Below are 56,130 nucleotides of genomic sequence, written 5' to 3'. Positions count from 1 at the left end.
GGCGCCGAATATCGCAACGAAGCCGGGATGCGCGAATGGAACGAGGCCGAGTCGCAGCTGAAGAACCGCTGGGATGAAACCCGCGGTGAATCCGGCCTGGACTGGGAACGGGCGCGCCCGGCTGTTGAAGATGCCTACACGCGCACCGACCGGACCTATCGGGCCTACGAGGACACCGATAGGCACTACGCGCAGCAGTACGACAAGGCGGGGTATCACAACGCCGACTACGGCTTCGAAGACTACCGTCCGGCCTATCGCTATGGCACGCAGGCACGCACGTCACGGCCGGACGCCTCGTGGTCGCCCGATACCGAATCGGAGCTGGAGCGCGGTTGGGACAAGGCCAAGGGGCAGTCGCGCCTGGGATGGCAGGAAGCGAAAGAGGCGGTGAAGGATGCCTGGCATCGCGTCGAGAATCGGCTGCCTGGCGACATGGACCGCGACGGCCGCTGAGTCCCGGCAGGCCAGCTGCATCAACCACGACGCACGGCGCCCGCAAGGGCGCCGTGCATGCTTGCAAGTGCCGAAACGATGCATTCCTCCCGTCCTGCGGGCGTCCGGGGCATTAAAATGAGCGTTTGAATCCTCCGGAGCACCACGCTCGTGACCGACCGCATCCGCCATCCCCTGTTCCGCGACCGCATCCTTTCCGCGGATGCCGCGGCAGCCATCATCGAGCCGGGCATGACCGTCGCGATGAGCGGCTTCACCGGAGCCGGCTATCCCAAGGCGGTACCCCGGGCGCTGGCGGCGCGGATGGAACGCGCGCATGCCGTGGGTGATCACTTCCGCGTCAAGGTCCTGACCGGCGCCTCAACCGCACCGGAGCTCGACGGCGCGCTGGCGAAGGTCGAAGGCATGGAGCTTCGCCTCCCCTACCAGTCCGACCCCGCCGTGCGCGAGCGCATCAACGCCGGCACGCTCGATTACATCGACATCCATCTCAGCCACGTGGCACAGCACACTTGGTTCGGCTTCTTCGGCGATATCGATGTCGCCGTGGTCGAGGTCGCCGGCATCCGCGAGGATGGCCGCCTGGTTCCATCGTCGTCGGTGGGCAACAACAAGACCTGGCTGGAGCAGGCGGACAAGGTCATCCTGGAGGTCAATTCCTGGCAGCCCGCCGCGCTCGACGGCATGCACGACATCTACTACGGCACCGCGCTGCCGCCCGACCGCAGGCCGATCCTGCTCGAACACCCCGATGACCGCATCGGCGAGCCCTGGCTGCGGGTGGATCCCGACAAGGTGGTGGCAGTGGTCGAAACCCACGCCCCCGACCGCAACTCGCCCTTCAACCCGCCCGACGAGGCATCACGGCAGATCGCGGGCCACCTCATCGACTTCTTCCGCCACGAGATCGCCCGCGGACGGCTGACCGACAAGCTGCTGCCGCTGCAGTCGGGCGTGGGCAACATCGCCAACGCCGTGCTTGCCGGACTGGCCGACAGCGGCTTCCAAGGCCTGGCCGCCTACACCGAGGTCATCCAGGACGGCATGCTGCATCTGCTGAAGGACGGCGTGCTGCGGATGGCCTCGGCGACCTCGTTCTCGCTCAGCCCGGCGGGCATCGAGCAGTTCAGCGCCGACGTCGACTTCTACAGCCGGCGCATCCTGCTGCGGCCGCAGGAGATCTCGAACCATCCCGAGGTGATCCGCCGCTTGGGCTGCATCGCGATGAACGGGATGATCGAGGCCGACATCTACGGCAACGTCAATTCCACCCACATCGCCGGCAGCCGGATCATGAACGGCATCGGCGGCTCCGGCGACTTCGCGCGCAACGGCTACCTGTCGGTCTTCATGTCGCCCAGCACCGCCAAGGGCGGCAAGGTGTCCGGGATCGTGCCCATGGCCAGCCACGTCGACCACACCGAGCACGACACCATGGTGATCGTGACCGAGCAGGGCCTGGCCGACCTGCGCGGCCTGTCGCCGCGGCAGCGCGCCCGGCAGATCATCGCCAAGTGCGCACACCCCGACTTCCGCCCGATGCTCGAGGACTATTTCGACCGTGCCAGCCGCGACAGCCACGGCAAGCACACGCCGCACCTGCTCGGCGAGGCCCTGTCCTGGCACCAGCGCATGGTTGATACCGGGGACATGCGCCCTGCAGGGTGCTGAACCCGCAGCCGCCGATGCGGCGCGGGCAAGTGCCGGGCCAGGAGGCCGCGCGTGCTACCCGGCGGAGCGGCGACTGCTAGGATTGCGCGTCCGGGCGCCGCGATGGAGCGGCCCTGGCGATGGGGATCGCCAGTCCGGACGGAGGCCGCCAAGCGCGGCCGCACAACTTTTACAGGGGAAAACCGGATGCGTAACACGATCCTTCCAGCGCTTGGCGCGGCGGTACTCGTTCTGGCTGCGCTGGCGTTTCCGGCGATCGCCCAGGACGCTGAACACGATCCGATCGGCGAACTGCCTTGGCAGTTTGGTCCGACAACGGGCGAAATCGCCGGGCACGCGACCATCCAGGTGCCCGAAGGTTTCGCGTTCCTGGGCGCCGAGGGGACGCGCGACCTCGAAGTGCTGATGCAAAACCCGCCCTCGGACGCCGACCAGTTCGTGGTGGCGCCGCACGATCTCGCCTGGGTCGCCTACTTCAACTTCAGCTCCGTAGGCTACATCCAGGATGACGAGTCGCTGGAAGCGGACGCCTTGCTGGACAGCATCACCGAGGGCACCCGCCACAGCAACGCAGAACGCACGAAACGCGGCTGGGACACGCTCAGGATCCTCGGCTGGTCGTTCCAGCCCAAGTACGACGGGCAGCTCAACGCGCTTGAATGGGCAATCCTTGCCGAGACCGAGCAATCACAGTCCCGGATCGTCAACTACAACACCCGCCTGCTGGGCCGGCGCGGGGTGATGGAGGTGACGCTGGTAACCGATCCGGAATTGCTGGACGGGTCGGTCGCCACGTTCAAGACGCTCATGCCCGGTTACGAGTTCGCCGCCGGCGAGAAGTACGCAGAGTTCAAGCCGGGCGACCATGTCGCCGAGATCGGCCTTGCCGCACTGATCACCGGCGGCGCTGCTGCGGTCGCCTCCAAGAAGGGCTTCTTCGCCGCCATCGGCGTCGCGTTGCTGAAGTTCTGGAAGCTGCTTGCCGTCGCGGTGGTCGGCGGCGGCGTCTGGCTGCGCAGGCTGTTCGGTGGCAAGAACGAGAAGCCATCGCGGTGATGCTGGATGCCGGCGTCCTGCTGGCAATGGGCCTGGTCGCGTTCTACGTGCAGGACTCGTCGCAGCTGCTTTACGTGGACGAGATCGTGGTGGTCGGCACGCGGCGCGGGTGGCGGTTCCGGCTGGGCTCGCTGGAACTCGGGGGACGCTTCCTGCATGTCCCGAACCCGCTGCTGCCGGCGCGCGCGATGTTCCGCGCAAACTGGCTGGAGGCGGACCGGAGCGTCCAGGAGTCGCCTGCCGGACTGTCGGAGTTCGTGGCCGAGCTCGTAGCGTTGGGGCGATGTTGCGTCGCCCTCTGTTTCCTGCTGCTGGTGGCGCTGCCCGCCGCGATCCTCGCCTACCGGGTGCCAAGCGTGCTGCTGGCGATCCTCGGCTGCGCGTACGCGGTGATCGCCCTGATGCTGGCGCTGCTTGCGCGAAGGCGCCGGCGCCTGGGCCTGTCGGGGCGGGACGTCGTTGCGCTCGGCATCGGGGCGCTGCTCTGCCCTCCGCATGCCATCAACCTCGTGCGCAAGGTCTGCCTGGTACGCGGCCTGCGTGGTGATCCGCTCGCCTTCGCGGCCCGGACACTCGCTGCGGCGGACGGCGCACGCCTGCGCAAGGGGATCGAGGCCCGCATCGACCTGGTCGCGCGTGCCGACGACAGTGCCATCCACGTCGACGGCATGCGCGCCCAGCTCGGACATGTCCGGGAGACGCTGCCATGAGTATGCGAAGCGACCGCCCGGCGACGGGGACGCGGGCGACGGTGACCCCGCAGCCCCGGCGGCCGACGAGATCCGCGACATCGCGCAGCGACGCTCGGCCGCGATCAACGCGGCCTACGACGAAGCGATGCGGCGATTCCGGTAGCGGCAGTCCTCCGCGGGCCACGGCAGTACACGCCCAGAGCCTGAGACCCGGCACTCAGGGCGTCTCCGGCTGCTCCCCGTAATGCAGCCAGAGCCTGGCCAGGCGCTCGTTCACGAAGACCCGCGCCTGGAATCCGGCCTGCCTCGCGGACAGCTCGCAGTACTCGACCTCGTCGAGTCCATGGGGCTTGACGTGGGCGATGCGCACCGACGCCAGGTTCGAGCCGGCGAGGCTCACGACCAGCGCCTGCCACTCCACCGCTCCAAGCGCGGGCCCGCGGAGCTCATCGACCAGGAGCACGAAATCCGGGCGGTCCCGCCGGCTTTCCTCAACGATTTCCCGCCAGTAGGCCATCGTGGCCTCGAATGACGCAGGGCCGCGCACGTGGACGCGCAGCGTCCGCGCCTCCCGTGATTTGACAATCGACAGCCCGTCCATCCGTACCGTCCAGCCCGCTTCCATCCTGCTGAACAACGCGCAAAGCCGCATGGAACGGCCGGAGTCAAGCCCCGAAAACGGCACTTCGTCACGTTTGGCACGGTCATTGCTCACGCTTTCCAATGGGAACGCGGACTCACCCGCGAGTCACATCCGGAAAAGGGGAAACAGCAATGGGCAAGACACGTAACCGTACGGCGCTCGCGGGCGCCCTCTCACTGGCCATCGCTTCGGGGAGCGCGCTCGCTGAGCCGCGCATCGTCTCGGTGGTCACGATGGACGACCTGGGCGCGTTCGTCGTACTCGGCGAAGACCTGCAGTACTCGCTCGGGCGTTCACGGATTACGCTCGGTGACGTGGGGGACATTTCGCGTCATTGCATGCGCTCGCGCGGCCCCGATGCGCTGGCCATGCTGACCTGCACGCTGCCCGGCGGCCTGCCGCCGCCCGGCGACTACATGCTGACCATCGAACACTTCAGCAGCCAGGGCACCACCCAGCTGGACTATGGCCTGACCATTGGTGCCGTGGGCGCGCGGGGCGCCACCGGCGAAGCCGGGCAGATGGGTTCGCAAGGGCCTGCCGGCGCAGCTGGCGCAACCGGCCCCGCCGGCGCACAGGGTCCCACCGGTGAAACCGGCATTGCCGGTCCGCAAGGCCTCGTCGGCGATGCCGGCCCGGCCGGTCCGCAAGGCGAGCCGGGCCTGACCGGCGCGATCGGTCCGCAGGGTGAGCAAGGCGTGGCTGGCCCGACGGGTCTGCAGGGCGAGCAAGGCCTCACTGGCGCAACCGGTGCTGCCGGTGCGACCGGCGCGGCCGGACCGCAGGGTGAGCAAGGCGTGGCTGGCCCGACGGGTCTGCAGGGCGAGCAAGGCCTCACTGGCGCAACCGGTGCCGCTGGTCCGCAGGGCGAGCAAGGCTTGACGGGTGCGGCCGGTGACGCTGGTCCGCAGGGCGAACAGGGCGCGATTGGTGCCACCGGTGCCATGGGCCCCATGGGTCCGATCGGCCTTGCGGGATCGGCGGGCGTCGCAGGCCCGGCAGGTCCCGCCGGTGCGATCGGACCCGCGGGTCCGCAGGGTCCGGCCGGTCCGGCGGGCATCTCCTCGATCGGCTTCACCACCACCACGGCCAGCATTCCGTCGGGCTCGATCCGTCGCGGCATCGGCCAGTGCGCCTCCTACGAGGTCGCGGTCAACGGCGGCGTCTACGTGGCCAACCACGCGGCCGACAACTTCAACCTCGACAGCGTCAGCGGCATCTACATGAACACCAGCGGCGTGGGCAGCAATGCGCGGGAATGGGTGGTGATCGCCTCGAACCGCCGCCTGTTCGGCAGCTCGGAAACGGTCACGTTCTGGGTCGCCTGCGCGCGGTCCGATGCGGGCGGATCGTCCGCGATGCGGGCCGAAGCCGCGGCCCCGTGGCGCTTCGACGGCAAGCAGCTGGCCGAGTGAGTCCGGTCCGGGGCAGGGACGCCCCACTCCGGCCGTAAAAGCGAAGGCACGCCCCAGGGCGTGCCTTCGTGCTTTCCAGCAGTGCGTCCCACGCGACGGACAGCCGCTGCGCGGGTACGGTCACGCGTGCAGCGGGTTCGGCCGATCGGTGTCGATCTTGTAGAGCTTCAGCGCACGCGCCGCGTCCTTCGCGGTCATCTTGCCGTCCTTCGCCAGCGCATCGATCGCCGCATGGGCGATGTGGAAGCGGTCGACCTCGAAGTGACGACGCAGGTTGGCGCGCGTGTCCGAGCGGCCGAAGCCGTCGGTGCCCAGCACCGTGTAATGCATCGGCACGAAGGCGCGGATCTGGTCGGGGAAAGCGCGCACGTAGTCGGTGGCGGCGATCGCCGGGCCCTGGCGGCCTTCCAGCAGCCCGGTGACGTAGGCCTTGCGCGGCTTCTTCGCCTCCGGGTTGTGCCGGTTCCAGCGCTCGGCATCGAAACCGTCGCGGCGCAGCTCGGTGAAGCTGGGGCAGGACCAGATATCGGCGGTGACGCCGAAGTCCTTGTCCAGCAGCTCCGCGGCGGCGATCGCCTCGCGCAGGATCGTGCCGGAACCCAGCAGCTGCACGCGCAGCTCGCCCTTCTTCGGCTTGCCGGCATCCTTGAGCAGGTACATGCCGCGGATCACGCCCTCGGCCGCGCCCTCGGGCAGTGCCGGATGGGCGTAGTTCTCGTTCATCAGCGTGATGTACCAGTACTCGTCCTGCTGCTGGTCGAGCATGCGCTCCATGCCGTGCTGGACGATCACCGCCACTTCGCCGGCGAAGGTCGGGTCGTAGGCGCGGCAGTTGGGGATCGCGCCGGCCAGCAGGTGGCTGTGGCCGTCCTCGTGCTGCAGGCCTTCGCCATTGAGCGTGGTGCGGCCCGCGGTGGCACCGAGCAGGAAGCCGCGCGCGCGCATGTCCGCCGCCTGCCAGGCGGCATCGCCGATGCGCTGGAAACCGAACATCGAGTAGTAGATGTAGAACGGCAGCATCGGCAGGTCGTTGGTGCTGTAGCTGGTCGCCGCCGCCATCCACGAGGCGAACGCACCGGCCTCTGAGATGCCTTCCTGCAGCACCTGTCCGGTGGCGTCCTCGCGGTAGTACATCAGCTGGTCGCGGTCGACCGGCTTGTACTTCTGGCCGTCCGGCGCGTAGATGCCGATCTGGCGGAACAGGCCCTCCATGCCGAAGGTGCGCGCCTCGTCGCAGACGATCGGCACCACGCGCGGCCCCACCTGCTTGTCGCGCAGGGTGATGCCCAGCGACTGCACGAAGGCCATGGTGGTGCTGATCTCGCGCTCGCCGGTGTCCTTGAGCAGGCGCTCGAAGACCTCGAGCTTCGGCGCGACCAGCGTCTGCGTGCTCTTGCCGCGGCGCTGCGGCAGGAAGCCGCCCAGCGCGGCGCGGCGCTCCTTCATGTACTCCACTTCCTCGGACTTCTCGCCGGGGTGGAAGAAGGGCACCTCGCCATCCTTGAGCTGGGCGTCGTCAAGCGGGATCTTGAAGCGGTCGCGGAACGCGCGCACGGCGTCGTCGTCGAGCTTCTTGGTCTGGTGGGTGGGGTTGAGCGCCTCGCCGGCGCTGCCCATGCCGTAGCCCTTGACCGTCTTGGCCAGGATCACCGTGGGCTGGCCCTTGGTTTCAACCGCGTTCTGGTACGCGGCGTAGACCTTGTGCGGGTCGTGGCCGCCGCGATTGAGGCGCCAGACGTCATCGTCGGAGAGGTTGGCCACCATCTCTGCGGTCTCGGGGTACTTGCCGAAGAAGTTGTCGCGCGTGTACTTGCCGCCGAAGGCCTTGCAGTTCTGGTACTCGCCGTCGACGGTTTCCATCATCAGCTTGCGCAGCGCACCGTCCTTGTCGCGCGCCAGCAGCGGATCCCAGTAGCTGCCCCAGATCGCCTTGACGACGTTCCAGCCGGCGCCGCGGAAGTTGCCCTCCAGCTCCTGGATGATCTTGCCGTTGCCGCGCACCGGGCCGTCCAGGCGCTGCAGGTTGCAGTTGATGACGAAGACCAGGTTGTCGAGGCCCTCGCGGCCGGCGATCGAGATCGCGCCCAGGCTCTCGGGCTCGTCGGTCTCGCCGTCGCCGAGGAAGCACCACACCTTGCGGTCGGTCCTGGGCATCAGGCCGCGGGCCTCGAGGTACTTCCAGTTCCGCGCCTGGTAGATGGCGGCGATCGGACCCAGGCCCATCGAAACCGTGGGCGTCTGCCAGTAATCGGGCATTAGCCAGGGGTGCGGATACGACGGGATGCCGCGGCCGTCGACTTCCATGCGCAGGTGGTCGATCTGCGACTCGGTCAGGCGCCCTTCCAGGAAGGAGCGCGCGTAGATGCCCGGCGAGGAATGGCCCTGGATGTAGAGCAGGTCGCCCGGGTGGTCTTCCGACGGCGCGCGCCAGAAGTGGTTGAAGCCGACGTCATAGAGCGTGGCCGAACTGGCGAAGCTTGCGATGTGGCCGCCGAGGTCGCCGGGCTTGCGGTTGGCGCGCACCACCATCGCCATCGCGTTCCACCGGATGATCGAGCGGATGCGCCATTCCATGGTCTGGTCGCCGGGGATCTTCGGCTCCAGGTGCGGCGGGATGGTGTTGATGTATTCGGTGGTCGGCGCGAACGGCAGGTGGGCGCCCGCGCGGCGGGTCAGCTCGACCATGCCCTCGAGCAGCTGGTGCGCACGGCCGGGGCCGTCGGCGTCGATGACCGCCTTCAGGGACTCCAGCCACTCCTGGGACTCGGTTGGATCCGGATCGTTGTCGAGGACGTCGTTCAGCCAGCTGTTCATCTCTGCTCCCGCACCGGCGCGCCGGCCGTGTCAGTCATGGTCTATGGACCCCGCATTCTACCAGCGCGGTCATCCGGCGTTTGCCACCGGGCGGTGCTTGACGGATGATCCTGCGGCCACCGGTGCCCTCCATTCGCACGCCGCCGGCCGTACCAATCCAGGGGACCCACCGCTGCCCATGCCCTTCGCCTCGTACAAGGTCAGCCCGCACTGGCGCGCACTCCTGCTGGCCGCCGCCGTGCTCCTGATCGTGGTGGGGCCGTTCGCGCTGTTGCGCATGGCGGAGCAGCGCACGCGTGACGCGGAAGCCCTGGTGGCCCATACCCTCGAGGTCGAGACCAACCTGCAGATGGTCAGCGCCGCGGTGCGCAACATCGAGGCGGCCGCGCTCGAGCGCGCCTTGGGCGCCACCGCCCCGGTCCTCGAGGAGCGCCTCGACTACAGCCGTACCCTGGTCTTCCCCACGCTCGACCGCATCGAGCAGCTCACCCGCGAATCCGCCCGGCAGCAGGTGCGCGTCGGCACCCTGCGCCAGAGCATCTCGCAGCGCCTCGACCAGATCGCGCGCCTTGTCGACAGGGATGGCCGCATCGACAACGACGAGCTGCAACGCCTGGCCGAACACTTCCCGGTCCAGGCCCCGATCGCGGAGATGGTCCGCGCCGAGCGCGCGCTGCTCGACGACCGCATCGTTGCGGCCGACCGCACGCGGCGCCAGGCCAACTGGCTGGCCACCGGCTCGCTTGCCGCGCAGATCCTGCTGCTGTTCGGCCTGGCCACGCTGGCCGTGCGCGACTCCGACCGCCGCACCCGCGCGGAGGCCGCGTCGCACCGCGCCAACTCGCGCGCCGGCGCGGTGCTCGACACCGTGCGCGAGCCCATCGTCCTGCTCGACTCGGGGCTGGAGATGGTGATGTACAACGCCGCCTTCGCCGAACTCTTCGGCATCGACGGCGACCAGAGGGGCCGCGCGCTGAAGGGCATCGGCGGCGGCGCCTGGGACGACGCCGAGATGCTGCGGCGGCTGCGCGACGTCCTCGCCCGCGGCCGCGAACTGTGGGACTACGAACTGCGCCAGCGCACCGCCGACGGCATCGACCGCGTGATGCTGGTCAACGCACGGCTGATGGAGCTGCCCGACAACGACGAATCCGTCGCCCTGGTGACCGCCAGCGACATCAGCCTGCAGAAGGCCAGCGAGGAGCACATCCGCGACCTCAACCGCCAGCTGGAAGGGAAGGTGGAGCAGGTTTCGGACGTCAACCGCGAACTCGAGGCCTTCAGCTATTCGGTCTCGCACGACCTGCGCGCGCCGCTGCGCCACATCGCCGGCTTCGCCGACAAGCTCCGCCGCCACCTTGGCGACGACATCGACGACAAGGGCCAGCACTATATCCAGGTCATCGGTGGTTCGGCCAAACGCATGTCCGAGCTGATCGACGACCTGCTGGTGTACTCGCGCCTGGGACGCAGCGCGCTGCGCCTGCAGGCGGTGGACATGCAGTCGCTGTTGGAGGAAGCGCGCGCGATGCTGGATGCCAATGCCGCCATCGACACGCCAGGCCACCACATCCAGTGGCAGATCGAATCCATGCCCGTGCTGGTCGCCGACGAGAACATGCTGCGCCAGGTCTGGAGCAACCTGCTGGGCAACGCGGTCAAATACAGCGCGCAGAGCGAACCGGCGGTGATCACGGTCGGGCACCAGCTGGGTGACGATGGCGAACACCTGTTCACGGTGTCCGACAACGGCGCCGGCTTCGACATGGCCTATGCCGGCAAGCTGTTCGGGGTGTTCCAGCGCCTGCACGCGCCCAGTGAGTTCAGCGGCACCGGCATCGGCCTGGCCAGCGTCAAACGCGTGGTTACGCGGCACAATGGGCGCATCTGGGCCGAATCCGAGCCCGGCAAGGGCGCCACCTTCCACTTCACACTCCCAGCCAACCTGGACCTGGGTCCACGGAGCCACAACGCATGACCGCCATCCGCACGATCCTCCTTGCCGAGGACAGCCCGCACGACGCCGAAATGGCGATCGATGCGCTGCGTGACGCGCACCTCGCCAACCCGATCGTCCACGTCGAGGACGGCGTCGAGGCACTGGACTACCTGCTCCGCCGCGGCCGCTTCGCCGACCGTCCCGAGGGCGACCCGGCGGTCCTGCTGCTGGACATCAAGATGCCGCGCATGGACGGCCTGGAAGTGCTGACCCACCTGCGCGAGCACGAGCACCTCAAGCGCCTGCCGGTGGTGATCCTGTCGTCATCGCGGGAAGAGAACGACCTCGCGCGCAGCTGGGACCTGGGCGTGAACGCCTACGTGGTGAAGCCGGTGGACGTGGACCAGTTCTTCGAGGCCGTGCGCACGCTGGGCAAGTTCTGGGCCGTGCTCAACGAAAGTCCGTCCGAGGGCTGATCCCATGGCGCTGCGCGTGCTGATCATCGACGACTCGCGCGACGATGCCGAACTCACCGAGTTCGCGCTGCGCGAGGCGGGACTGGTCGTGGACTGCCGCAACCTCTGCCGCGAGGACGCGCTGGCGGCGGCGCTGGACGGCTTCGAGCCGCAGCTGGTCCTGTGCGACCTCAACCTGCCCGGCTGGTCCGGGCCCGAGGCCATGGCCGCGGTCCGCAGCCGTGCGCCGTGGGCGCGCTTCGTGTTCGTCACCGGCGCCCTGCCCTTCGACCGCAAGCTCCCCGACGACGACGTGGTGCTCAAGGACGACCTCGCGCGCCTGGTGGAACTGGCGCGCGCGATCGACTGCAGCCGGGTAACCGGCTAGCTGGCGGAGTCCCCCGTCGCATCCCCGCGCAGCGTCGCGCGGATCTGCGCGTCCACCGCCGTGATCGCGGTCATGTTGACCACGCGGCGCGGCGTGCTGCCCGGCGTCAGGATGTGGGCGGGATGGTCCAGGCCCATCAGGATCGGCCCCAGCGCCACGCCGCCGGTCATCACCCGCACCAGGTTGTAGGAGATGTTCGCGGCGTCGATGTTGGGCATGACGAACAGGTTCGCGCGCCCGGTAAGCGTGGTGCTGGGGAACATGGTCTGGCGCAGCGCCTCGTCCCAGGCGGCGTCGCCCTGCATCTCGCCGTCCATGTTCAGGCGCGGCGCGCGGCGCGCCAGGATGTCGCGGGCGAGGCGCATCTTCGCGGCGCCCGGATTGTCGTGGCTGCCGAAGTTGGAGTGCGACAGCAGCGCCACCCGCGGCTCGATGCCGAACAGCTTCAGGCGGTAGGCGCCCTGCAGCGTGGCCTCGGCGATCTGCTCGGCGGTCGGGTCGATCTGGGCATGCGTGTCGAGGAAGAACCACACGCCCTGTTCGTTGATCACGCCCGTCATGGCCGAGGTGCAGGCCACGCGACGGTCGAGGCCGAAGACGGTGCGCAGGTAGCCCAGCTTCTTGTGGTAACGGCCGACCAGGCCAGCGATCAGGCCGTCCGCCTCGCCGCGCTGGACCATGAGCGCCGCGATCAGCGTCGCGCGCGAGCGGACCAGGTTCTTTGCGGCATCGGGCGTCACCCCGCGGCGCTCGGTCAACGCGTGGTACTGGCGCCAGTAGTCGTTGAAACGCGGATCGTCGTTGATGTTGGTGAGGTCGAAATCGCGGCCTTCCTGAAGGCGCAGGCCAAGGCGCTCGATGCGCGAAGCGATGACGTCGGGCCGGCCGATGAGGATCGGCCGCGCCAGCTGCTCGTCGGCCACCGTCTGCACGGCGCGCAGCACGGTTTCCTCTTCGCCCTCGGCGTAGACGATGCGCTTGATGTCGGCGCGCGCGCGCTCGTACACCGGCTTCATCACCAGGCCCGTGCGGTGGATGAACTGCCCGAGCTTCTCGCGGTAGGCGCCGACGTCGGCGAGCGGACGTCGGGCCACGCCGGAGTCCATCGCGGCCTGGGCCACGGCTGGCGCCACGATCATCAGCAGTCGCGGGTCGAAGGGCCTGGGGATGAAGTAGTCGGGGCCGAAGGACAGGATGTCGCCGCCGTAGGCCGCGCCGAGGTCGGACGACTCGCGCTTGGCGAGGTCGGCGATGGCATGCACGCAGGCGAGTTTCATCCGTTCGTTGATCTCGGTGGCGCCGACGTCGAGCGCACCGCGGAAGATGTAGGGGAAGCAGAGGACGTTGTTGACCTGGTTCGGATAGTCCGAACGACCCGTGGCGATGATGCTGTCCGGACGCAGGGCGCGGGCCGCGTCGGGCAGGATCTCCGGGCTTGGGTTGGCCAGCGCCAGGATCACCGGGCGCGCGGCCATGGTTTCCACCATCGCAGGGGTGAGCACGCCGCCTGCGGACAGGCCGAGGAACACATCGGCGCCCTCGACGATCTCGGCCAGCGTGCGCTTGGCGGTGTCGCGGGCATAGCGCGCGCGGTCGGGGTCCAGGCCGGTGCGGCCGGAGTGGAGCACGCCGTCGCGATCCACGGCCAGGATGTTGTCGGGCTTCACGCCCAGCGCCACCAGCATGTCGAGGCAGGCGATGCCCGCGGCGCCTGCGCCCGAGTGCGCGATCTTCACTTCGTCGATGCGCTTGCCGGCGATTTCCAGGGCGTTGATCAGCGCCGCGCCGACGATGATCGCGGTGCCGTGCTGGTCGTCGTGGAACACCGGGATCTTCATCCGCTCGCGCAGCTTGCGCTCGACGATGAAGCACTCCGGCGCCTTGATGTCCTCGAGGTTGATGCCGCCGAAGGTCGGCTCGAGGCTGGCGATGATGTCGACCAGCTTGTCGGGATCGCGCTCGTCGACTTCCAGGTCGAACACGTCGATACCCGCGAATTTCTGGAACAGCACGCCCTTGCCTTCCATCACCGGCTTGCCCGCCAGCGGGCCGATGTCACCCAGGCCCAGCACCGCGGTGCCGTTGGAGATCACCGCCACCAGGTTGCCGCGCGCGGTGAGCGTGCTGGCCTCGTCGGGGTCCGCCACGATCGCCTCGCAGGCGTAGGCCACGCCGGGCGAATAGGCCAGGGCCAGTTCGCGCTGCGTCACCAGGGCCTTGGTCGCGGCGACCTTGATCTTCCCGTGCGGCTCGGAGCGGTGGTAGTCGAGCGCTGCCTGCTTGAATTCTTCGGTCGACGACGGGTTTGCGGGCGGCTGTTCGGGCATGGCGGGGCTGCGATTCGGGCGACGTTCCATTCTAGCCCCTGTCAGCGCAGCGCCTCTGCCGGGCCGGCGCGGCCGTCGGTGCCGATGCTGTCCAGACGGATCCGGTTGGCGAACAGCGAGAACGCGAGCAGGCCCGCGAGGCCACCGGCCTGCGCCACCCACTGCGGCAGCCAGCGCGGCGGCGCGACCGCGCCGGATTCGAACAGCGGCGCCAGGCGCGCGGTGTCGGCCAGGGTCATCTTGCCGGCGAACAACTGGCGGCAGCGCAGCAGCCGGTCCTCGCGCAGCGCCCAACGGAAGAAGGTGTGCACCTCCACCATGCCGCGCAGGTAGACCGCATCCTTGGTGAAGGCGTGGCCACCGCCGAGCGGCACGCCACGGAAGATGCGCTGCGCCGACGCGAACGATTCACCGGCCGGCTGCCCGGCGCCGATGAACCAGTCGAACACCTGCAGGAAGTCGGCGCCCGCCAGCGCCATCGAGGTCGCCTCGGTGCGCAGGCTGATGCGCTTCATGCGGCCGATGTCGAGGCTGCCGGTGATCTGCTCGGCGAAGGTCGCCAGGCCTTCCTGGGTCGCGGTGATCCGCGGCGAGGCCATGCCCAGGCTCGCGAACAGCGGCTGTTCGCGGCCGTTGAGCGCGGTCAGCGAGTGCACCAGGGCTTCGTGGTTGAAGAGCTGGGCGCGGTCGTAGCCGGAGAACAGCGCGTCGTCGCGCAGGCGGATGCGGTGGGCGCCGGCGGCGGCCTTGGCGATCAGGCCGGGATCGAGCTCCACCGCGACCACGCGCCCGCCGAAGAAGGCGTCGAGGTCGCCCTGCAGCTGCAGCTGCAGCGCGCGCGCGGACACCGGCACCTGTTCCGACGGCGCGAGCAGTTCGTGGTCGAGGTCGTCGGCGATGCCGATGAAGTGTTGTGCCGCTTCGCGGGTCGTGGGGCCGTTGCCGGGCAGCGGCTGGTCGGGGCTGCCATACAGGGTGATGGCGTGCTGGCCGGCCTCGGGCCGACCGAGGGTTTCAAGCAGCTGCGCGGCCACGTCCCAGGACTCCGCGGACTCGCGCAGGTACATGCCTGCGGGGTGGCCGGGGTCGGCTTCTTCGGCGACGGCGGCCAGCTCGCGGCGGGCTTCGCCGAAGTCGTGCCGGGGATACACCGGTTCCGGCATCCGCCGCCGGCCGGCTGCATGGTCGACAAGGAAGCGCTCCTGCTCGGCCGCGGGCCAGCTCGCCAGGGTGAGCACGCGGATGCCGCGCGCGGCTTGGACCATGCGCGCATCGAGCGCGGCGTGACGGAGCGTTTCGGCGTCGAAGCTGGCCACGGCCGACACGGTCTCAGCGCCGCCCGGGACGGCCGCCCTTGCGCGGATCCGGGCGTTTGCCGCTGGACTGCGGCTTCGTCGACGCCTGGCGCGAGGCCAGCACGCCGGCCGCACCGGCAACCTCGTCGCGCAGCTTGGCGTAGTGGGCGAAGCGGCCCGCATCCAGCCGCCCCGCTTCGATCGCGGCACGCACCGCGCAGCCCGGTTCGCCCTCGTGCCGGCAGTCGCTGAAGCGGCACTCGGCGACCAGGGCCTCGACCTCGGCGAAACCGCCCTCGGCCAGGTCTTCCTCGCCGGTGGGCTTGAGCTCGCGCATGCCGGGCGTGTCGATCAGGCAGCCGCCGGAGGGCAGCGGGATCAGCGCGCGATGGGTGGTGGTGTGGCGGCCGCGGGCGTCGCGCTCGCGCACCTCGCCGGTCTTCATGCGCTCGGTGCCCAGCAGGGCATTGGTCAGCGTCGACTTGCCGGCGCCGGAGCTGCCGACCAGGACCGCGGTGTGGCCCGGGCCCAGCCACGGCGCAAGCGCAGCGGCATCGGCGGGATCGCGGGCGTTCACCGTGAGCACCGGCACGCTGTCACCCATGCGCGCGTGCAGCGCCGCGCGCGCGGCATCGGCATCGGCGCCGGGCTGGTCGGCCTTGGTCAGCACCACCACCGGCTGCGCGCCGCCGCCCTGCACCAGCAGCAGGTAGCGCTCGATGCGCCGCGGGTTGAAATCGCCGTCCAGTCCGCAGACCACGAACACGGTGTCGATATTGGCCGCGATCAGCTGCTGGCCGTAGTGCTCGCCGGCGATGCCGCGCTTGATCACGCTCCGGCGCGCGAGCAGGGCGACGATGCGGCCGTCTTCCACCAGCACCCAGTCGCCGACGGCCGCGCGCTCGGACGGCGGACACTTCGGGCGCTGCCACTGCGGCAGGGATTCGACCGCGCCGCCGTCATCCGGGCCCTCGGCCACCACATAGCCGGTGCGGTGCTGTTCGATCACCCGCGCCGGGCGCGCCGCGGGATGCGCGGCCATCGCTTCGGCCCATGCGCCCTCGGGTGGCGAACCGGCATGGGGCCAGCCGATCGCCCGCAGGGCGGTGTGCGCGGAGTTCAAACGGGGGCGCGGGAGGTGGTCATCACCGGGGATTCTAGCCGGGAATTCCGCTAGGCTTTCGGGTTCGCCCCACGCCGACCCGCCCGCATGTCCAAGCCCCACGTCGCCACCCGGCAACGCCTGTCCGAGGTGCGCTACGAGATCCGCGGCGAACTCGCGCGCCGCGCACGCGAGCTCGAGGCCCAGGGCCACGTCCTGATCAAGCTCAACATCGGCAACCCGGGTGCGTTCGGGTTCCGCGCACCGGAGCACTTGCAGCGCGCGATCGCCGACCGCATCCACGACACCGATCCCTATGCCCACCAGCAAGGCCTGCCGGCGGCGCGCGAGGCGGTGGCCGCGCAGCACGTCGCGCGCGGCACGCCGGGCGTGTCCGCCGACGACGTCTTTATCGGCAACGGCGTCAGCGAGCTGATCGACATCAGCCTGCGCGCCCTGCTCAACCCGGGCGACGAAGTGCTGCTGCCCTCGCCCGACTATCCGCTGTGGTCGGCGGCCACCATCCTCAACGACGGCCGGCCGGTGTACTACCGCTGCCACGCAAGCAACGGCTTCCTGCCCGACCCGGACGAGATCGAGGCCCTGGTGTCGCCGCGCACGCGCGCGATCGTGCTGATCAACCCGAACAATCCCACCGGCGCCAGCTATCCGCGCGCGCTGCTGGAGCGCATCGTCGCCATCGCCGCGCGCCACGGCCTGCTGCTGATGGCCGACGAGATCTACGACGGCATCACCTACGACGACGCGCGCTTCGAGCCGCTGGCGCCGCTGGCCGGCGACGTGCCCTGCCTGTCCTTCGGCGGCCTGAGCAAGGTGCACCGGGCCTGCGGCTGGCGCATCGGCTGGGGCGTGCTGTCGGGCAGCACCGAGGCAACGCGAGACTACCGCCACGCCATCGACCTGCTGGGCGCGCTGCGGCTGTGCGCCAACGTGCCCGGCCAGTTCGCGGTGCCGGCGGCGCTGTCGGGCCTGGACACCATCGGCCCGCTGGTGGCGCCGGGCGGGCGCCTGCACGAGGCGCGGCGCGTGGTTGCCGAAGCCTGCGCCGCCAGCCCGCACCTCAAGCTGCAAGTGCCCGATGGCGCGCTGTACGCCTTCCCCGGGGTGGTCGGCGACGCCGCGCGGGGCTTCGACGACCACGCCTTCGCGCTGGAGCTGATGGAGCGCGAACACGTGCTGGTGGTGCCGGGCTCGAGCTTCAACGTGCCATACCGCAACCACTTCCGCGTCACCCTGCTGCCCGAACCCGACCAGCTGCGCGAAGTGTTCCGGCGCATCGACCGGGTGCTGGAGCGGCGGGCCGCCACGAAGGCGGCACCTGTGGGAGCGGCTACAGCCGCGATCAATCCCGCGACGGCCTGACCCCGATGCCCCTCTCCTACCTCGCCCTCGGCGATTCCTACACCATCGGCGAACGCGTCCAACCCGCGGACCGCTGGCCGCACCAGCTCGCCCGCGCACTGCGCGCCGAAGGCATCGCCCTTGAAGACCCGCTGACCATCGCCACCACCGGCTGGACCACCGACGAACTCGACGCCGCGATCGATGCCGCCGATCCGCAAGGCCCGTTCGACTTCGCCAGCCTGCTGATCGGCGTCAACAACCAGTACCGCGGGCGCAGCGCCATCGGGTATGCCGACGAATTCGCCGCCCTGCTCGAACGCACCATCGGCTTTGCCGGCGGCCACGCCGACCGCGTGCTGGTGCTGTCGATCCCCGACTGGGGCGTGACCCCGTTCGCCGCCGCCTCCAGGCGCGATCCCGGAGCGATCGCGCGCGAACTCGATGCGTACAACGCCGCCGCGCGCGACGTATGCGAGGCCCGCGGCGTCGCCTTCGTCGACATCACGCCCGTGAGCCGCGCCCGCGGCGCCGAGCCCGACATGCTGGCCGACGACGGTCTGCATCCTTCCGCCCTCCTGTACACCGAGTGGACGCGCCTGGCCCTGCCGGTCGCGCGCCGCCTGCTGCAGCCGCCACGGACGACGCCATGACCACACGCTCCGCCGACGCGCCCTTCCCCGCTGACGAAGCCCGCGCGATCGCACGCGCGTTCCTGCCGCGCCGCTTCTACGGCAACCGTTACGACTACTACTACACGCTGTCGAAGCTGCGCACCGACCCGCTGTATCCCGGCGTGCTCGACGCGCTGCGCGGCACCACCGCACCGGTGCTCGACCTCGGCTGCGGGCTCGGACTGCTGCTGCATGCGCTGCGCCTGGACGGGCAGGCGATGCCCTGGCACGGCGTGGACATCGACGCCGACAAGATCCGCCGCGGCCGCGAGATCGCCGCGCGCGGCGGCTTTGCCGACGGCGCGTGCTTCGACGTCGTGGACCTCGCCGCGGGTTGGCCGCCACACGCGGGCAGCGTGGCGATCCTCGACGTGCTGCAGTACCTGGATGCGCAGGCGCAGGCGGCGCTGCTCGCCGACACCGCCGCGATGCTCACCCCGGGCGCACGCCTGGTGATCCGCAGCGGACTGGGCGACGACTCGCGCCGCGGCCGCACCACGCGCATCACCGACCGGCTGGCGCACCTGGCGGGCTGGATGCAGGAAGTGCCGAAGCGCTATCCGACGCGCGCGGAGCTGGAGTCGGCGCTGGGCGATGCGGGACTGGCGGTGGAATTCCGGCCGCTGTACGGGAACACGCCGTTCAACAACTGGCTGATCGTGGGGCGCCGCGATTGACTCGGATTTCGCACTGACCGGGGAAGAGCATTTTTTGCCACGGATTTACGCGGATCAGGGCGGATTTGCACGGATAAAGCGGGAAGGGCGGAAAAGGCGAGGTGCTTTTTTGGCCACGGATTTGCGCGGATCGACGCGGATAGAGCGGAAGGGAAGAAGAAAAAGCGGAGAGCTTCTTCTGCCACGGATTAGCGCGGATTGCGCGGATCTGGCCGAGGCAAGATTGCTGCGGGAAACCCATCTGAAGAAGAGGCTTGTGCAGCGCGTGGTGCCGGCGCTGGCCTTGGCTTGATCCGCGTAATCCGCGCTAATCCGTGGCATGAAAGCTCTTGTCCTGCCCACGGGATCCCGCAGTTTCGCAGCGCGGCGATCAGTCTGCGGGGATGACTGCGCGGAGGTTTGCACGCTTCACTTCGGCCAGGACCGCGGACACGATTTCGGCGCTGCGGCCGTGGGGGGCGCCCTCGTGCAGGAGGACGATGGCGCCGGGCGTGAGGTCGCGGGCGATGCGGGCGGCGATGTCGGCGGGGTCGGAGCGGACGGCATCGTAGCCGCGGGCGCTCCAGGCCAGGCGCGACAGGCCGGCTTCGCGCAGCGGTGCGTGCACGAAAGGATTGGCGTGGCCGACCACGGCGCGGAACCAGCGCGGGGCGGTGCCGGTGATATCGGTCAGCGCGTGCTGGCAGTCGAGGATCTCGCGGCGCATCGCGCGCGGACCCAGGGCCCAGAAGCGGGCCTGGGGGTGGGTGTGGCTGTGGTTGCCGATGCCGTGGCCGCGCGCGGCGATGTCGCGCACGAGGTCCGGCCGCGCTTGGGCGCGCTCGCCGACGAGGAAGAAGGTGGCCTTCGCATCGTGGGCGTCGAGCAGGTCGAGGATGGCCGCGGTGTCGTCGGAGGGCCCGTCGTCGATGGTCAGCCAGACCCCGCGATGCGTGGCGGCGAAGCGCCGGATGACGGGCCCGAACAGGCGCGAACCCGGGCGCAGCGTGCCCCAGACAAAGCCCAGGTGCACCGCGACCAGCAGCGCCAGGCCCCAGCACCAGCCCAGCCACCACCAGGCCGCGGCGATGCCGGCGTGCAGCAGCAGCGCGGCCCAGGCCCAGGCGTGGGGGTGTTTCGGGGTGGCGTGGAATGCAGTGCGGGCAGGCATGGGCGGGATGATGGCATCCGTCGCTGCGTGCGGGGCGGCCCAGCTGAGGCAGCGTCGCGCCCGGATCGCCGCCATGGCGGCTCCCACACGGGTTTTGGGAGGGAGGACGGGCTTCCGGGTGATGCGGGTCAAGGCGATGCGGGGACACGGGGAGTACCCTGTTGCACCTCCACACTACACACCGCGTGCCCGCCATGACCCTTGCCCCCGACCTCCGCCAGCGCATCGACGACCTGCTGCAGGCCAATCGCATCGTGCTGTTCATGAAGGGCGACCCGCGCTCGCCGCAGTGCGGTTTCTCGGCCAAGGCGGTGGCCGCCCTGTCCGCGCTCGAACAGCCCTTCGCGCACGTCAACGTGCTGGCCGACGCCGAGATCCGCGAGGGCATCAAGGCCTATGGCAACTGGCCCACCATCCCGCAGCTGTACATCGGCGGCGAACTGGTCGGCGGCAGCGACATCATCGAGCAGATGGCGAACTCCGGCGAACTGCACGCCGCGGTCGGCCTGCCGCCGCCGGACCGCACACCACCGGTGATCACCATCACCCCGACCGCGCAGCCGACGCTGCGCAAGGCCATCGAGGACGCCGGTGGCGACCTCGCCGTGCAGATCGACATCGACCCGAACTTCCGTACGCGCCTGGCCCTGGCCACGCGCGACGCCGGCGCCATCACCGTGGACTGCGATGGCATCCCGGTGCAGGTGGCGGTCGCCGCTGCGCGCCGCGCCGACGGCATCGTCATCGATTTCGCCGACGACGCCCGCGGCCGTGGCCTGGTGGTCGAGAACCCGAACGCGCCACCGCCGGTGCGCGCGCTGTCGCCGACAGACGCCCATGCCCGCGCCTCGGACGGCAGCCTGCGGGTGGTTGACGTGCGTCCGGCCGAGGAGCGCGCACTCGCTACCGCGCCCGTGCCCCACGCCACGCTGGACGACGGTCCGGGCGCGCTTGAAGGACTGCCGAAGGACACGCCGCTCGCCTTCCTCTGCCACCACGGCGGCCGCAGTGGCCAGGCGGCCGAACACTTCCGCCAGCTCGGCTTCCGCGAGGTCTACAACATCGAAGGCGGCATCGACGCCTGGTCCGACGTGGACGCGGAGATCCCGCGCTACTGAGCCGGGCTGCCGACTCCCCGGCAATCAATCTCCTGTGGGAGCGGCCATGTGGGAGCGGCTATAGCCGCGATAAGCGCCTCGGATCGCGGCTATGCCGCTCCCACAGTGCGATTCGGCACAGCGCATCGCGGCTATAGCCGCTCCCACAGTGCGATATAGCCGCTCCTACAAGGCTAGAAGCCGCCGCCGGCGTCCAGCCAGGCCTGCTCGTCGGCGCTGTTGGCCCGGCCCAGCGCGCGGTTTCGGTGCGGGAAGCGGCCGAAGCGTTCGATCACTTCCAGGTGCCGCACGGCGTAGTCCAGCGACATCTCGCCCAGGTCGGCCATGAGTGCCACCGCGCGCTCCTGGTCGCCGATCGCCTCCGAGTGTTCGAAGGGCAGGTAGCAGAACGCGCGCAGCTCCGGATCCACCTCGCGGTCCAGGCCGGATGCCAGCATGCGCTCGGCATAGTGCAGCGCCAGCGGATCGGTCGCGTACGAATGCGCGCTGCCGCGGAAGATGTTGCGCGGCACCTGGTCGAGCAGGATCAGCAGCGCCAGCGCGCCCTCGGCATCGTCCACCCAGGCATCCAGCTCGCGGCGCGCGGCGGCGAAGTGCGCGGCCTCCAGGAACCGACGTGTTTCCGCGTCGAACGCGGCACCGCCGTTGAACCACTTCGGCGGGCCGGCATCGCGCCAGAAGTCCACGATCTCCGCCGCGGTCCGCAGTCCGTCCACGGCGCTCATTCGTCGAACCTCAGGTGGCGCACGGACTTGCCGTGGCGGCGGATCAGGCGCAGCGATTCGATGCCGGCCTGGATGTGGCCCTCGACGAAGCGCGTGCTGACCTGCGCGTCGGAGGCCTCGGTCTTCACGCCCTCGGGGATCATCGGCTGGTCGCTGACCAGCAGCAGCGCGCCGCAGGGAATGCGATTGGCGAAGCCGGCGGCGAAGATGGTCGCGGTCTCCATGTCGATGGCCATGCAGCGCATGGTGCGCAGCCGCTCCTTGAAGACGGCGTCGTGCTCCCACACGCGGCGGTTGGTGGTGTAGACGGTGCCGGTCCAGTAGTCCAGGCCCATGTCGCGGATCGAGGTCGACACCGCGCGCTGCAGCGCGAACGCCGGCAGCGCCGGGACCTGCGGCGGCAGGTAGTCGTCGCTGGTGCCCTCGCCGCGGATGGCGGCGATCGGCAGCACCAGGTCACCGAGCTGGTTCTTCTTCTTCAGGCCGCCGCACTTGCCCAGGAACAGCACCGCCTTGGGGCCGATGGCGGACAGCAGGTCCATCAGCGTGGCCGCGTTCGGGCTGCCCATGCCGAAATTGATCATGGTGATGCCGTCGGCGGTGGCGCTGGGCATCGGCCGGTCGGTGCCGGTGATCTCGGCGCCCGTCAGGCGCGCGAAATGGCCCAGGTAGCCGCCGAAGTTGGTCACCAGGATGTGCTCGCCGAAGCCGTCGAGCGGCACGCCGGTGTAGCGCGGCAGCCAGTTCTCGACGATCTGTTCTTTTTCCTTCATCGGTTCCTCCTGGTTTGCGGGGATTCTGGCATGGCGGGGATCGCGGCTATAGCCGCTCCCACAGGAACCCGACTTTCCGCACATTGCCCGTGGCCCCGATACGCGGCTAGGGTGTGCGACTGACCACGGGGAGCGACACATGGGACTCAAGCCACACGCCGCGCTTGCCGCGGCGCTCACGATCGCGCTGGCCACCGGCTGCGCGACCACCAGCGCCACCGGCGGCCGCGACCACAGCCGCGGCACGGACACGTCGGCCGCTACCAGCGGTTCCCCGGGCGACGCCTATCCCAGCACCTACCAGCGCATCGCCAGCGCGCCGGTGTTGCTGAGCGGCGCGACCGTGCTCGATGGCGCCGGCGCCCGGCTCGAAGGCGCCGACGTGCTGATGCGCGACGGTGTCATCGTCGCCGTGGGCGCGGGCCTGGAGGCCCCGGCCGACGCGATCCGCGTCGACGGCCGCGGCAAGTGGGTCACCCCCGGCCTCATCGACATCCACTCCCACCTGGGCGTCTACCCGAGCCCCGGCACGCGCTCGCACAGCGACGGCAACGAGGCGACCTCGCCGGTCACCGCCGCGGTCTGGGCCGAACATTCGGTGTGGCCGCAGGACCCCGGCTTCCACGCCGCGCTCGCCGGCGGCGTCACCACGCTGCAGATCCTGCCCGGCTCGGCCAACCTCGTCGGTGGCCGCGGGGTGACGCTGCGCAACGTGTCCGCCACCACCTACCAGGCGATGAAGTTCCCAGGCGCCCCGCACGGACTGAAGATGGCCTGCGGCGAGAACCCCAAGCGCGTGTACGGCCAGAAGGGCGGCCCCGCCACGCGCATGGGCAACGTCGCCGGCTACCGCGCGGCCTTCATCGACGCCGCCGACTACCGCGACAAGCGCAACGGCAGCGGCAAGGACGGCAAGCGCGACCTCAAGCTCGAGACGCTGGCGGGCGCGCTCGACGGCGACATCCTGGTGCACATCCACTGCTATCGCGCCGACGAGATGGCGACCATGCTCGACCTCGCCGACGAGTTCGGCTTCAAGGTCGCCGCGTTCCACCACGGCGTGGAGGCCTACAAGATCGCCGACCGGCTCGGCCGCGAAGGCGTCTGCGGCGCGCTGTGGGCCGACTGGTGGGGCTTCAAGATGGAGGCCTTTGACGGGATCCAGGAGAACGTCGCCATCGTCGACCGCGCGCCGGGCGGCTGCGCGATCGTGCACTCCGACTCCGAGGAGGGCATCCAGCGCCTGAACCAGGAAGCGGCCAAGGTCATGGCCAATGCGCGCCGCGCGGGCATCGACATCGCGCCCGAACGCGCGATGACCTGGCTGACGCAGAACCCGGCAAAGGCCATGGGCATCCTCGAACGCACCGGCACGCTCGAGGCCGGCAAGATGGCCGACGTGGTGCTGTGGAGCGGCAACCCCTTCAGCTCCTATGCGCTCGCCGAACAGGTCTGGATCGACGGCGCCCGCGTATACGACCGCAACGACCCCTCGCTGCAGCCGCGCTCGGACTTCATGCTGGGACGGGACGTGGCTGTTGGAGGTGTGCGATGAGCCGTCTGCTCCTGCAGGGGGTCGCGCTGGCCGCGATGCTTGGCGCCTCGGCGACCGCCGCCGCCCAGGACCTGCTGATCCGCAACGCCACCGTGCACACCGCCACCGAGCGCGGCACCCTGCAGGGCGCCGACGTACTGGTGCGCAACGGCCGCATCAGTGCGGTCGGCACCGGCCTCGACGCCGTTGGGGCCACCGTGGTCGAAGCCAACGGCCGGCCGGTCACGCCGACCCTGTTCGGCGGCATCACCGGCATCGGCATCGAAGAGGTGTCGGGCGAGGAAGCGACCACCGACGGCCGCCTGGCGCTGGGCGAGGACGCGCACGACATGACCGTGCGCCCCGAGTTCGACGTCACCCTGGCCTACAACCCCGACTCGCTGCTGCTGCCGGTCGCGCGCGTCGAAGGCATCGGCTTCACCCTGCTGTCGGCGGGCACCGGCGCCGGCGGTTCGATCATCGGCGGCCAGGGCGCGACCATGCGCCTGGACGGCGGCGACCAGCCGGCGGGACCGAAGCTGCTGTTCATCGACCTGGGCAGCCGCGCCGCCAACCTCACCGGCGGCTCGCGCGCGGCGCAGTGGATGCTGCTCGACCAGCTTGTCGACGAGGCGCGGGGGCGCATCTCCGCGGAATCACGCTCGGCGCTGCTGACGCCCGCCGGCCGCGCCACCCTGCAGCGGCACCTCGACGGCACCCTCCCCCTGGTGGTGGCCGTGGACCGCGCGGCCGACATCCGCCAGCTGCTGCGGTGGTCAAAGAAGCACGGCGTGCGGGTCGCGATCCGCGGCGGCGGCGAGGCCGCGCGCGTGGCGGACGAATTGGCCGCGGCGCGGGTACCGGTCTTCATCGATCCGCTGGACAACCTGCCTGCCAACTTCGACCGCATCCACGCCAGCCTGCGCAGCGCCGCGGTGCTGCGCGCGGCCGGGGTCGAGGTCGGCTTCACCCAGGCCGGCGACTCCTCGCACAACGCGCGCAAGCTGCGCCAGCTCGCGGGCAATGCCGTGGCCAACGGCCTGCCTTGGGACGACGGCCTGGCCGGCCTGACCCGCGTGCCAGCGCGCACCTTCGGCGTCGACGGCGAGATCGGCGCCATCGCGCCGGGCCTGCGCGCCGACCTGGTGCTGTGGGACGGCGACCCGCTGGACGTCGCCAGCCTCGCCAGCCAGGTGTGGTTCGACGGCCGCGCGATCGACATGCGCTCGCGCCAGACCGAACTGCGCGACCGCTACCTGCGCGCCGAACCCGATGCCGCGCGCGGCGAGCTGCCGCGGGCGTATCCGGCCAGCGGCGGGCGCTGACCGCCACGCCAGCGGAACCGACGCCGCCGCCGACCACGCCCTGCGGCGGCTTTGACCGGGATCAATATCCCGACCGGCACCTCGGCCAATGATCTCCCCAGACCCTTGGGGAGACCTGCAATGCATCCAATCCTGGTTGAACTCGTTGCCCGCCCGGTGGGCTGGCTCCTGATCGGCGGCACGCTGATCATGCTCGGCATCGGCATCGGCGTGCCCCTGTTCATCCGCAGCCGCGAGCGTGCGGAGGCGGAAGACGCCAAGCGCCGGGGTGCGCCACCACCGCGCCGGCGCTGATCCTCGCCGGCTGGGCGAGCGGGCGATCACGCGGCAAGCGTGACCCCGGGCACGCTCCATGCGACGATTCCATCTGGATCGGCATTGCCAGAAGGAAAACACGATGCGCGTCGGACTTGTCGTCGACTCTGCCTGCGACCTGCCCCGGGACTTTTTCGAACGCGAAGGCGTCGAGATCATGCCGATCACGGTGCGGATCGGCGACGCCGTGCAGGCCGACCATCGCGACGAGACCCAGACCCTCGCCTTCCTCGAATCGCATATCGCCGAACGCGGCGCCAGCGCCGAGACGATTCCCTACACGCCCGAGCAGATCCGCGATCTGTTCCTCGAGCGGCTGGTGGTGGATTACGACTACGTCTTCTGCATGACGATCACCGGCTCGCGCAGCCCGATCCACGCCAACGCGCAGAAGGCGAGCTTCCTCATCCTCAACGAGTACAAGCAGCCGCGCGCCGCGGCGGGCAACACCACGCCCTTCGCGCTGCGCGTGATCGATACCCGGAACCTGTTCTGCGCCCAGGGCATCCTGCCGGTGGAAGCCGCGCGCCTGCGCGCCGCCGGCGAACTGCCGCCGCGTATCCGCGCGCGCCTGGAGGAGCTGGCGAACCATACCTGCGGCTACCTGGTGCCGCGCGACCTGTACTACATCCGCAACCGAGCGCGCGCCAAGGGCGACCGCAGCGTCAGCCTGTTCAGCGCTGCGCTGGGGACTGCGCTGGACATCAAGCCGGTGCTGCGCTGCTTCCGCGGCGAGACCGGCCCGGTCGCCAAGGTGAAGGGCTTCGAGCCCGCAGTGGAGAAGATGTTCGACTTCGCCGCCCGCCGCGTGCGCGCCGGGCTGCTGACCCCGACCGTCACCCTCTGCTACGGCGGCCACCTCGATGAGATGCGCGCCCTGCCCGGCTACGCCCGCCTGCGCGAAGCCTGCGCCGACGAAAACGTGGACGTGTTCGAAAGCGTGATGAGCACGACGGGCATGGTGAACGTCGGCCGCGGCGCGGTGGTGGTGGGCTTCGCAGCCCCCGACCACGCGTTCGACTGAGGTCGTTACAACATCGGGTTAACGGGCGGCGGCTAAGCTTGCCGCAACGACACGCAGCGGACGACGCCATGGCCACACGCTACTTCATCGCCATCCCCGATCCCGAGGCCGCGCGCGGCGCGGGCGAGTTCGCCTTCACCGCGCACGGCGCCGAAGGCTTCGCCCGCGACCTGCAGGAGGCGCTGCAGGGCGACGCGCTGTTCGAACGCTGGCGCGCCACCCAGGACGAGCCGGACGAGGTCGACCCGCTGCTGGGCGCCACCGATCCGGCCGCAAACGTGGAGGGCATACAGCGCGAGACCCGCGTGGAACTGGTCGCGACCACCAGCCTGCGCGGCGACGTGTTCAAGCACCGCATGCGCCTGCTTGCGGGCAACGCCTGGGAGCTGCGCGACGTCCGTGCCGGCTGAGCCCGCACCGCGCCTGCACGCGCTGCTGGCCTGGAGCGGTGGCAAGGACGCAGCCTGGGCGCTGCACGCGCTGCGCGACGGCGGCGAACTCGAAGTCGTCGGGCTGCTGACCACGATCACCGAAGGTTTCGAACGGGCGTCGATGCAGGGCGTCCGCGTCGACGTGCTGCGCGCGCAGGCCGCGGCCGCCGGACTGCCATTGATCGAGTCACGGATCCCGCAGGACTGCGACAACGCCCGCTACGAAGCCGCGTTCGCCGATGCGCTGGCGGATGCGCGGGCACGCTGGCCCGGCATCGCCCATATCGCCTTCGGCGACCTGCTGCTGGCCGACGTCCGCGCCTGGCGCGAGGCGCTGTGCGAACGGCTCGGATGGGGCGCGGTCTTCCCCCTGTTCGGTCGTGAGACCGAAACGCTGGCGCGCGAAATGATCGCCGGCGGACTGCGCGCGACGCTGTGCTGCGTCGATACGCAGCAGCTCGACGCCGCCTTCGCGGGACGCGACTTCGACGCCGCGCTGCTCGACGCCCTGTCTGACGGCGTGGACTCCTGCGGCGAACGCGGCGAGTTCCACACCTGCGTGTCGGACGGCCCGATGTTCAGCGCGCCGCTCGCGCTGCAGCCCGGCGAAACCGTGCTGCGTGATGCGCGTTTCGCGTACACGGACGTCTGGCTGGCGGGCTGAGTGGGGATCAGGGCGAAAGCTTTGCCACGGATGACGCGGATCAAAAGCCCATCAAAGCAGATGGGGCGCGGAGCATCGCTGCTCCATGCCCTGTCTGCTCTTATCCGCGTGAATCCGCGGCAGAAAGCTTTCGTACTTTCCTGCAGGAATCCGCTACGCGGGGCGATGCCATTCGCCGAGGGGCACCAGGACCTGCGGCTCGCGGGGGCCTTGCAGGAGGCCTGGCAGCAGTGCTTCGTACGCGCGGCGGTAGGGCGTGTCCTGTCGCTGCAGGAAGGTCTCGACCGAGGGCTCGGCCCAGCGCTCGTACAGCGTGAACAGCGTCGGGTCCTGGGCGTCGACGTGCAGCTGGCAGGAGACGAAGGTGTCCTCCCGCGACATCTGCTCGATGATCCCCGTCACCGCCGTGCGCCATGCATCAATGCAGTCCGGCTTGACGCGCAACTTCACGTAGAAAACAAGATCCTGGTTCGCCACAGGCACTCTCCTGTCCGGGGGGTGCCCCATTCTCCCGCCACGCCGCTGACCCATGCACGTGCGCGGATCACGGTTGGAAAGAACGGACGGCAAAAGCTTTGCCACGGATGACGCGGATCAAAAACCCATCAAGGCAGATGGGCCGCCGCGCATCGCTGTTCCACGTCCTATCTGCGTTTATCCGCGTAGATCCGTGGCAAAAAAGCTCTGCCTCTACGCCGCACGCAGCGCCTTCGCATGGTGTGCGATGTGGTCGCCGATGAAGCTGGCGATGAAGTAGTAGCTGTGGTCGTAGCCGGGCTGCATGCGCAGTTCGAGTGGGTGGCCGGCGGCTTCGCAGGCGGCCTGCAGCAAGTGCGGCTTGAGCTGGCCATCCAGGAATTCGTCGGCATCGCCCTGGTCGACAAGCAGCGGCAGCTGTTCCTTCGCGGACTTCACCAGCTCGACGGCGTCGTGCTGCTTCCAGGCCTCGCGGTCGTCGCCGAGGTAGGCGCCGAAGGCCTTCTCGCCCCAGGGCACCTGGCTTGGCGCAACGATCGGGGAGAACGCCGACACGCTGCGGTAGCGGCCGGGATTCTTCAGCGCGATGGTGAGCGCGCCGTGGCCGCCCATCGAGTGGCCGCTGATCGCGCGCGCGTCGCTGGCCGAGGGATCCGCTTCCACCCATGCCGGCAGCTCGTCGACGATGTAGTCGTACATGCGGTAGTGCGCCGCCCACGGATCCTGCGTGGCGTTGACGTAGAAGCCCGCACCCTTGCCGAGGTCGTAGCCCGGCGCGTCGGCGACGTCCTCGCCGCGCGGGCTGGTGTCGGGTGCGACGATGATGATCCCGTGCTCCGCGGCATAGCGCTGCGCGCCGGCCTTGGTGATGAAGTTCTGCTCGTTGCAGGTCAGGCCCGAAAGCCAGTACAGCACCGGGCAGGGACCATCGGCCACCTGCGGCGGGAAATACACGCCGACGGTCATGTCGCAGCCAAGCACTTCGGAGCGGTGGCGGTAGACGTCCTGCCAGCCGCCGGCGCAGGCGCGGTGTTCGATACGTTCCATGGCGTTCCTCCAATAGGGTTCGTTGACGGGATGACGGCGCGGCGGCGGCTCAGCGGCGCGCCGCGCCCTGCATGTCTGCGGAGTCGAGGACCTGGCGGCCACTCGCGTCCGGAACGGCGGCGACCAGCGCCGCCGCCACATCCTCCGCGGCGATGGCGCGGATGCGCGCCGGGATCAGCGGACGCAGCCAGCGGTCCAGTCCCTCGGCCAGGCGCTCGCCGCGGCGCGCGGGCTGGCCCAGACGATCGCGATCGCCCAGCAGCAGCGCCGGCCGCGCGATCACCAGCGCATCGAGCGGCAGGGCCGACAGGGCGTCTTCCAGCTCGCCCTTCACCCGGCTGTAGAACACCCGGGACGTGGCGTTCGCGCCCATCGCGCTGACCAGTCCGATCCGCTTCGCACCGGCGTCCAGTGCGGCCCGGGCCGCGGCGAGCTTGGCGTCGAAGTCGACCGCGCGGAAGGCGTCCCGGCTGCCCGCCACGCGGATGGTGGTGCCCAGCGCGAGGTAGGCCTCGTCCGCCCGCGGCAGCGCCGGCAGCTGCCCGAAGTCGACCTCGTGCAGCCGGAGCTTCGGCATGTCCAGCGCCAGCGGCCGGCGCACCAGCGCATGCACCTGCGCTACGCCGCGGTCGGCGCACAGGCGCGCGAGCAGCGCGCGCCCGACCAGCCCGCTCGCGCCGGCCACGAGCGCGACCCGTCCGCCACTGGCCCGTGCGCTGCCGCCTTCAGTGTCCATGCCTTCCCCGTCAGTAGTGGATGACGGTGCGGATCGACTTGCCTTCATGCATCAGGTCGAAGGCTTCGTTGATGCGCTCCAGCGGCAGCGTGTGGGTCACGAACGGCGCCAGCTGGATGTCGCCGCGCATCGCGTCCTCTACCATGCCCGGCAGCTGCGTGCGGCCCTTCACTCCGCCGAACGCGGTGCCCAGCCACTTGCGGCCGGTGACCAGCTGGAATGGCCGGGTGCTGATCTCCTGCCCCGCGCCGGCCACGCCGATGACCACGCTCTGGCCCCAACCGCGGTGCGCGCACTCCAGCGCCGCGCGCATCACGTTGACGTTGCCGATGCACTCGAAGCTGTGGTCCACGCCCCAGCCCGTCATCTCGACCACCACCTGCTGGATCGGCGTGTCGTGGTCCTTCGGGTTCACGCAGTCGGTGGCGCCCATCTGCGTCGCCAGTTCGAACTTCGACGGATTGGTGTCGATGGCGATGATGCGAGCGGCCTTGGCCTGCACGGCGCCCTGGATCACCGCCAGCCCGATCGCACCGAGGCCGAACACCGCGACCGTGTCGCCTTCCTGCACCTTGGCCGTGTTGTGCACCGCGCCGATGCCGGTGGTCACGCCGCAGCCGAGCAGGCAGGTGTGTTCCGGGTTCGCGTCCGGGTTCACCTTCGCCAGCGAGACCTCGGCCACCACCGTGTATTCGCTGAAGGTCGAGCAGCCCATGTAGTGGTAGACCGGCTGGCCGTTGTAGCTGAAGCGGGTGGTGCCGTCGGGCATCACGCCCTTGCCCTGGGTCGCGCGCACGGCCACACAGAGGTTGGTCTTGCCGCTCTTGCAGAACAGGCACTCGCGGCACTCGGCGGTGTACAGCGGGATCACATGGTCGCCCGACTTGACGCTGGTGACGCCCTCGCCCACTTCCATCACGATGCCCGCGCCTTCATGACCGAGCACCGCCGGGAACACGCCTTCCGGATCGTCGCCGGACAGGGTGAAGGCGTCGGTGTGGCAGAGCGCGGTGTGGGTGATCTTCACCAGCACCTCGCCCTTCTTCGGGCCCTCGAGGTCGAGTTCGACGATCTGCAGCGGCTTTCCGGCTTCGAAGGCGACGGCGGCACGGGTCTTCATGGTTTCAACTCCTGCAATGCAATGGCATGGGTGGCTGCCGCGGCGCGGCGGCGGCGCAACGGGTAGGCGAGGGTCATTTCAGATAGGAACGGATCAGGCCGGTCATCTCGGTGACGCGCGCCTGCCGGTCGGCCGGATCGGCGGCGGGCTGTCCGAACTGCTCGCGCAGGTGCGACTCCAGCACTTCGCTCATCAGGCCGTTGACCGCGCCGCGGATGGCCGCGATCTGCTGCAGCACAGGCGCACAGTCGACACCGGCTTCCAACGCGCGCTCAAGGCCTTCGCACTGGCCGCGGATGCGACGGATACGCGCCAGGACCTTGCGCTTTTCTTCTGGCGAATGCGGCATCCGGATGCGCCCACTGGATAGTGGGGGGCAGTATATCACCGCGCCGGTGAGCGGCGAGGTCGCAGAGGGGCCCACGCGCGTCGGGTGTTCGATGCCCGCCATGACGACCGCGCAGCGCACGAGCGCGCTAGACTCCGGCGCAATGCACATCTGGCGGCCCCTGATAGCGTTCCTGCTCGCGGCGCTGCCGTGCGGCATGGCGATGGCACATCCGCCGTCTCCGTCGTCGGTCCCGATGGCCCCGACCGAAGCCCATGTCCCGCTCGACCACCTCCCGGCACTGAAGGGCGGCTACTTCCCGATCACCTCCCAGGCCACCGGCCGCACGCACCACATCTACGTGCGCCTGCCCGAGGATTACGACGCCACCGGCGAGCGGACCTGGCCCGTCGTCTACCTGCTCGACGGCGACAGCCTGTTCCCGCTGCTCGCGACCACCCACCTGTTCCTCGGCTACGACGAGAAGCTCCCCGAAGCCATCATCGTCGGCATCGCCTACGGCAGCTTCGATCCCGCGACCAACAAGCGCGACGTCGATTTCACCGCGCGCGGCGAGGGCACGGCGCCCGGCCAGGGCGGCGCGGAGGCGTTCCACCGTTTCCTCGCCGAGCAGCTGCTGCCCGAGGTCGAAGGGCGCTATCGCACCGATCCCGCACGCCGGGTGCTCGTGGGCCAGTCGCGCGGCGGCTATTTCGTGCTCTGGTCGGCGTTGAAGGATCCGGACCTGTTCTGGGGACGCATCGCCAGCAATCCGTCGTTGGCACCGGCGCGCGAGCAGTTGTTCGCCGCGCCCGCGCCGCACCGGCGCGATGACCTGTCGGTGGTGGTGGCCAGCGGCGCCCGCGATACCGCGGAGCGGGTGCGCAACGCCGCGGAGTGGAGCGCCGCCTGGGCCGGTCGCGATGACGCGCCATGGCAGGTGGAACTGGTCGTGCTGCCCGAGGGCACCCACGCCGCCAGCATCGGCGAGGTCTACCGGCGCGCGATGCTGTGGCTGTTCCGCGACTCGATCACACCGGCACCGCGCTGACGGATCCTGCGTCCGGCCCCGGGACGGTGGCACCGACATAACAAGTGCCCGGGCACACTGGCGCCTGCGAGACCCTTCCTCGGGTCCTGCCGCGCCGCCTGGCCTACGGGCGGTGCCCACCCACATCCCGGAGCAGCCCATGAAGACCTACAACGTCGGCTACCTGATCGGCAGCCTCGCCAAGGAATCGATCAACCGCAAGCTCGCCCAGGCGCTGTTCAAGCTGGCGCCGTCACAGCTGAGCTTCAAGGAAATCCCCTTCGGCGACCTGCCGCTCTACAGCTATGACTACGACGCCGATTACCCGGCATCGGGCAGCAACTTCAAGAAGGCCATCGAAGCGTCCGATGCGATCCTGATCGTGACGCCGGAGTACAACCGCTCCATCCCGGGCGCGCTGAAGAACGCCATCGACTGGGCCAGCCGTCCCTGGGGGACGAACTCCTTCGCGAACATTCCCTCTGGCGTGATCGGCACCTCGCCGGGCGCCATCGGCACCGCGGTAGGCCAGCAACACCTGCGCAGCATCCTCGGCTTCCTCAACTCGCCGCAGATGAACGCACCCGAGGCCTACATCCAGTTCAAGGACGGGATGCTCAACGACGCCGGCGAAATCGCGGATGCCTCGACCGCGGAGTTCCTGCGTACGTACATGAAGGAATTCCACGAGTTCATCGCGCGCGTGCTGACGGTGCTGCCGCGCGGCGCCTGAGCGAGCGGCAGCACGCCCTGGTGCAGCCGCATCGCACGTGCCGCATGCGGCGCGACACCATCAGCCGTGGGCGTCGACCGCATCCATGACCCGCGCCGAAAACACCAGCGCCGCGCCGGCATTGAGGGTGACCGCCACGCCCAGGGCTTCGGCGATTTCCTCGCGGGTGGCGCCGTGCTTGAGCGCGGCGTCAACGTGCACGGTGATGCAGCCGTCGCAGCGCGTGGTGACCGCGACTGCCAGCGCGATCAGCTCGCGCGTCTTCGCATCCAGGTGATTGGTCTTCGCCCCGGCGCCATCCAGCGTGGCGTAGCCGCGCACGGTGTCGGGCGAGAGCGCTCCGAATTCGGAGATGCGCTTCATCAGGTCACGGCGATAGTCGTTCCATTCGAGCATGGCGCTGTCCTCCCCGGGCTTCCCCGGCAACGTCGCCCGCCGCGGGACGGCAGGCCCGGCCCCTGTGTCCTCCTCGCACGGCCCGCTGTCAATGCCCGGGGCCTTGCCCACGGCGCGGGGCTAACCCTGCGGCGGCACCAGCGCGTCATCGTGCGCCTTGGCCCGCTGGTACGCCTCGCGGCCACGCAGCCGCTCGGCCCAGGCGGTGAACGCGGGGCGATCGGGGATCGACTTGAAGGCCAAGCCGAAATCCACCTGGCTACCGACGTACACGTCGGCGGCGCTGAAGCGATCGCCGAGCAGCCAGGGCGAAGCCGATCCCGCCGCCTGCTCCAACACGGCCATCACTTGGCCGTAGCTGCCGTAGCCGACGAACGCGGACTTCTCCGGCGGCGGCTCCAGGCCCAGCGCCTTGGCGGTCACGGCGGCCTCCACCGGTCCGGCGGCAAAGAACATCCAGCGCAGGTAAGGGCCACGCAGCGGATCGTCCAGTGCGGGCGCGAGGCCGGCCTGCGGGAAGGCATCGGCCAGGTAGGCGCAGATCGCCGCGGCCTCGGTCACCAATACGCCGCGGTGCTGCAGCGCCGGCACCTTGCCCATCGGGTTGATGGCCAGGTACTCGGGCGATTTCATGCCGGTGCCGTAGTCCTGCACGACGGCGCGGTAGTCGACGCCGAGCTCTTCCAGCATCCAGCGCACGATCCGACCGCGCGACATGGGATTGGTATGGAGGACGATGGCTTCGCTTGGCTGGGACATGGCTGCGGCTCCGGGGTGGGCCGAGCCAGTCTAACGCTGCGACGGGCGGCCGACGGGCACGCCGGCGTGCTGTTCGCCCGCCTGTCTAGCCCGTGTTCTGGATGCCCGCGGCAATGCCGTTCACGGTTGCGAACAGCGCCCGCAGCAGCTCCTCGTCCTCGCTGCCACCCTCGCGCCAGCGGCGCAGAAGCTCCACCTGCAGCAGGCTGATCGGGTCGACGTAGGGATTGCGCAGGCGGATCGACAGGCGCAGGCGGTAGTCGTGGGCCAGCAGTTCGTCTTCGCCCTTGATCGCGAGGATGGCATCGCGGGTGCGGACGAACTCCGCGGCGATGCCGGGGAAGAAGGCGTCGTGCGCGTCGCCGGCCAGGCGTGAGTAGCGCTCGAAGATGTCGAGGTCGGACTTGGCCAGCAGCATCTCGACGTCGTCGAGCATAGCGGCGAAGAACGGCCAGTCGCGCGCCATCTCGGCCATGGCGTCAAGCCCGTGCGCGGCGATGCCGGCCTCCAGCGCATGGCCCACGCCGTACCAGCCGGTCAGGCCCGAGCGGTTCTGCGACCAGGCGAACACCCATGGGATGGCGCGCAGGTTGGTGATCCCGCCATCGCGGCGACGCGAGGGGCGCGAACCGATCTGCAGCCGTTCGATCACGTCGACCGGCGTCGCGATGCGGAAGTAGGCATTGAAGCCGGGATCCTCGTGCACCAGGGCGCGATAGCAGGCGCGCGAGTCGGCGGACAGACCGTCGGCGATGGCGCGCCATCCCTGCACGCGTGGCTCCGGCGGTCGCGGCCGCAGGCTCGCGCGCAGCACCGCGCCGGTCATCTGCTCGAGGTTGCGCAGTGCGAGCGCGCGGATGCCGTACTTGCGATGGATCACCTCGCCCTGCTCGGTCACGCGCAGGCGGCCGTCGACGGTGCCGCGCGGCGCGGCGATGATCGCGCGTTCGGTCTTGCCGCCGCCGCGGCTGACCGAGCCGCCGCGGCCATGGAAGAACACCAGGCGCACGCCGGCCTCGCGCGCCAGCCGCATCAGATCGACCTGCGCACGCTGCAGCGCCCAGCGTGAGGCAGCCAGGCCGCTGTCCTTCGCGCTGTCGGAATAGCCGAGCATGACGATCTGGCGATCGCCGCGGGAACGCACGTGGCGGCGGTACACCGGATCATCGAACAGTGCGCGCATCACGCCCGCCGCGGCGTCGAGGTCGTCGACGGTTTCGAACAGGGGGGCGACGTCGAGCGGCACCTGCCCGGTGCCGCCGGATGCGCCCGCGTCTTCGCGCGTGGCCGCGCCGTCGTGCTCGATGCAGCCGGCGATGCGCGCCAGCGCCAGCACCGCCAGCGCATCCGCCGCGCTGCGGCTCATGCTGACGATATAGGGGCCGAAGGCATCGGCGCCGTAGCGCGCGCGCGCGGACTTCACGGTGCGGAAGACATCAAGCGCCGGCACGGCGGCTTCGGCATCCGGCAGCGGCGGCGTCGGCGCATCGATCAGTGCGTGCAGCTGCGCGAGCCGTGCGTCCAGCGGCTGCGCGGCCCAGTCGTCGTCGCCCTGCAATGCCGCCAACGCGGCGTCGTGCGCCGCCGAATCCTGTCGCAGGTCGAGCGCGGCAAGATGGAAGCCGAAGCTGCGCACGCGCCGCAGCAGGCGTCGCAGCGCGAAGCGTCCGGCGTGCTCGCCGCGGTTGCGCGCGAGGCTGGCATCGAGCAGCTCCAGGTCGCCGCGGAAGTCGTCGACGCGGGCATACGCGGCGCCCGCCGGCCCATCCACTTCCGGGCCGTCGTGATCGGCGCCGTTCGTGGCATGTCCATTCCCGACTTCTCGAACGCCCCCAGCCGCCGTGGCCGCAAGCCGCGCCGACATCAGCTCCATCAGCTGTCGATAGGGCATGTCCGCCTGGCGCGCGCGGAGCTTCGCTGCCGCCATGGGCATCAAGGACTTGTATTGGGCCAGGCGTGCTTCCACCGCCTCGTCCACGCCGGCGCGATCGCGGGTCTGGGTCAGCACCTGGCCCAGCGCCTTCAGTTCGTCGCGATACTGGCCCAGCACCTGCGCACGCTGCGCCGCCAGCGCGGCCTCGATGGTCTCGGCGCCGACGTTGGGATTGCCGTCCATGTCGCCGCCCACCCAGGTGCCGAAGCGCAGCACGTTGGGCAGCTCGATGCGCCGTCCCCAGGCCGCCTCCACGGCGTCGGCGAAGACTTCGTAGAACGCCGGCAGCACGCGGAACAGCACGCCCAGGTAGTGCCCGATGTGGTCGACCTCGTCGGTCACGGTGGGCTTGAGCGGCGGCGCTTCCGAGGTCTGCCACGTGGTCGCCAGCGCCTGGCGGATGCGCGACTCGTCGCTGAGGCGTTCGTCGGGCGTCCGCGTGCGGTCGATGTCGGCGACCAGGCGCTCGACGATCACGCGCTCCTTGGCCAGCAGCGCGCGGCGCACGGCTTCGGTGGGATGCGCGGTGAACACCGGCTCCACCCACAGGCCGGGCAGCAGCGACTCGAGTTCATCCAGGGTCACGCCATCGGCATGCAGCGCGCCGAGCACCGCTTCCAGTCCGCCGGGCTGCGGGCCTTCATCGCTGCGCTGGTGGTCGCGCCGGCGGCGGATGCGATGCACGCGCTCGGCCAGGTTGATCGCGCCGAACCACGCCGAGAACGCACGCACCAGCGCGTCGGCATTGGCGGGCGACACCTGCGCCAGCTCGCCGGCCAGTGCGTCGACCGGCGCGCCGTTCTCGCGCCGCGCGATCGCCGCGCGTCGCACGGCCTCGACCTGGTCCAGCAGCGCCGGCGACACCTGTTCGGCGAGCATGTCGCCCACCATCGCGCCCAGTCGGCGCACGTCATCGCGCAACAGCGCGTCGGATTCAACGAAGTCGAGCTGGTCGCGGAGCGGATTGGCCATGGCCCTACGCTAACGCACCAGGCATTGCATCCGTGCGATATGCTCCGCGCCGGGGACACAGGTGATGGGGGAAGCCCGATGAAACCGCAATGGATCGGCCTGATCGCCGGCATGCTCATTCCGCTGGCCGGCCTGGCCGCGGAGGATCCGGTCGAAGCCATCGTGGCCGCAGACGCGGCGAACCCGGTCGAGGCCGTCGCCGGCGCCATCTGCGAGCGCGAGTACCAGGCGCTGCCATACGGCACCATCCTGGACCTGCTTGATCCCGAGGCGCCGGCCGAACGCCGGGCCAGCGCGCTCGAGACCTACGAGCGACTGGCGACCATCAAGGAATGCCCCGAATTCGCATACACGCTGGGCCAGCTGTACCGCCACGGCCACGACCTGCCCGGCAATCCGCTGGCGCAGGACGTGCCCCGCGCGCGGGAGCTGATCCGGCCGATGGCCGAGGAGGCCGGCTACATCGGTGCCTTCGCGGACCTGGCGGAAATGGAGATGCGCCACGCGAACGCGCGCGAAGCCATGCTCTGGACGCAGGTCTACCTCTACTTGGTGCAGGAGGTGATGCTCGAAGGCGCCGACGCCGCCGAGCGCCACTACCAGCGTTCGGCCTACAACGGCAACCTGCTGACCCGCGTCGAACTCATCTGGAACTGGTCCAAGCCGTCGCTTCCGCGCAAGCTGAAGCGCGAGGACTTCCACGCCTACCTGGCCACGCAGCCGCACCTCCTCCAGCGCGTGCGCGCCAACGGGAAGGGTTCAACGCACCGGCGCGCCTCCGCCCAGAACATCGGGGTCACGACGACGAACGATCCCGGGAAATGCTACGTCCGCGACCTCGACCGCCTCGGAGCGGCCTCGGCGGCGTGGATCGTCGAGGTGCTGCCCACGGGCGAGACGGGCCGCATCGTGCTCGAGAACTTCGTGCCCAACGCCAGCATCGCGCACGAAATCAGGAAATGCCTGCAGCAGTACGCGTTCGCCCCCCACGGCGGCACCGTGCCGGTCACCTTCCGCTTTTCGTCCGTCATGGGTTCCCGCGAAGGCGCATCCATCAACCGCCGCCGCCGCTGACGCGGTCAGTACGCGAACTCGCGGAACACGCGGTCGATGTCGCCGCCCCACTCGCCGTGGTACAGCGCGAGCTTGCGTTCGGCCGGGGTTTCGTTGGCCTGGGCGAATTCGATCAGCGGATCGAGGAAGAAGCGCTCGTCCTGGCCCTGGTCGTTGCGACGGTCGCGGCGCGCGAGGCCCGCGGCTGAAATCTCCAGCGCGCGCAGCGCCAGGTCGCGCACGGTGCCGCCGCGGAAGGGCAGCTTCAGCGCCTGCTTCGGCACGCCGTCGCGCAGGGCGTGGCGCTCTTCCAGGCTGAAATCCTTCACCAGGTCCCAAGCGGCATCCAGCGCCGCGTCGTCATAGAGCAGGCCGACCCAGAACGCGGGCAGTGCGCAGATGCGGTTCCACGGGCCGCTGTCGGCGCCGCGCATTTCCAGGAAGCGCTTCAGGCGCACTTCGGGGAACGAGGTCGTCATGTGGTCGGTCCAGTCGCGCATGGTGGGCAGCTGGCCGGGCAGCACCGGCAGCCGGCCCTGCATGAAATCGCGGAAGGACTGCCCGCTGGCGTCGTGGTACACGCCGTCGCGGTAGCTGAAGTACATCGGCACGTCGAGCAGGTAGTCGACGTAGCGCTCGAAGCCGAAGCCGTCCTCGAACACGAAGTCGAGCATGCCGGTGCGGTCGGGATCGGTGTCGGTCCAGATGTGCGAGCGGTAGCTGAGGTAGCCGTTGGGCTTGCCCTCGGTGAAGGGCGAGTCCGCGAACAGCGCGGTCGCGACCGGCTGCAGCGCCAGCGACACGCGGAACATCTTCGCCATCTGCGCTTCGCTGGAAAAATCGAGGTTGACCTGCACCGTGCAGGTGCGCGTCATCATGTCCAGGCCCAGGTTGCCGACCTTGGGCATGTAGGCGCGCATGATCCTGTAGCGGTCCTTGGGCATCCACGACATGTCAGCGCGGGTCCACTTCGGCTGGAAGCCCATGCCCAGGAAGCCCAGGCGCAGCTCGTCGGCCACCGCCTTGACCTCGAACAGGTGGCTGCCCACTTCGCGGCAGGTGTCGTGGATGGTTTCCAGCGGCGCGCCGGACAGTTCCAGCTGCCCCGCGGGCTCGAGCGTGACCGAGGCGCCATCCTTCAGCAGCGCGACCACTTGGCCGTGCTCCTCCACGCGCTCCCAGCCGTAGCGGGTCAGGCCGTCGAGCAGCACGCCGATGCCGCGATCACCTTCATACGACGGCGGGCGCAGGTCGTCCAGGCGGAAGCCGAACTTCTCGTGCTCGGTGCCGATCCGCCAGTCGGCCGGCGGCTTGCAGCCATCGGCGAGGTAGGCGACGAGTTCGTCGCGCGAACGGATCGGAGCGTCGGGGGAGGTGCTGGGGTTGGACACGGGGCGGACTCGTCGACGCAGGTTGCAAGGCCGCCGGTCACGGTCCGGCGCGGAAGCCGCCACTATATCCCGTGACACCCGCGCAGCCGGCCACGCCACCGGATTGCAGCGTCGCCGTCATCGGCGCAATCGGTGTCGGCGGCTCGCGGGAAACGTGCGATGCGCAGGGGCCCATGGCCCACGCTCAGTTGGCCGGGATCTCCAGCCAGCTGCAGATCACCGCGCGCGCCTCTTCCACGCCGAGCTTGGACTCGCCCGAGAAGGCCTGCACGCTCACCGTGTCGCCATAGGACTGGGCCAGGTCGCGCCGCACCGCCTGCACCGCATTGCCCACCGCGCTGCGCGACAGCTTGTCGGCCTTGGTGAGCAGGGCGTGCGCCGGCAGGCCGCGCTCCACCGTGTAATTGAGCATGTGGCGGTCGTAATCCTTCAGCGGATGGCGGATGTCCATCACCACCACCAGCCCGCGCAGCGCGAGACGGGTGCGGAAGTAGGTGTCGAGGAAGGCCTGCCAGTGCTCGCGGAGGTCGTGCGGGACCTTCGCGTAGCCGTAGCCGGGCAGGTCGACCAGGAAGCGGTCGGGATGCTGCGGCATCTCGAAATAGACCAGCTGCTGGGTCCGTCCGGGGGTTTTCGACACCCGCGCCAGCGCATTCTGCTGGCACAGGGCATTGAGCGCGCTGGATTTTCCGGCGTTGGAGCGGCCCGCAAGGGCCACCTCGAAACCGCCATCGGGAGGCAGCTGGCGGGGAAGATGCGCCGCCAGCATGTACTGGGCGCGAGCAAGGGGATTGGCCATGGCGTACAGGATCGCACGGAACGCGCGCGGGGCCGGTTTGACCGTGCCGAGCCGGCGACCGGATAATGCGAGACCTTGCGACCGTGCCCACAGGGCGCGGTGCCCAGATCCTCGGAGTCCAGCCAGATGCGTCACGCCCGCAGCTACCTCCTCGCCGGTTTCGCCGCCCTGGCGGTCGGAGCCGTCGCCTTCGCCCAGACCACGGTCGCCCCGCTGGAGGAGGCCGAGCCGGTCGAGACCCTGCCGCTGGAGGCGGTCGACGCGCTGGCGCAGCTCGCCACCACGGTGCCGGGCAACGCCCAGAACGGCGCCACCCTGGCCGCCGTCTGCGCGGCCTGCCACGGCGTGGACGGCAACAGCACGATCCCCGAGATCTATCCCGACATCGCCGGCCAGAGCGAGAAGTACATGGCCCGCCAGCTGGCGCTGTTCAAGAGCGGCGAGCGCGCGAACGCGATCATGCAGCCCTTCGCCTCGATGCTGTCGCCGCAGGACATGCGCGACGTCGGCGCGCACTACGCCGCGCAGTCGGCCGGGGCGGGCATCGCCGACGACACCGTGGTCGCGGAAGGTGACTACGAGGGCCTGAAGTTCTACGAGATCGGCCAGCAGCTGTTCCGCCGCGGTGATTTCGAGCGCGGCATCCCCGCCTGCATGGCCTGCCATGGCCCGTCGGGCGCCGGCAACCCCGGCCCGGCCTACCCGCACGTCGGCGGCCAGGAGTCCTGGTACACCGCGCGCCGGCTCGAGGAATACCGCGCCGGCACCAGCACCGAACGCGACACCGGCATGTTCGAGATCATGGCCGCGATCGCCGCCGAGCTGACCGACGAAGAGATCGGCGCCCTGTCGAGCTACATGCAGGGCCTGCACACGCGTCCCGACGCCGCCACACTGGCCGCGATAGCGAAGCTGCCGGCCACGCCTGCACCTGCACCTGCGCCTGAAGCCGCCGTCGACGCGACCGCGCCGGCAGCCGAAGGCGCCGAGGGTGGCGAGCCCGCCGCCCGCGATTCCACCGAGCCCGCCGCGAACGCCGAGCCGGCCGAAGCGGACGCGGACGCAGGAAACGAGCTCCAGACTCCATGACGGCTGCCCGACCCCCGCGGGTCGACGGCATTCACAATGCGTGAATCGCAGCGCCGGCCAGATCCCTGTGCCGGCGCTTTTTTGTTCGAGGACCGAAACCGATGACCCAGCGCCTGCCCGCCGCCCTGCTCGCCCTCGCGTTCGCAGCGTGCGCGCTGCTTGCCACGGGACTGGCCAGCGCCGATGACGGCCTGGTGGAAGGACGCGACTTCGTCACCATCGCCGGCGGCCAGCCGCTGTCCGCCGAGCCAGGCAAGGTCGAAGTGGTCGAGGTGTTCGCGTACTGGTGCCACGTCTGCAACGACTTCCAGCCACAGCTTTCGGCCTGGGAGCGCAAGCTGCCCGCCGACGTCGCCTTCCGCTACCTGCCCGCCGCGTTCACGCACGCCGACCCCTATGCCCGCGCATACTTCGCCGCGGAGTCGCTGAGCGCGCTGGCACGCACGCATGAACCCACCTATCGCGCCATCCACACGGAGCAGTCGCTGCCGTCGCGCGGCGCCTCGGCGGGCGAAGTCGCCACGCTCTATGCGGGCTTCGGCCTCGAGCCTGCCGCGGTCGCCCGGGCGATGCGTTCGCCCGAAGTCGACGCGCACATGGAGTCCGCGCGCGCGTTCATCGTGGCTGCCGGCATTCAGGGCACACCGTCGATCATCGTCAACGGCCGCTACCGCGTGATCGGCCGCAGCCTTGGCGACATGCTCCGCATCACCGACCTGCTGGTCGCGCGCGAACGCGCCACCCAGGCCACTCCCCACGCTTCCGCACCTCACGAGTCCAAGCCATGACCAAACGCCTGCTGTTCGTTCCCCTGATGCTGAGCCTGCTGCTCGTCGCCTGTGGCGGCGACTCGACGCCTGCAGACGCCGCGGCCCCCGCCCCGCAGACCGAAGCCACTGCGCCGCCTGCCGACGCCGCGATCGCCGACGAGCCCGCGGCCGACGGCACCGCAACCGACGCCGCGCAGCCCGCCGACGCCGCGGCCGAAGGCGAGCCCGCAGCGGCCGCCCAGGATCCCGCGGCCGAAGCCGCCGTGGCCGCGGCCAGCCAGGCCGCCCAGCAGGGTCCGGCCCTGGTCCCGGGCACCGACTACGTCGAGATCCCCGGCGGCCAGCCCTTCGCTCCGCTGGAGGGCAAGGTGGAAGTGGTGGAAGTGTTCGCCTACTCCTGCGGCCACTGCGCGGCGTTCGATCCGCTGGTGGCGGCCTGGAAGCGCCGCCTGCCCGCCGACGTGCGCTTCACCATGCTGCCGGCCGTGTTCTACGAGCAGGACAACTTCCCGAAGGCCTTCTTCGCCGCCGAGTCCGTGGGCGTGCTCGACCGCGTGCACACGCCGCTGTTCAACGCCATGCACATCGAGCGCAGCCTGCGCCCGAACGCCAGCGCCGACGACATCATCGCCTTCATGGGCAAGCACGGCGCCGACGCCGGCCAGCTGCGCGGCACCATCGACAGCTTCGCGGTGAACGCCAAGATCGCGCGCACCAAGCAGTTCATCGTGCGCAGCGGCATCGACGCCACCCCCACCGTGGTGGTGAACGGCAAATACAAGGTGCGCGGCCGCAGCCTGGACGACATCCTGCGCATCACCGACCAGCTCGTCGCGCGCGAGCGCGCAGCCGCCCAGGCCGGTGGCTCGAACTGACGACAGCACCGCGGCGCAGGCGAACATGCCTGCGCCCGACCCTGCGCCGGCTGTCGACACCGACACCGCGACGCAGCGGCTGAAGCTGCTCAGCGCCAACATCCAGGCCGGCTCCAGCACCCGCCGCTACAGCGACTACGCGACCCGCAGCTGGTCGCACGTGCTGCCCGCCGGCAACAAGCGCGGCATGCTCGACGCCATCGCCAAGCTGGCCGGCCGCCACGACATCGTCGGCCTGCAGGAGGCCGACCCCGGCAGCTGGCGCTCCGGCTTCACCAACCAGACCCACTACCTGGCCGAGCGCGGCGGCTTCGATTACTGGACCCACCAGCCCAACCGCCGCGTGGGCCAGTTCGCCTCCAGCGCCAACGGCCTGCTGAGCAAGTTCGAACCGCTCGACATCGCCGTGCACGCACTGCCCGGCCGCATCTCGGGCCGCGGCGTGCTGGTCGCGCGCTTCGGCACGGGCGACGAAGGCCTGACCATCGCCGTGGCCCACCTCTCGCTGGGCGCGCAGTCGCGCGCCTCGCAGCTGTCCTTCATCGGCGAACTGCTGTCCGACACCCCACACGCCGTGTTGATGGGTGATTTCAACTGCACCGTCGACCGGCCCGAAATGCAGGCCCTGTTCCGGCAGACGCGCCTGGAACCACCGTCGTGCATGGTGCACACCTTCCCCAGCTGGAAGCCGCAGAAGGCGATCGACCACATCCTGGTCAGTGACACGCTGGGATGCCGCGACATGCAGGCCTTCCCGGCGGCGTTCTCGGATCACCTGGCGCTGTCGGTGGACCTGGAAGTACCGGACGTGGCGCTCAAGCGCTGATCGGCCACTGACCCACGGCGAGGCCGTGGGCTACCCTACCGGCCCCGCCCAATGGAGCCGTTCCCGATGCCTGCACGCCGCCTTCGCCATGCCGCCCTCTTCCTGACCGTGGCCCTGGCCACCGGCTGCAGCCAGCCGCTGCCCTATACCGGCGGTGATGTGGCCGAACTGCAGCGCGTCGACGTGCAGGTGGGCGAAGGTCGGCAGGCGGCCGCCGGCGACGAAGTCAGCGTGCACTACACCGGCTGGCTCTACGACGAGGCCGCTGCCGACAAGCGCGGCATCAAGTTCGACAGCTCGCTCGACCGCGGCCAGCCGTTCGTTTTCATGCTGGGCGCGGGCCGCGTGATCCGCGGCTGGGACGAGGGCGTGGCCGGCATGCGCGTGGGTGGCAAGCGCGAACTGCTGATTCCGGCGGATCTTGGCTACGGCGCGAAGGGCGCGGGCAAGGTGATTCCGCCGGGGGCTTCGCTGGTGTTCGAGGTGGAGCTGCTGGATGTGCGGGAGTAGGACGAAGGCTTCATGCAGCTGATGTGCGGCAGGCGTGGAGCCGGTGCATACCGGCGAAAACAGGGCGGTACTCGTTACCGCCTCATTTTTGCGCTCTAATCGGGGCTATACCGCCTCAAAAGTGAGGCTTACTTAGCGTTAGGCGGCCATGTCGAGAATCGCGCTGATCTTCCTCTTACTGCTTCTGTCGGTTGTGGTCGCTGCGACTCAGCAAGCGCCCGCTTCAAGCAGCTCAAGCAAGCCCTGGGCTAGTCATTGCCACCTCGGCGGCATGTCGTTTTCGTATCCAGAAGACCGTACTTTCCGTGCAGAACTTGCTCAACGTTGCAACGCAATGGATGCATGTCTCCTCTCGTGCATGCGCAGCGGATGCGCCGAGGGAGTCGGGGGCGGTTGCTTTCATATGTGTTCCTCTGGCGCCGACAGCGATAGTGACCTGCTGGAGAGAGCGCAGAAGTACAAGGATCGGACGGCCTACCTCTGTCAGCGGCCGCCTAACAATTCGTTCAAGCCGAAACCGCTTCGTTCCACCAACAACACGGCAGGTTAAGCTTGCCATGTTGTTGGCTCCACTACGCGGTTCGGCTTAACTCAGGCGTTAGGCGGCTATGGCTCCTCCCGATCCAAACTTGCAAGGCAAGTCCTTCCTCTGGGCCTTCGTTCTGTGCCTTGCCTTATTCTCTGCCACCGCCTTCTGGGGCGCGGCGGTTGGGCTCAGCCCGACGTGGGCGGCCGTGTTGCTTGCCGTAGCCGGCTTCATTCCATTTCTCGTGCAAGCTACTACCGGTTACGCTCTCGATGGGATGTGGGTAGCGAGGTTCAGCCGCACAGAGCATCCAACAAAGTTCTGGGTACTGTTGCTGCTTTCCTTGGTTCTAGGTGGGTGGTTCTCGTATGCCGCGTACAGCATGTACGTCGCTGCAGTGCGGGGCGCCGCCTAACAATTCGTTCAAGCCGAAACCGCTTCGTTGCACCAAAGGCGTGGCAGGAAAAGCTTGCCATGCCTTTGGCTCCACTACGCGGTTCGGCTTAACTCAGGCGTTAGGCACCACAGGGGAGAACTCCGTGAGCGAGACTGAAGAAGCAGATAGCTACCGATCTGAAATTGCGTTACGTAGTCGCCGTCGAGTCTTAGATGGACGTGAGCGCAAGCTTTCCATGGCTGTGTTTGGACTCATGGCCTACTCTGCGTTTGCCAATTTCCTAGGCGGGGTAATGGCTTTAGCCAGCTCTCCAGTGGATGCTGGACTTGGTTTCGTACTTGGCATTCTGTATTCGCTGGGTGTCTATCGTGTTTGGAGCAAAGACGATACGCGCTGGTGGCCCGTCGCAGTTCCCGCGGGTATCTCCATTGCCATTCTTCTACTTGCCTGGGCCGGCGGGTTGCCACGTCCCATCCCGATTGCACTTAATGTTGCGCTACTAGTTTTAGTACCACTGCGCAGGCGCGCCGTTGCAGCTGTGGAGGCGGTGCCTAACAATTCATTCAAGCCGAACCCGCTTCGCGGGTCGGCTTAATTCAGGCGTTAGGCCTCTCTGACCATCTATGTTCACTATTGACCTCAAAGATCCAACCCAACTCACGCGTGAGAACGTCGCCACACTCATCGGATCAGTGCTGGACACACAGCACTGGCAGCTACGCGTTACGAAAGACGGAATCGCCTACTTGTCTCCCGTGGTCGGTGGCAACGACATTTCAGACCTCGCATTTCGGCTAGAGACTTGGTGTGCTGGCAACAACTACGTCGGGTTTCAAGCTGCGCACGACGCACACTGGGTCGAACAAGTGTTCAAGGATTTGTCGGAGAACTGGCCTAAAGCCAAGAGCAGCCTCATTGACTGAGAGAGAGGCCTAACAATTCATTCAAGCCGAACCCGCTTCGCGGGTCGGCTTAATTCAAGCGTTAGGCCCCGGAGGAAAGAATGCGGCTTCTTGCTACTGCCATTTTGCTTCTCGTCGCTAATGCACCAGCGCAGGCGTTGGAGATCTCCAATTTCAGGTCTGGTCTCGCTTGCACCAACACCTCAACGCGTGACAATACGGCGGGATGGATCTGCCATGTAACAGAAGACGTTCTGGTGACTGACCAAGGCCAATGTCGCTATAACGGAAAAGATGAACTATGCACTTGGGTAGGCTTCGAGTTTGACTACCGCGGCGCCCAGGCAGGCGATCAACTGGATTGCAACATTGAGCAGTCCCGGCCCACTGCATTCGGCAATCCCAAGGAAGAGCTTGATCCCGGAGCGACATCGCAAGAGTTCATCTTGCCGCTGGAAAAATCGGAAGGCCACTTCTACAACCCTCAATACTTCACTTTTACGGCGCGCCCTCCGGAAGCAACAGTGTTGATAAATACTGGCCGCTGCAGCTTCGAGGGCAAGGGCGTGTTCGAGTACACATACCGTCTCCACTTCCCTACGCTCCCAAAGCGTGGGGCGGGGCCTAACAATTCGTTCAAGCCGAACTTGCTTCGCTCCACCAACAACATGGCAGATTAAGCTTGCCATGTTGTCGGCTCCGCTACGCAAGTCGGCTTAACTCAGGCGTTAGCTGTCATGAAAAGCATCCTCCCCAGTCTTGCAGCTCTTCTCCTAGTGTCGGGGTGCCACACTGTTTCGTCCTCCCGGGCGGTTGAATTGCATGTGGCGGTTGACGGAGTCCACGGCACCTCCGGGCGGATCCGCTGTCTCCATGAGCTTCCGACCCTGCTTGGACATACGGAGAAGACGCAGACCATTGTGGTCTCGGCATCCACTACCACTGACACCACGGAGGCCATAAAGGTCGTAGCTCACCTGCACGCTCTCGGATACACCGCCGTCGAGCTCACGTCTGCTGCGGATGCGGATGGCTGGACTTTGTACCCCCCCGCGCAATCTGGCACCGAGCTACTTGCGTGTGGGACCTAGCCATCGCAGCATGGCAGCTAACAATTCGTTCAAGCCGAACCCGCTTCGCTACACCAATAACACGGCAGGAAAAGCTTGCCATGTTATTGGCTCCGCTACGCGGGTCGGCTTAACTCTGGCGTTAGCTTGCAACGGCAGATTCGAGCGCAATCACGGCAACGATGGGTCAACTGATAGCAGCATTGGGCGGCTATGCAGTTGTGCTAGCCGGCCTGTTCGCCATCATTGGGAAGATATGGGTGTCGCGCATCATCGAGCGGGAGAGAAGTTCGCTTCAACGCCAACTGGATGAGACTAATAGACGGCTCCAGTCTGAGCTGGATCGCGATCTACATATCGGCAAGTCTCAATTCGACATGGAGCTCGGCAACTACAAATCCATTTGGGCTTGCCTTGTGGATCTGCGCGCCGCAACTCTCGCAATTCGGCCGGTGATGGACTTCCACGATCCACACGAAAGCAAAGAAGACCGTCAAAAGCGCAGAATGTCCAAAGCGCGCGATGCGTTCGGCTTCGTCCAAGAGCAAGTCGAGAAGAACAAGCCATTCTATGCGCCGGATGTTTATGAAAAGGCGCGCGAGGTCATCAAGATCTGCCACAGAGAGGCCGTCTATTCAGACTACACGGAAAGGCCGCAGCACGAGTACTGGGATGAAGCAATGAAGAATCAAGAGCTTATCCTCGCCGCGATTGAAGATGCTTGCGTTGCCATCCGTAACAGGATCTGGGAGGCTTGCGTTGCAAGCTAACAAGTCATTCAAGCCGACGCCGCTTCGCGGTGCGGCTTAATTCCGGCGTTAGGGCTCATGTCAAAGACTCTGGCACTTCTATTTCTCACAATGCTCGCGATTGGATGCCACAAGGCAAGCCCATCCACATCCGCTGAGATCGTTGCTTCTGAGCTAACCCACGCCTCCGGGCGTTCCGCCAAAATGTGCGGCTTGATCCGGCTTGGCGAAGATCAGTCTTCCGCGATCTTGTGTGCTCAAACCGCTGCAAAATCGATTCAACCATTTTGGGTAGCTGTTGAGCACCCCGGCATTGACTCGTCAATCTGGGACGGCGCACTACTCAGCACCGCCGGGCTGCACCAGGTATTCCACTACGACTCGAATCCTTATGGCCGTAAAGAGCTCCTACCCAAGCTCACTCGCGAGTCGTGCCATAAGCTCATTTTCACTGGTAATCGCGACAAGCCCTTTGCTTGCGGATTCCGTGATGAGCCCTAATAGTTGTTAGGCCTCAACTGCATGTCCGCTAAAGCCACTATCCCCGTCAATCTGCCTGTTCTGGGCGGTGGCATCGCGCTCATGCTGATTGGCTATAGTCTTTATCGCTTCTTCAGTCCCTCTCCCCATGGATACCTCGAAACCCTATTTGCCATGCCAGTCTTCTGTTTTGGGCTGGCCTTCGTTGGCATCTCATTTCTCACAGAACGGGCAGGTCGCTATAGACCAGCTAGGCTTGCTATCGGCTGGTCTTTGGTGCTCCTAGCAGCCTCGCCAATACTGCTGTTCGTATGGTTCTTCATCCTGTAGGGCTGGGCCCTAACAATGCGTTCAAGCCGAAATTGCATCGCTACGCCGTCAACATGGCAGAAAGAGCTTGCCATGTTGCCAGCTACGCGCTGCAATTCGGCTTAACTTAAGCGTTAGGCCTCAGGAGAAGGATCATGGCGCAGCGGCCAATTCTAGAAGCCATCTTGATCGGCGGCCTCATCGGTGGCGCCCTTGATCTTCTCTTCGCAGTCTCGTTCGCCGGCTACAACGGTGTCGCGCCGAGCCGCATCTTCCAAACCATCGCCAGCGGCCTCTTAGGTGACGCTGCCTTTTCAGGTGGGGGTGGCGTTGCCGCCATAGGTGTCGGTTGCCATTTCGCGTTGTCAGTCCTTTGGGCGGTTGTGTTCGCAATCGCTGCTTGGAAACTTCCGGTCCTGGCACGTCGGCCCTTTGTGGCTGGTCTGGCCTTCGGGCTGATTGTCTTTCTGGGCATGCGGCTGCTCGTGTTGCCGCTGTCGGCCTATCCCCACCCAGTCACTTTCAAGCCGCTGGCCACGGTCTTGGACCTGCTGTCACATATGCTCTTGTTCGGCGTCCCCATTGCCATGATCGTCAGCCGTGCAATCAGGGCCCGCAGGCCTAACAATTCATTCAAGCCGAACCCGCTTCGCGGGTCGGCTTAATTCAGGCGTTAGGCCTTGTTTCCCGCACTGTCGGTGGCAAGGTCCAGGCGGGCTCAAGCATCTCGCTCACCCACGGCATTTGCACCTCGCACGCGCGGTGGGCGTATCGGCAGCCGGCTCTGAAACACCTCGGCTTCGGATAGGCGCGACCCTCTGCAAGATTCGACCTGCCGAGTCGGCTTCGGCCACGACGCGGTGAGAGGTCTTGGCCGCGCGAGTCGAGTGTTCTGGCTTTGGCCCCGGCAAATGCCAGCCTCAGGCCACTCGGCCAGACTTGTTGTACTGTTCGGCTCAGGGGTTGGGCTGTCGCAAGGTCGGGCGCAAGCTCGGCGTGCGGCGGCCTAACAAGTCGTTCAAGCCGAAGCCGCTTCGTTACGCAAAACACATGGCAGATAAAGCTTGCCATGTGCTTCGCTCCACTGCGCGTCTCGGCTTAACTCTGGCGTTAGGCCTTGTTTCCCGCACTTTTGTTGCCAGGTTCCAGGCGATCTGTAGCGCATCGCTTATCCGCAGCGTTGGTAGCTCGCACGCGCGGTGCAGGCATCGGCAGTCAGCCCTGCAGCGCCTCGGTTTCGGACTGGCGCTACGCTCCGCAAGATTTGACCGGCCGAGTCGGCTTCGGACAGGGCGCAGTGAGAGTTCTTGGCCGCGCGAGTCGCTGGTTTTGGCTTCGGACCCGGCAAGCGCCAGCCTCAGGCCGTTCGGCCAGACTTGTTGTACTGTTCGGCTCAGGGGTTGGGCTGTCGCAAGGTCGGGCGCAAGCTCGGCGTGCGGCGGCCTAACAAGTCGTTCAAGCCGAAGCCGCTTCGTTACGCAAAACACATGGCAGGTAAAGCTTGCCATGCGTTTCGCTCCACTACGCGTCTCGGCTTAACTCTGGCGTTAGGCCGATAGGGATAACTTCGCATGCCCAAAGAGATCGACTTCAAGATTGTCTACGACGGCGGATCCGCGAGCGACGGTTTTCTGGACGTGTACAACGCAGCGGTGTCGGCACGCGGACTGTCGAGAAGCCTAGCAATCACCGTCCACGCGTTCTTGAACGATGGCGAGATTCGTCGTCGCGCGGAGCGAGCAAACGGCGCGAAGATCTTCATTTCGGCCCCTCGGCATGGCAGCTTCGAAGAGGTGGTACGCGTTGCAATCGCGGATCCATTCGTCCTAGGAATAGGGGGAAGCATCATTGGAAACGCGTTCTACGACTTCCTAAAGTGGACTTGGTCCGCCGCCACCGGTAGGGAATCAGAGCCGACGACACCGTTCGTTCGGCGCCTTGCCGACCGAAAGGAACCGTTCATTGGCGAGATTGCGACAATCCTAGAAACTCCCATGCAAGAACTTCACCGGCCCATCGAAGGAGATCGCGATATTACGATCGATATGGTCCGGCCGCGCGTCGGGTCTATTCTCCAACTTGACGCTGACACTCTGGCCTATGTTTCGACGCGAAGCGACACGGAGGTCGCAGAAGATGTAATTGGCAATGTGACGCGATACAACGTGTTGAGTGGATTCGGTAGGTTCTTCTCCGATGAAGAGAACAGGACCGTCTCCTTTGATCTGGGAGAGGACGTGTCGGCGGAGGAGAAGGCGCTTCTGACCTGGTCGCTTCACGAGCGCTCCCAAGGTAACGACGGCAAAATCTATCTCGATGTAACGCGCGTGGTGAACGCGCGAGGGGAGCTGAATAGATTCAAGGTTCTTGCGGTTCGGCGCCCGGCTCCGGTGCCATGACTCACTGCGCAGGCTGGCTGCGCGACTTGGGGCCTGCCCTCCGCCGCTGGGTTGCGGTGCATCGGCCTAACAAGTCATTCAAGCCGATGCCGCTTCGCGGCACGGCTTAATTCTGGCGTTAGGCCGCCTGACACCCTATTGGGACTGAGACATATGAGTCGTCACATTCTCTCCGTTGTCGTCTTCGGCCTCGTGTTGGTGACGGGTCCACTGCTCGGGCAGAACGCCTCAGTACTAGCCCAGTCCACAGAGCTACCCGAGGCTGCATTACCGCCCGACCTCGATCGAGTGCTGCGTGACTACGAGCGCGCATGGCGCGCGGGCGACGCGGAGGCTCTTGCCTCGCTGTTCGACGTGGATGGATTCGTGCTTCAAAGCAATCGGCCGCCAATCCGCGGACGCACGGCAATCCAGGCAGCTTATGAGGGCCAAGGGGGCGGTCGATTGCGGCTACGCGCGCTCGCTTTTACCGCCGGAGAAAAGAGCGGCTACATCATCGGTGCGTACGGTTATGGCGATGCTCCGGGCGACACAGGGAAGTTCACCCTTACGTTGCATCGTGCGCCAGGCAAGCCGTGGCTGATCTTCTCGGACATGGACAATCTGAACGCGTCGCCGCACCATCAGCGCGTATCGGACCCTCCTTCCTCAACTAGGCCACCAACCTCAGAGCGCTAGGGGCGGCCTAACAATTCATTCAAGCCGAACCCGCTTCGCGGGTCGGCTTAATTCAGGCGTTAGGCCTTGTTTCCCGCACTGTTGTTGCCGGGTTCCAAGCGATCTGTAGCGCCTCGCTTATCCGGAGCGTTTGCACCTCGCACGCGCGGTGCAGGCATCGGCAGTCAGCGCTGCAGCACCTCGGCTTCGGACAGGCGCGACTCTCCGCAAGATTTGACCGGCCGAGTCGGCTTCGGACAGTGCGCAATGAGAGTTCTTGACCGCGCGAGTCCAGTGTTCTGGCTTTGGCCCCGGCAAATGCCAGTCTCAGGCCGCTCGGCCAGACTTGTTGTACTGTTCGGCTCAGGGGTTGGGCTGTCGCAAGGTCGGGCGCAAGCTCGGCGTGCGGCGGCCTAACAAGTCGTTCAAGCCGAAGCCGCTTCGTTACGCAAACCACATGGCAGGTAAAGCTTGCCATGTGCTTCGCTCCACTGCGCGTCTCGGCTTAACTCTGGCGTTAGGCCTCATGAAAGATCCCAGTCAAACCCCGATAGGCCAAGGCATGATTCTTGTGCTTGGTGGAGCAATGCTGCTGGGAGCTTCTTCGGCCGTACGATCTCTCAACCTCGGGCACTTCATGTTCACCTTCAAGGGCACGTCCATCGATGGACCTCTAGCGGCAGTGCTGATCGCAACGTTCTCAGCTATGGGCAGCTACCTATTTTTCTCAGCTCTTGGCAAGATCAGGCAAGGCAGCGGTGAGGCCTAACAATTCATTCAAGCCGACGCCGCTTCGCGGCGCGGCTTAATTCAGGCGTTAGGCCTTGTTTCCCGCACTTTTGTTGCCGGGCTCCAGGCGATCTGTAGCGCATCGCGTATCCGCAGCGTTTGCACCTCGCACGCGCGGTGGAGGCATCGGCAGTCAGCCCTGCAGCGCCTCGGCTTCGGACTGGCGCTACTCTCCGCGAGATTCGACTGGCCGAGTCGGCTTCGGACAGCGCGCTGTGAGAGTTCTTGGCCGCGCGAGTCGCTGGTTTTGGCTTCGGGCCCGGCAAGTGCCAGCCTCAGGCCGTTCGGCCAGACTTGTTGTAGTGTTCGGCTCAGGGGTTGGGCTGTCGCAAGGTCGGGCGCAAGCTCGGCGTGCGGCGGCCTAACAAGTCGTTCAAGCCGAAGCCGCTTCGTTACGCAAAACACATGGCAGGTAAAGCTTGCCATGCGTTTCGCTCCACTACGCGTCTCGGCTTAACTCTGGCGTTAGGCCTTGTTTCCCGCACTGCTGTTGCCGGGTTCCAGGCGATCTGTAGCGCATCGCTTATCCGCAGCGTTTGCACCTCGTACGCGCGGTGCTGGCATCGGCAGTCAGCCCTGCAGCAGGTCGGCTTCGGACAGGCGCGACTCTCCGCAAGATTTGACCGGCCGAGTCGGCTTCGGACAGGCCGCAATGAGAGTTCTTGGCCGCGCGAGTCCAGTGTTCTGGCTTTGGCCCCGGCAAATGCCAGTCTCAGGCCGCTCGGCCAGACTTGTTGTACTGTTCGGCTCAGGGGTTGGGCTGTCGCAAGGTCGGGCGCAAGCTCGGTGTGCGGCGGCCTAACAAGTCGTTCAAGCCGAAGCCGCTTCGTTCCGCAAACCACATGGCAGATACAGCTTGCCATGTGGTTAGCTCCACTACGCGTCTCGGCTTAACTCAGGCGTTAGGCCTTGTTTCCCGCACTGTCGGTGGCAAGGTCCAAGCGGTCTCGAGCATTTCGCTCATCCACGGCATTTGCACCTCGCACGCGCGGTGGTGGCATCGGCAGCCGGCCCTGAAACACCTCGGCTTCGGACAGGCGCGACCCTCCGCAAGACTCGACCTGCCGAGCCGGCCTCGGCCAGGACGCGGTGTGAGTTCTTGGCCACGCGAGCCGACTTACTTGGCCCCGGTCGCCCCAAGTGCCAGCCCAGGCTCTCCGGCAAGACTTGTTGTACTGTTCGGCTCAGGGGTTGGGCCGCCGCAAATCCGGCACGGGGTGCCAGGCATCGTCGGCCTAACAAGTCGTTCAAGCCGAAGCCGCTTCGTTACGCAAACCACATGGCAGAGAGAGCTTGCCATGTGCTTCGCTCCACTACGCGTCTCGGCTTAACTCTGGCGTTAGGCATTGCATGAAGATTCGTCGCTATCAGAAATATGATTGGAATCGGATCTGCGAGATTCATGATCTAGCTCGCATGGATGAACTTCGGGGAGCAAATCTAGAGGAGGCTTTCCTGCCACTTGAAGTAGCCGCAGAAAGAGAGGGCCTCTTTGACTACGACCTTCTTGTTGCAGATAAGGATGGTTTAGTTCTGGGCTTCGTGGCCTATGGCAACGATGAGCTCACATGGCTGTATGTAGATCCGGCCTTCTACCGCAAAGGTCTCGGGCGGCTCTTGGCGAGAGCAGCTCTTGAAGAGCGCCCAGGCGGACTCTGCATTGAAGTACTTAAAGGAAATGACGCTGCCTTAGACTTCTACAAGTCCATTGGCTTTGTGGAGTCGAGGACCGTTAGTGGTCGGATGCCCGGCAATGAGACGTATCCCGTCGTCGTTCACTGCTTATCTTATGGCAGCAATGCCTAACAATTCATTCAAGCCGACACCGCTTCGCGGCGCGGCTTAATTCTGGCGTTAGCGCTCAGGGGGGGGGCTGACAATGCTGCTGACATTTCAAGAAGCGATTGAGGACTCTGCGGCGATCACTAAGCGCCACCTGTTGTTGGGGAATGGCTTCAGCATTGCATGTAAGCCAGACATATTTCGCTACGGAAAGCTCTACGAACAAGCAAACTTTGACGCACACTCAAGAACCGCAAGAGTAGGGTTCAATGCGCTGGAAACACAGGATTTTGAGCGCGTAATTAGGACACTACGCGATAGTGCCAAGATTGCTGCTGGCTACGGTGTAGACGCAGCAACCTGCGAAACGTTGAGGGCTGACGCGGAAGCACTCAAGAACCTTCTTGTTGACACTATCTCAGCAAGTCACCCGGCTTGGCCAGGAGAGCTTTCTGAAGATCAGTACGCATCATGTCGCCAGTTCCTATCCCACTTTTCTTACACCTACACATTCAACTACGACCTTCTTCTTTACTGGGTCGTAATGCACACGGAAGAGGGTCGCGACCCAACCTCCGACGATGGATTCCGAAGTGAGGAAGATAACTACGGAGGCGAATACGTAGTCTGGGATTCAACCAGCGCCCACACACAGAATCTGTTCTATTTGCACGGCGCCCTGCATCTGTTCGACACAGGGATGCAGTTGCGGAAGTACACTTGGTGCAACACAGGGGTTCGACTCGTCGAGCAAATACGCGCCGCGCTTGAAGAGGATCACTTTCCGCTCTTCGTTTCGGAAGGGGAAAGTGCGGAGAAATTCGAGAAGATCCGACACAACGACTATCTGACGAGATGCTACAAAAGCTTCTCTGCTATTGGAGGCGCCCTGTTTGTGTTTGGCCACTCATTCGCAGATAACGACGACCATTACATATCAAGGATTGGGAAAGGCAGAACGAGCCATCTGTACGTCGGCCTGCATGGTGATGAAAACTCTCCGGAAAACACAGAGATCAAGCGTCGGGCGAATGCGCTCGCACTTTCTCGTTCTCCACGCAAACCGCTAACCATCAAATTCTATGGCACGGAGACCGCGAAGGTATGGGGTTGAGCGGTGAATTCAACCACCAAGTGCGACAGTCCTGATCAGGCGCGGATTCGCTGTTCGGGCGTTTCATAGTCGTAGCGCTTCCTCGGT

53 protein-coding genes and 1 pseudogene (1 of these 54 only partly in view) are annotated in these 56,130 nt (G+C 67.5%); 36 read left to right on the top strand and 18 right to left on the bottom strand.

All coding sequences use genetic code 11. The features are described from left to right. From ACW5F0_RS08440 to ACW5F0_RS08425, 4 genes are all read left to right on the top strand, one after another. Window positions 1–456, top strand: the 3' portion of a protein-coding gene (locus tag ACW5F0_RS08440) for a hypothetical protein (protein ID WP_456963503.1). Its footprint begins 318 nt before the window's first position; the window shows 456 of its 774 coding nt (coding positions 319–774); its start codon lies beyond the left edge, outside the window; the stop codon is at window positions 454–456. 150 nt (window positions 457–606) lie between these two features. Beyond that, window positions 607–2,127, top strand: coding sequence for an acetyl-CoA hydrolase/transferase family protein (locus ACW5F0_RS08435; RefSeq protein ID WP_456999529.1), 1,521 nt, complete (start codon window positions 607–609; stop codon window positions 2,125–2,127). Between the two features lie 102 nt (window positions 2,128–2,229). Further along, complete coding sequence (locus tag ACW5F0_RS08430) at window positions 2,230–3,183, top strand: DUF2167 domain-containing protein (protein WP_456963501.1); 954 nt, start codon at window positions 2,230–2,232, stop codon at window positions 3,181–3,183. Then, the gene (locus tag ACW5F0_RS08425) at window positions 3,180–3,893 is read left to right on the top strand and encodes a hypothetical protein (protein ID WP_456999528.1); all 714 of its coding nucleotides are present in this window, start codon (window positions 3,180–3,182) and stop codon (window positions 3,891–3,893) included. The genes ACW5F0_RS08430 and ACW5F0_RS08425 overlap by 4 nt, the downstream gene beginning before the upstream one ends. Before the next feature lie 199 nt (window positions 3,894–4,092). Here the strand turns inward: ACW5F0_RS08425 and ACW5F0_RS08420 are convergent, their stop codons facing one another. After that, window positions 4,093–4,590: a hypothetical protein gene (locus ACW5F0_RS08420; RefSeq protein ID WP_456963499.1), complete on the bottom strand. Its 498-nt coding sequence runs from the start codon at window positions 4,588–4,590 to the stop codon at window positions 4,093–4,095. Window positions 4,591–4,649: 59 nt separating this feature from the next. Here ACW5F0_RS08420 and ACW5F0_RS08415 point away from each other — a divergent pair, with 59 nt between their 5' ends. After that, complete coding sequence (locus tag ACW5F0_RS08415) at window positions 4,650–5,933, top strand: hypothetical protein (protein ID WP_456999668.1); 1,284 nt, start codon at window positions 4,650–4,652, stop codon at window positions 5,931–5,933. A 120-nt stretch (window positions 5,934–6,053) separates the two neighbouring features. Here the strand turns inward: ACW5F0_RS08415 and aceE are convergent, their stop codons facing one another. Next, window positions 6,054–8,747, bottom strand: coding sequence for a pyruvate dehydrogenase (acetyl-transferring), homodimeric type (aceE, locus tag ACW5F0_RS08410; protein ID WP_456999526.1), 2,694 nt, complete (start codon window positions 8,745–8,747; stop codon window positions 6,054–6,056). A gap of 178 nt (window positions 8,748–8,925) precedes the next feature. Here aceE and ACW5F0_RS08405 point away from each other — a divergent pair, with 178 nt between their 5' ends. From ACW5F0_RS08405 to ACW5F0_RS08395, 3 genes are read left to right on the top strand one after another with little or no spacing between them, the layout of a single operon-like run. After that, complete coding sequence (locus tag ACW5F0_RS08405; RefSeq protein ID WP_456963496.1) at window positions 8,926–10,725, top strand: sensor histidine kinase; 1,800 nt, start codon at window positions 8,926–8,928, stop codon at window positions 10,723–10,725. Further along, entirely contained in the window at window positions 10,722–11,162 is a 441-nt protein-coding gene (locus ACW5F0_RS08400) for a response regulator (RefSeq protein ID WP_456963495.1), read from the top strand. The genes ACW5F0_RS08405 and ACW5F0_RS08400 overlap by 4 nt, the downstream gene beginning before the upstream one ends. A gap of 4 nt (window positions 11,163–11,166) precedes the next feature. Beyond that, window positions 11,167–11,529, top strand: coding sequence for a response regulator (locus tag ACW5F0_RS08395; protein WP_456963494.1), 363 nt, complete (start codon window positions 11,167–11,169; stop codon window positions 11,527–11,529). Here the strand turns inward: ACW5F0_RS08395 and ACW5F0_RS08390 are convergent. The 3 genes from ACW5F0_RS08390 to rsgA form a co-directional block, all read right to left on the bottom strand. Then, window positions 11,526–13,886, bottom strand: coding sequence for an NADP-dependent malic enzyme (locus tag ACW5F0_RS08390; RefSeq protein WP_456999524.1), 2,361 nt, complete (start codon window positions 13,884–13,886; stop codon window positions 11,526–11,528). The genes ACW5F0_RS08395 and ACW5F0_RS08390 overlap by 4 nt on opposite strands. Before the next feature lie 11 nt (window positions 13,887–13,897). Then, window positions 13,898–15,121 (bottom strand): flavohemoglobin expression-modulating QEGLA motif protein, encoded by a 1,224-nt coding sequence (locus ACW5F0_RS08385; RefSeq protein WP_456999659.1) that lies wholly within the window; start codon window positions 15,119–15,121, stop codon window positions 13,898–13,900. A gap of 64 nt (window positions 15,122–15,185) precedes the next feature. Further along, on the bottom strand, window positions 15,186–16,274 hold the full coding sequence (gene rsgA, locus ACW5F0_RS08380) for a ribosome small subunit-dependent GTPase A (RefSeq protein WP_456999523.1): 1,089 nt from the start codon (window positions 16,272–16,274) through the stop codon (window positions 15,186–15,188). Window positions 16,275–16,361: 87 nt separating this feature from the next. On the opposite strand from rsgA, the gene ACW5F0_RS08375 reads away from it, so the two are divergent. From ACW5F0_RS08375 to ACW5F0_RS08365, 3 genes are read left to right on the top strand one after another with little or no spacing between them, the layout of a single operon-like run. Beyond that, window positions 16,362–17,636 (top strand): aminotransferase class I/II-fold pyridoxal phosphate-dependent enzyme, encoded by a 1,275-nt coding sequence (locus ACW5F0_RS08375; protein ID WP_456999522.1) that lies wholly within the window; start codon window positions 16,362–16,364, stop codon window positions 17,634–17,636. A 5-nt stretch (window positions 17,637–17,641) separates the two neighbouring features. Next, window positions 17,642–18,268, top strand: a complete 627-nt coding sequence (locus ACW5F0_RS08370) for an SGNH/GDSL hydrolase family protein (protein ID WP_456999521.1) — start codon at window positions 17,642–17,644, stop codon at window positions 18,266–18,268. Continuing rightward, complete coding sequence (locus ACW5F0_RS08365; protein WP_456963489.1) at window positions 18,265–18,966, top strand: methyltransferase domain-containing protein; 702 nt, start codon at window positions 18,265–18,267, stop codon at window positions 18,964–18,966. Before ACW5F0_RS08370 ends, ACW5F0_RS08365 begins: the two co-directional genes overlap by 4 nt. Before the next feature lie 370 nt (window positions 18,967–19,336). Here ACW5F0_RS08365 and ACW5F0_RS08360 read toward each other — a convergent pair whose 3' ends face one another. After that, window positions 19,337–20,116 carry a polysaccharide deacetylase family protein gene (locus ACW5F0_RS08360; RefSeq protein ID WP_456999520.1) on the bottom strand — a complete coding sequence of 260 codons (780 nt, stop codon included), beginning with the start codon at window positions 20,114–20,116 and terminating at the stop codon, window positions 19,337–19,339. A gap of 194 nt (window positions 20,117–20,310) precedes the next feature. Here ACW5F0_RS08360 and grxD point away from each other — a divergent pair, with 194 nt between their 5' ends. Next, window positions 20,311–21,234, top strand: coding sequence for a Grx4 family monothiol glutaredoxin (gene grxD, locus ACW5F0_RS08355; RefSeq protein WP_456963487.1), 924 nt, complete (start codon window positions 20,311–20,313; stop codon window positions 21,232–21,234). Window positions 21,235–21,407: 173 nt separating this feature from the next. Here the strand turns inward: grxD and ACW5F0_RS08350 are convergent, their stop codons facing one another. Continuing rightward, window positions 21,408–21,959 (bottom strand): DUF924 family protein, encoded by a 552-nt coding sequence (locus ACW5F0_RS08350; RefSeq protein WP_456963486.1) that lies wholly within the window; start codon window positions 21,957–21,959, stop codon window positions 21,408–21,410. Next, on the bottom strand, window positions 21,956–22,732 hold the full coding sequence (locus ACW5F0_RS08345) for an AMP nucleosidase (protein ID WP_456963485.1): 777 nt from the start codon (window positions 22,730–22,732) through the stop codon (window positions 21,956–21,958). The genes ACW5F0_RS08350 and ACW5F0_RS08345 overlap by 4 nt, the downstream gene beginning before the upstream one ends. 139 nt (window positions 22,733–22,871) lie before the next feature. Between ACW5F0_RS08345 and ACW5F0_RS08340 the strand changes: the two genes are divergently transcribed. From ACW5F0_RS08340 to ACW5F0_RS08315, 6 genes are all read left to right on the top strand, one after another. Next, window positions 22,872–24,287 carry an amidohydrolase gene (locus tag ACW5F0_RS08340; RefSeq protein WP_456963484.1) on the top strand — a complete coding sequence of 472 codons (1,416 nt, stop codon included), beginning with the start codon at window positions 22,872–22,874 and terminating at the stop codon, window positions 24,285–24,287. Continuing rightward, window positions 24,284–25,591: an amidohydrolase family protein gene (locus ACW5F0_RS08335; RefSeq protein WP_456963483.1), complete on the top strand. Its 1,308-nt coding sequence runs from the start codon at window positions 24,284–24,286 to the stop codon at window positions 25,589–25,591. The genes ACW5F0_RS08340 and ACW5F0_RS08335 overlap by 4 nt, the downstream gene beginning before the upstream one ends. Window positions 25,592–25,711: 120 nt before the next feature. Continuing rightward, complete coding sequence (locus ACW5F0_RS08330; protein WP_456963482.1) at window positions 25,712–25,885, top strand: hypothetical protein; 174 nt, start codon at window positions 25,712–25,714, stop codon at window positions 25,883–25,885. A 103-nt stretch (window positions 25,886–25,988) separates the two neighbouring features. Continuing rightward, a complete protein-coding gene (locus tag ACW5F0_RS08325) occupies window positions 25,989–26,930 on the top strand; it encodes a DegV family protein (protein ID WP_456999519.1) in 942 nt (313 codons plus the stop codon). Between the two features lie 68 nt (window positions 26,931–26,998). After that, the gene (locus ACW5F0_RS08320; RefSeq protein WP_456999517.1) at window positions 26,999–27,340 is read left to right on the top strand and encodes a hypothetical protein; all 342 of its coding nucleotides are present in this window, start codon (window positions 26,999–27,001) and stop codon (window positions 27,338–27,340) included. Beyond that, a complete protein-coding gene (locus ACW5F0_RS08315) occupies window positions 27,330–28,025 on the top strand; it encodes a Dph6-related ATP pyrophosphatase (protein ID WP_456999516.1) in 696 nt (231 codons plus the stop codon). The genes ACW5F0_RS08320 and ACW5F0_RS08315 overlap by 11 nt, the downstream gene beginning before the upstream one ends. A gap of 153 nt (window positions 28,026–28,178) precedes the next feature. Here the strand turns inward: ACW5F0_RS08315 and ACW5F0_RS08310 are convergent, their stop codons facing one another. The 5 genes from ACW5F0_RS08310 to ACW5F0_RS08290 form a co-directional block, all read right to left on the bottom strand. Then, window positions 28,179–28,502: a putative quinol monooxygenase gene (locus ACW5F0_RS08310; protein ID WP_456963477.1), complete on the bottom strand. Its 324-nt coding sequence runs from the start codon at window positions 28,500–28,502 to the stop codon at window positions 28,179–28,181. Between the two features lie 213 nt (window positions 28,503–28,715). Continuing rightward, window positions 28,716–29,549, bottom strand: coding sequence for an S-formylglutathione hydrolase (fghA, locus tag ACW5F0_RS08305; RefSeq protein ID WP_456963476.1), 834 nt, complete (start codon window positions 29,547–29,549; stop codon window positions 28,716–28,718). A 49-nt stretch (window positions 29,550–29,598) separates the two neighbouring features. Next, a complete protein-coding gene (locus ACW5F0_RS08300) occupies window positions 29,599–30,285 on the bottom strand; it encodes an NAD(P)H-binding protein (RefSeq protein ID WP_456999515.1) in 687 nt (228 codons plus the stop codon). 10 nt (window positions 30,286–30,295) lie between these two features. Further along, a complete protein-coding gene (locus ACW5F0_RS08295) occupies window positions 30,296–31,405 on the bottom strand; it encodes an S-(hydroxymethyl)glutathione dehydrogenase/class III alcohol dehydrogenase (protein WP_456999514.1) in 1,110 nt (369 codons plus the stop codon). Window positions 31,406–31,478: 73 nt separating this feature from the next. After that, window positions 31,479–31,754: a metal/formaldehyde-sensitive transcriptional repressor gene (locus tag ACW5F0_RS08290; RefSeq protein ID WP_456965194.1), complete on the bottom strand. Its 276-nt coding sequence runs from the start codon at window positions 31,752–31,754 to the stop codon at window positions 31,479–31,481. 202 nt (window positions 31,755–31,956) lie between these two features. Here ACW5F0_RS08290 and ACW5F0_RS08285 point away from each other — a divergent pair, with 202 nt between their 5' ends. Beyond that, window positions 31,957–32,784, top strand: a complete 828-nt coding sequence (locus ACW5F0_RS08285) for an alpha/beta hydrolase (protein WP_456999513.1) — start codon at window positions 31,957–31,959, stop codon at window positions 32,782–32,784. Between the two features lie 139 nt (window positions 32,785–32,923). Continuing rightward, the gene (locus tag ACW5F0_RS08280) at window positions 32,924–33,496 is read left to right on the top strand and encodes an NADPH-dependent FMN reductase (RefSeq protein ID WP_456963472.1); all 573 of its coding nucleotides are present in this window, start codon (window positions 32,924–32,926) and stop codon (window positions 33,494–33,496) included. A 60-nt stretch (window positions 33,497–33,556) separates the two neighbouring features. Here ACW5F0_RS08280 and ACW5F0_RS08275 read toward each other — a convergent pair whose 3' ends face one another. The 3 genes from ACW5F0_RS08275 to ppc all read right to left on the bottom strand — a co-directional run bounded on the left by ACW5F0_RS08275 (window position 33,557) and on the right by ppc (window position 37,556). Beyond that, window positions 33,557–33,892 (bottom strand): carboxymuconolactone decarboxylase family protein, encoded by a 336-nt coding sequence (locus ACW5F0_RS08275; RefSeq protein ID WP_456963471.1) that lies wholly within the window; start codon window positions 33,890–33,892, stop codon window positions 33,557–33,559. A gap of 120 nt (window positions 33,893–34,012) precedes the next feature. Continuing rightward, window positions 34,013–34,651: a glutathione S-transferase family protein gene (locus ACW5F0_RS08270; protein WP_456963470.1), complete on the bottom strand. Its 639-nt coding sequence runs from the start codon at window positions 34,649–34,651 to the stop codon at window positions 34,013–34,015. 85 nt (window positions 34,652–34,736) lie between these two features. Beyond that, window positions 34,737–37,556, bottom strand: coding sequence for a phosphoenolpyruvate carboxylase (ppc, locus tag ACW5F0_RS08265; RefSeq protein WP_456963469.1), 2,820 nt, complete (start codon window positions 37,554–37,556; stop codon window positions 34,737–34,739). Between the two features lie 78 nt (window positions 37,557–37,634). Between ppc and ACW5F0_RS08260 the strand changes: the two genes are divergently transcribed. Continuing rightward, a complete protein-coding gene (locus ACW5F0_RS08260; RefSeq protein WP_456963468.1) occupies window positions 37,635–38,630 on the top strand; it encodes a hypothetical protein in 996 nt (331 codons plus the stop codon). Window positions 38,631–38,635: 5 nt separating this feature from the next. On the opposite strand, the gene ACW5F0_RS08255 is transcribed toward ACW5F0_RS08260, so the two are convergent. Both ACW5F0_RS08255 and yihA read right to left on the bottom strand, forming a co-directional pair. Continuing rightward, window positions 38,636–40,000, bottom strand: coding sequence for a glutamate--cysteine ligase (locus ACW5F0_RS08255; protein WP_456963467.1), 1,365 nt, complete (start codon window positions 39,998–40,000; stop codon window positions 38,636–38,638). Window positions 40,001–40,184: 184 nt separating this feature from the next. Continuing rightward, window positions 40,185–40,799 carry a ribosome biogenesis GTP-binding protein YihA/YsxC gene (gene yihA / locus ACW5F0_RS08250; RefSeq protein WP_456963466.1) on the bottom strand — a complete coding sequence of 205 codons (615 nt, stop codon included), beginning with the start codon at window positions 40,797–40,799 and terminating at the stop codon, window positions 40,185–40,187. 126 nt (window positions 40,800–40,925) lie between these two features. On the opposite strand from yihA, the pseudogene ACW5F0_RS08245 reads away from it, so the two are divergent. The 15 genes and pseudogenes from ACW5F0_RS08245 to ACW5F0_RS08175 all read left to right on the top strand — a co-directional run. Beyond that, window positions 40,926–41,699 (top strand): annotated as a pseudogene (locus tag ACW5F0_RS08245) (c-type cytochrome); the annotation flags it as partial. Window positions 41,700–41,989: 290 nt separating this feature from the next. Beyond that, on the top strand, window positions 41,990–42,676 hold the full coding sequence (locus ACW5F0_RS08240) for a thiol:disulfide interchange protein DsbA/DsbL (protein ID WP_456999511.1): 687 nt from the start codon (window positions 41,990–41,992) through the stop codon (window positions 42,674–42,676). Further along, the gene (locus ACW5F0_RS08235; protein WP_456963464.1) at window positions 42,673–43,533 is read left to right on the top strand and encodes a thiol:disulfide interchange protein DsbA/DsbL; all 861 of its coding nucleotides are present in this window, start codon (window positions 42,673–42,675) and stop codon (window positions 43,531–43,533) included. The genes ACW5F0_RS08240 and ACW5F0_RS08235 overlap by 4 nt, the downstream gene beginning before the upstream one ends. A gap of 85 nt (window positions 43,534–43,618) precedes the next feature. Then, window positions 43,619–44,359: an endonuclease/exonuclease/phosphatase family protein gene (locus tag ACW5F0_RS08230; protein WP_456965193.1), complete on the top strand. Its 741-nt coding sequence runs from the start codon at window positions 43,619–43,621 to the stop codon at window positions 44,357–44,359. Window positions 44,360–44,425: 66 nt separating this feature from the next. Continuing rightward, on the top strand, window positions 44,426–44,869 hold the full coding sequence (locus tag ACW5F0_RS08225) for an FKBP-type peptidyl-prolyl cis-trans isomerase (RefSeq protein ID WP_456963463.1): 444 nt from the start codon (window positions 44,426–44,428) through the stop codon (window positions 44,867–44,869). Window positions 44,870–45,934: 1,065 nt separating this feature from the next. Beyond that, the gene (locus ACW5F0_RS08220; RefSeq protein ID WP_456999509.1) at window positions 45,935–46,387 is read left to right on the top strand and encodes a hypothetical protein; all 453 of its coding nucleotides are present in this window, start codon (window positions 45,935–45,937) and stop codon (window positions 46,385–46,387) included. A gap of 28 nt (window positions 46,388–46,415) precedes the next feature. Beyond that, window positions 46,416–46,715 carry a hypothetical protein gene (locus ACW5F0_RS08215; protein ID WP_456999508.1) on the top strand — a complete coding sequence of 100 codons (300 nt, stop codon included), beginning with the start codon at window positions 46,416–46,418 and terminating at the stop codon, window positions 46,713–46,715. Window positions 46,716–46,795: 80 nt separating this feature from the next. Further along, window positions 46,796–47,374, top strand: a complete 579-nt coding sequence (locus ACW5F0_RS08210; RefSeq protein ID WP_456999507.1) for a hypothetical protein — start codon at window positions 46,796–46,798, stop codon at window positions 47,372–47,374. A 572-nt stretch (window positions 47,375–47,946) separates the two neighbouring features. Further along, a complete protein-coding gene (locus ACW5F0_RS08205) occupies window positions 47,947–48,534 on the top strand; it encodes a hypothetical protein (protein ID WP_456999506.1) in 588 nt (195 codons plus the stop codon). 923 nt (window positions 48,535–49,457) lie between these two features. Beyond that, window positions 49,458–49,967 (top strand): hypothetical protein, encoded by a 510-nt coding sequence (locus ACW5F0_RS08200; RefSeq protein ID WP_456999504.1) that lies wholly within the window; start codon window positions 49,458–49,460, stop codon window positions 49,965–49,967. Between the two features lie 906 nt (window positions 49,968–50,873). Continuing rightward, window positions 50,874–51,701 (top strand): DUF7946 domain-containing protein, encoded by an 828-nt coding sequence (locus tag ACW5F0_RS08195; protein ID WP_456999503.1) that lies wholly within the window; start codon window positions 50,874–50,876, stop codon window positions 51,699–51,701. A 153-nt stretch (window positions 51,702–51,854) separates the two neighbouring features. After that, entirely contained in the window at window positions 51,855–52,379 is a 525-nt protein-coding gene (locus ACW5F0_RS08190; protein WP_456999502.1) for a YybH family protein, read from the top strand. A 505-nt stretch (window positions 52,380–52,884) separates the two neighbouring features. Then, a complete protein-coding gene (locus ACW5F0_RS08185) occupies window positions 52,885–53,127 on the top strand; it encodes a hypothetical protein (RefSeq protein ID WP_456999501.1) in 243 nt (80 codons plus the stop codon). A gap of 1,370 nt (window positions 53,128–54,497) precedes the next feature. Beyond that, on the top strand, window positions 54,498–54,953 hold the full coding sequence (locus ACW5F0_RS08180; protein WP_456966291.1) for an N-acetyltransferase family protein: 456 nt from the start codon (window positions 54,498–54,500) through the stop codon (window positions 54,951–54,953). 73 nt (window positions 54,954–55,026) lie between these two features. Continuing rightward, window positions 55,027–56,043, top strand: a complete 1,017-nt coding sequence (locus ACW5F0_RS08175) for a DUF4917 family protein (RefSeq protein WP_456966292.1) — start codon at window positions 55,027–55,029, stop codon at window positions 56,041–56,043. The last annotated feature ends 87 nt before the right edge of the window (window positions 56,044–56,130 follow it).

The sequence above is a fragment of the Luteimonas sp. A534 genome (assembly GCF_054072805.1).
The sequence above is the reverse complement of the archived record's forward strand: the minus strand, read 5'-3'. Positions and strand labels throughout refer to the sequence as shown.

Coding starts and splice junctions, on each gene's coding strand:
- ACW5F0_RS08430 (WP_456963501.1), top strand. CDS start 2,230: ATGGAGCGGCCCTGGCGATGGGGATCGCCAGTCCGGACGGAGGCCGCC.
- ACW5F0_RS08415 (WP_456999668.1), top strand. CDS start 4,650: ATGGGCAAGACACGTAACCGTACGGCGCTCGCGGGCGCCCTCTCACTG.
- aceE (WP_456999526.1), bottom strand. CDS start 8,747: ATGAACAGCTGGCTGAACGACGTCCTCGACAACGATCCGGATCCAACC.
- ACW5F0_RS08405 (WP_456963496.1), top strand. CDS start 8,926: ATGCCCTTCGCCTCGTACAAGGTCAGCCCGCACTGGCGCGCACTCCTG.
- ACW5F0_RS08400 (WP_456963495.1), top strand. CDS start 10,722: ATGACCGCCATCCGCACGATCCTCCTTGCCGAGGACAGCCCGCACGAC.
- ACW5F0_RS08395 (WP_456963494.1), top strand. CDS start 11,167: ATGGCGCTGCGCGTGCTGATCATCGACGACTCGCGCGACGATGCCGAA.
- ACW5F0_RS08390 (WP_456999524.1), bottom strand. CDS start 13,886: ATGGAACGTCGCCCGAATCGCAGCCCCGCCATGCCCGAACAGCCGCCC.
- ACW5F0_RS08385 (WP_456999659.1), bottom strand. CDS start 15,121: ATGGTCCAAGCCGCGCGCGGCATCCGCGTGCTCACCCTGGCGAGCTGG.
- ACW5F0_RS08375 (WP_456999522.1), top strand. CDS start 16,362: ATGTCCAAGCCCCACGTCGCCACCCGGCAACGCCTGTCCGAGGTGCGC.
- ACW5F0_RS08370 (WP_456999521.1), top strand. CDS start 17,642: ATGCCCCTCTCCTACCTCGCCCTCGGCGATTCCTACACCATCGGCGAA.
- ACW5F0_RS08365 (WP_456963489.1), top strand. CDS start 18,265: ATGACCACACGCTCCGCCGACGCGCCCTTCCCCGCTGACGAAGCCCGC.
- ACW5F0_RS08360 (WP_456999520.1), bottom strand. CDS start 20,116: ATGCCTGCCCGCACTGCATTCCACGCCACCCCGAAACACCCCCACGCC.
- grxD (WP_456963487.1), top strand. CDS start 20,311: ATGACCCTTGCCCCCGACCTCCGCCAGCGCATCGACGACCTGCTGCAG.
- ACW5F0_RS08350 (WP_456963486.1), bottom strand. CDS start 21,959: ATGAGCGCCGTGGACGGACTGCGGACCGCGGCGGAGATCGTGGACTTC.
- ACW5F0_RS08345 (WP_456963485.1), bottom strand. CDS start 22,732: ATGAAGGAAAAAGAACAGATCGTCGAGAACTGGCTGCCGCGCTACACC.
- ACW5F0_RS08340 (WP_456963484.1), top strand. CDS start 22,872: ATGGGACTCAAGCCACACGCCGCGCTTGCCGCGGCGCTCACGATCGCG.
- ACW5F0_RS08335 (WP_456963483.1), top strand. CDS start 24,284: ATGAGCCGTCTGCTCCTGCAGGGGGTCGCGCTGGCCGCGATGCTTGGC.
- ACW5F0_RS08330 (WP_456963482.1), top strand. CDS start 25,712: ATGCATCCAATCCTGGTTGAACTCGTTGCCCGCCCGGTGGGCTGGCTC.
- ACW5F0_RS08325 (WP_456999519.1), top strand. CDS start 25,989: ATGCGCGTCGGACTTGTCGTCGACTCTGCCTGCGACCTGCCCCGGGAC.
- ACW5F0_RS08320 (WP_456999517.1), top strand. CDS start 26,999: ATGGCCACACGCTACTTCATCGCCATCCCCGATCCCGAGGCCGCGCGC.
- fghA (WP_456963476.1), bottom strand. CDS start 29,549: ATGGAACGTATCGAACACCGCGCCTGCGCCGGCGGCTGGCAGGACGTC.
- ACW5F0_RS08300 (WP_456999515.1), bottom strand. CDS start 30,285: ATGGACACTGAAGGCGGCAGCGCACGGGCCAGTGGCGGACGGGTCGCG.
- ACW5F0_RS08295 (WP_456999514.1), bottom strand. CDS start 31,405: ATGAAGACCCGTGCCGCCGTCGCCTTCGAAGCCGGAAAGCCGCTGCAG.
- ACW5F0_RS08290 (WP_456965194.1), bottom strand. CDS start 31,754: ATGCCGCATTCGCCAGAAGAAAAGCGCAAGGTCCTGGCGCGTATCCGT.
- ACW5F0_RS08285 (WP_456999513.1), top strand. CDS start 31,957: ATGGCACATCCGCCGTCTCCGTCGTCGGTCCCGATGGCCCCGACCGAA.
- ACW5F0_RS08280 (WP_456963472.1), top strand. CDS start 32,924: ATGAAGACCTACAACGTCGGCTACCTGATCGGCAGCCTCGCCAAGGAA.
- ACW5F0_RS08275 (WP_456963471.1), bottom strand. CDS start 33,892: ATGCTCGAATGGAACGACTATCGCCGTGACCTGATGAAGCGCATCTCC.
- ACW5F0_RS08270 (WP_456963470.1), bottom strand. CDS start 34,651: ATGTCCCAGCCAAGCGAAGCCATCGTCCTCCATACCAATCCCATGTCG.
- ppc (WP_456963469.1), bottom strand. CDS start 37,556: ATGGCCAATCCGCTCCGCGACCAGCTCGACTTCGTTGAATCCGACGCG.
- ACW5F0_RS08260 (WP_456963468.1), top strand. CDS start 37,635: ATGAAACCGCAATGGATCGGCCTGATCGCCGGCATGCTCATTCCGCTG.
- yihA (WP_456963466.1), bottom strand. CDS start 40,799: ATGGCCAATCCCCTTGCTCGCGCCCAGTACATGCTGGCGGCGCATCTT.
- ACW5F0_RS08240 (WP_456999511.1), top strand. CDS start 41,990: ATGACCCAGCGCCTGCCCGCCGCCCTGCTCGCCCTCGCGTTCGCAGCG.
- ACW5F0_RS08235 (WP_456963464.1), top strand. CDS start 42,673: ATGACCAAACGCCTGCTGTTCGTTCCCCTGATGCTGAGCCTGCTGCTC.
- ACW5F0_RS08225 (WP_456963463.1), top strand. CDS start 44,426: ATGCCTGCACGCCGCCTTCGCCATGCCGCCCTCTTCCTGACCGTGGCC.
- ACW5F0_RS08215 (WP_456999508.1), top strand. CDS start 46,416: ATGTTCACTATTGACCTCAAAGATCCAACCCAACTCACGCGTGAGAAC.
- ACW5F0_RS08210 (WP_456999507.1), top strand. CDS start 46,796: ATGCGGCTTCTTGCTACTGCCATTTTGCTTCTCGTCGCTAATGCACCA.
- ACW5F0_RS08205 (WP_456999506.1), top strand. CDS start 47,947: ATGGGTCAACTGATAGCAGCATTGGGCGGCTATGCAGTTGTGCTAGCC.
- ACW5F0_RS08200 (WP_456999504.1), top strand. CDS start 49,458: ATGGCGCAGCGGCCAATTCTAGAAGCCATCTTGATCGGCGGCCTCATC.
- ACW5F0_RS08195 (WP_456999503.1), top strand. CDS start 50,874: ATGCCCAAAGAGATCGACTTCAAGATTGTCTACGACGGCGGATCCGCG.
- ACW5F0_RS08190 (WP_456999502.1), top strand. CDS start 51,855: ATGAGTCGTCACATTCTCTCCGTTGTCGTCTTCGGCCTCGTGTTGGTG.
- ACW5F0_RS08185 (WP_456999501.1), top strand. CDS start 52,885: ATGAAAGATCCCAGTCAAACCCCGATAGGCCAAGGCATGATTCTTGTG.
- ACW5F0_RS08180 (WP_456966291.1), top strand. CDS start 54,498: ATGAAGATTCGTCGCTATCAGAAATATGATTGGAATCGGATCTGCGAG.
- ACW5F0_RS08175 (WP_456966292.1), top strand. CDS start 55,027: ATGCTGCTGACATTTCAAGAAGCGATTGAGGACTCTGCGGCGATCACT.